Annotated in this window: 62 protein-coding genes (2 of these 62 running past the window's edge); 25 read left to right on the top strand and 37 right to left on the bottom strand. The window is 61.4% G+C overall.

Annotated features, from left to right (window positions below; translation table 11 throughout):
- Positions 1 to 1,790 carry the 5' portion of an excinuclease ABC subunit UvrC gene (gene uvrC, locus JJ889_RS08915; protein WP_291894014.1) on the bottom strand. 103 nt of this gene lie to the left of the window's left edge, so the window shows 1,790 of its 1,893 coding nt (coding positions 1-1,790); the start codon lies at positions 1,788 to 1,790; the stop codon falls past the left edge of the window.
- Here uvrC and JJ889_RS08910 point away from each other — a divergent pair.
- Positions 1,789 to 2,550 carry an SDR family oxidoreductase gene (locus JJ889_RS08910; protein ID WP_291894011.1) on the top strand — a complete coding sequence of 254 codons (762 nt, stop codon included), beginning with the start codon at positions 1,789 to 1,791 and terminating at the stop codon, positions 2,548 to 2,550. The genes uvrC and JJ889_RS08910 overlap by 2 nt on opposite strands.
- Complete coding sequence (locus JJ889_RS08905; protein ID WP_291894008.1) at positions 2,550 to 2,951, top strand: dihydroneopterin aldolase; 402 nt, start codon at positions 2,550 to 2,552, stop codon at positions 2,949 to 2,951. The genes JJ889_RS08910 and JJ889_RS08905 overlap by 1 nt, the downstream gene beginning before the upstream one ends.
- 271 nt (positions 2,952 to 3,222) lie before the next feature.
- On the opposite strand, the gene JJ889_RS08900 is transcribed toward JJ889_RS08905, so the two are convergent.
- The 4 genes from JJ889_RS08900 to JJ889_RS08885 all read right to left on the bottom strand — a co-directional run bounded on the left by JJ889_RS08900 (position 3,223) and on the right by JJ889_RS08885 (position 7,837).
- The gene (locus JJ889_RS08900) at positions 3,223 to 3,651 is read right to left on the bottom strand and encodes a hypothetical protein (RefSeq protein ID WP_291894005.1); all 429 of its coding nucleotides are present in this window, start codon (positions 3,649 to 3,651) and stop codon (positions 3,223 to 3,225) included.
- A gap of 534 nt (positions 3,652 to 4,185) precedes the next feature.
- Entirely contained in the window at positions 4,186 to 5,481 is a 1,296-nt protein-coding gene (locus tag JJ889_RS08895) for a GAF domain-containing sensor histidine kinase (protein ID WP_291894002.1), read from the bottom strand.
- Positions 5,482 to 5,578: 97 nt separating this feature from the next.
- On the bottom strand, positions 5,579 to 6,763 hold the full coding sequence (locus JJ889_RS08890) for a DUF418 domain-containing protein (protein WP_291894000.1): 1,185 nt from the start codon (positions 6,761 to 6,763) through the stop codon (positions 5,579 to 5,581).
- Between the two features lie 90 nt (positions 6,764 to 6,853).
- Positions 6,854 to 7,837, bottom strand: a complete 984-nt coding sequence (locus JJ889_RS08885) for a calcium/sodium antiporter (protein ID WP_291893998.1) — start codon at positions 7,835 to 7,837, stop codon at positions 6,854 to 6,856.
- Between the two features lie 183 nt (positions 7,838 to 8,020).
- On the opposite strand from JJ889_RS08885, the gene JJ889_RS08880 reads away from it, so the two are divergent.
- From JJ889_RS08880 to JJ889_RS08860, 5 genes are all read left to right on the top strand, one after another.
- Complete coding sequence (locus JJ889_RS08880) at positions 8,021 to 8,491, top strand: NUDIX domain-containing protein (protein WP_291893995.1); 471 nt, start codon at positions 8,021 to 8,023, stop codon at positions 8,489 to 8,491.
- 226 nt (positions 8,492 to 8,717) lie between these two features.
- Positions 8,718 to 11,030: an ATP-binding protein gene (locus JJ889_RS08875; RefSeq protein WP_291893991.1), complete on the top strand. Its 2,313-nt coding sequence runs from the start codon at positions 8,718 to 8,720 to the stop codon at positions 11,028 to 11,030.
- A 31-nt stretch (positions 11,031 to 11,061) separates the two neighbouring features.
- Positions 11,062 to 11,985, top strand: a complete 924-nt coding sequence (locus JJ889_RS08870) for an ATP-binding protein (protein WP_291893988.1) — start codon at positions 11,062 to 11,064, stop codon at positions 11,983 to 11,985.
- A 55-nt stretch (positions 11,986 to 12,040) separates the two neighbouring features.
- Positions 12,041 to 12,517 (top strand): response regulator, encoded by a 477-nt coding sequence (locus JJ889_RS08865; RefSeq protein WP_291893985.1) that lies wholly within the window; start codon positions 12,041 to 12,043, stop codon positions 12,515 to 12,517.
- A gap of 156 nt (positions 12,518 to 12,673) precedes the next feature.
- Entirely contained in the window at positions 12,674 to 13,291 is a 618-nt protein-coding gene (locus tag JJ889_RS08860) for a hypothetical protein (protein ID WP_291893983.1), read from the top strand.
- On the opposite strand, the gene JJ889_RS08855 is transcribed toward JJ889_RS08860, so the two are convergent.
- A complete protein-coding gene (locus tag JJ889_RS08855) occupies positions 13,288 to 14,295 on the bottom strand; it encodes an alpha/beta hydrolase-fold protein (RefSeq protein ID WP_291893980.1) in 1,008 nt (335 codons plus the stop codon). The two genes, JJ889_RS08860 and JJ889_RS08855, sit on opposite strands and share 4 nt — an antisense overlap.
- Positions 14,296 to 14,556: 261 nt before the next feature.
- Between JJ889_RS08855 and JJ889_RS08850 the strand changes: the two genes are divergently transcribed.
- Both JJ889_RS08850 and JJ889_RS08845 read left to right on the top strand, forming a co-directional pair.
- Positions 14,557 to 15,114 carry a phosphoribosyltransferase gene (locus JJ889_RS08850; protein ID WP_291893976.1) on the top strand — a complete coding sequence of 186 codons (558 nt, stop codon included), beginning with the start codon at positions 14,557 to 14,559 and terminating at the stop codon, positions 15,112 to 15,114.
- Positions 15,111 to 15,410 (top strand): hypothetical protein, encoded by a 300-nt coding sequence (locus JJ889_RS08845; RefSeq protein WP_291893974.1) that lies wholly within the window; start codon positions 15,111 to 15,113, stop codon positions 15,408 to 15,410. Before JJ889_RS08850 ends, JJ889_RS08845 begins: the two co-directional genes overlap by 4 nt.
- Positions 15,411 to 15,413: 3 nt before the next feature.
- Here the strand turns inward: JJ889_RS08845 and nadC are convergent, their stop codons facing one another.
- The 9 genes from nadC to JJ889_RS08800 all read right to left on the bottom strand — a co-directional run bounded on the left by nadC (position 15,414) and on the right by JJ889_RS08800 (position 23,063).
- On the bottom strand, positions 15,414 to 16,262 hold the full coding sequence (gene nadC / locus JJ889_RS08840; RefSeq protein ID WP_291893971.1) for a carboxylating nicotinate-nucleotide diphosphorylase: 849 nt from the start codon (positions 16,260 to 16,262) through the stop codon (positions 15,414 to 15,416).
- Between the two features lie 8 nt (positions 16,263 to 16,270).
- On the bottom strand, positions 16,271 to 17,890 hold the full coding sequence (locus JJ889_RS08835; RefSeq protein ID WP_291893968.1) for an L-aspartate oxidase: 1,620 nt from the start codon (positions 17,888 to 17,890) through the stop codon (positions 16,271 to 16,273).
- A complete protein-coding gene (locus JJ889_RS08830; RefSeq protein ID WP_291893965.1) occupies positions 17,890 to 18,939 on the bottom strand; it encodes a hypothetical protein in 1,050 nt (349 codons plus the stop codon). The genes JJ889_RS08835 and JJ889_RS08830 overlap by 1 nt, the downstream gene beginning before the upstream one ends.
- Positions 18,936 to 19,454, bottom strand: coding sequence for an O-acetyl-ADP-ribose deacetylase (locus JJ889_RS08825; protein WP_291893962.1), 519 nt, complete (start codon positions 19,452 to 19,454; stop codon positions 18,936 to 18,938). Before JJ889_RS08825 ends, JJ889_RS08830 begins: the two co-directional genes overlap by 4 nt.
- Positions 19,455 to 19,468: 14 nt before the next feature.
- A complete protein-coding gene (gene nadA / locus JJ889_RS08820) occupies positions 19,469 to 20,617 on the bottom strand; it encodes a quinolinate synthase NadA (RefSeq protein WP_366940070.1) in 1,149 nt (382 codons plus the stop codon).
- A gap of 110 nt (positions 20,618 to 20,727) precedes the next feature.
- Positions 20,728 to 20,958, bottom strand: a complete 231-nt coding sequence (locus tag JJ889_RS08815; RefSeq protein ID WP_291893957.1) for a hypothetical protein — start codon at positions 20,956 to 20,958, stop codon at positions 20,728 to 20,730.
- A gap of 77 nt (positions 20,959 to 21,035) precedes the next feature.
- Positions 21,036 to 21,464, bottom strand: coding sequence for an ester cyclase (locus tag JJ889_RS08810; RefSeq protein WP_291893954.1), 429 nt, complete (start codon positions 21,462 to 21,464; stop codon positions 21,036 to 21,038).
- Between the two features lie 7 nt (positions 21,465 to 21,471).
- Positions 21,472 to 22,440, bottom strand: coding sequence for an NAD regulator (locus JJ889_RS08805; protein ID WP_291893951.1), 969 nt, complete (start codon positions 22,438 to 22,440; stop codon positions 21,472 to 21,474).
- Positions 22,440 to 23,063, bottom strand: a complete 624-nt coding sequence (locus JJ889_RS08800) for an HD family hydrolase (RefSeq protein WP_291893948.1) — start codon at positions 23,061 to 23,063, stop codon at positions 22,440 to 22,442. The genes JJ889_RS08805 and JJ889_RS08800 overlap by 1 nt, the downstream gene beginning before the upstream one ends.
- 170 nt (positions 23,064 to 23,233) lie before the next feature.
- On the opposite strand from JJ889_RS08800, the gene JJ889_RS08795 reads away from it, so the two are divergent.
- Positions 23,234 to 23,608 carry a hypothetical protein gene (locus tag JJ889_RS08795; protein WP_291893945.1) on the top strand — a complete coding sequence of 125 codons (375 nt, stop codon included), beginning with the start codon at positions 23,234 to 23,236 and terminating at the stop codon, positions 23,606 to 23,608.
- A gap of 81 nt (positions 23,609 to 23,689) precedes the next feature.
- Here the strand turns inward: JJ889_RS08795 and JJ889_RS08790 are convergent, their stop codons facing one another.
- Positions 23,690 to 24,676, bottom strand: a complete 987-nt coding sequence (locus tag JJ889_RS08790) for a hypothetical protein (RefSeq protein WP_291893943.1) — start codon at positions 24,674 to 24,676, stop codon at positions 23,690 to 23,692.
- Positions 24,676 to 25,791 carry a beta-ketoacyl-ACP synthase III gene (locus JJ889_RS08785; protein WP_291893940.1) on the bottom strand — a complete coding sequence of 372 codons (1,116 nt, stop codon included), beginning with the start codon at positions 25,789 to 25,791 and terminating at the stop codon, positions 24,676 to 24,678. The genes JJ889_RS08790 and JJ889_RS08785 overlap by 1 nt, the downstream gene beginning before the upstream one ends.
- Positions 25,792 to 26,020: 229 nt before the next feature.
- Between JJ889_RS08785 and JJ889_RS08780 the strand changes: the two genes are divergently transcribed.
- Positions 26,021 to 27,244 (top strand): ammonium transporter, encoded by a 1,224-nt coding sequence (locus JJ889_RS08780; protein WP_291893937.1) that lies wholly within the window; start codon positions 26,021 to 26,023, stop codon positions 27,242 to 27,244.
- Between the two features lie 275 nt (positions 27,245 to 27,519).
- Here the strand turns inward: JJ889_RS08780 and JJ889_RS08775 are convergent, their stop codons facing one another.
- Positions 27,520 to 28,635: a beta-ketoacyl-ACP synthase III gene (locus JJ889_RS08775; protein WP_291893934.1), complete on the bottom strand. Its 1,116-nt coding sequence runs from the start codon at positions 28,633 to 28,635 to the stop codon at positions 27,520 to 27,522.
- A 536-nt stretch (positions 28,636 to 29,171) separates the two neighbouring features.
- On the opposite strand from JJ889_RS08775, the gene JJ889_RS08770 reads away from it, so the two are divergent.
- Complete coding sequence (locus tag JJ889_RS08770) at positions 29,172 to 29,471, top strand: hypothetical protein (protein ID WP_291893931.1); 300 nt, start codon at positions 29,172 to 29,174, stop codon at positions 29,469 to 29,471.
- A 130-nt stretch (positions 29,472 to 29,601) separates the two neighbouring features.
- Here the strand turns inward: JJ889_RS08770 and JJ889_RS08765 are convergent, their stop codons facing one another.
- From JJ889_RS08765 to JJ889_RS08755, 3 genes are read right to left on the bottom strand one after another with little or no spacing between them, the layout of a single operon-like run.
- Complete coding sequence (locus tag JJ889_RS08765) at positions 29,602 to 29,838, bottom strand: hypothetical protein (RefSeq protein ID WP_291893928.1); 237 nt, start codon at positions 29,836 to 29,838, stop codon at positions 29,602 to 29,604.
- Positions 29,839 to 29,867: 29 nt separating this feature from the next.
- Positions 29,868 to 30,449 carry a DNA-3-methyladenine glycosylase I gene (locus JJ889_RS08760; RefSeq protein ID WP_291893925.1) on the bottom strand — a complete coding sequence of 194 codons (582 nt, stop codon included), beginning with the start codon at positions 30,447 to 30,449 and terminating at the stop codon, positions 29,868 to 29,870.
- Complete coding sequence (locus JJ889_RS08755; RefSeq protein WP_291893922.1) at positions 30,449 to 31,261, bottom strand: hypothetical protein; 813 nt, start codon at positions 31,259 to 31,261, stop codon at positions 30,449 to 30,451. The genes JJ889_RS08760 and JJ889_RS08755 overlap by 1 nt, the downstream gene beginning before the upstream one ends.
- Before the next feature lie 66 nt (positions 31,262 to 31,327).
- On the opposite strand from JJ889_RS08755, the gene JJ889_RS08750 reads away from it, so the two are divergent.
- From JJ889_RS08750 to JJ889_RS08740, 3 genes are read left to right on the top strand one after another with little or no spacing between them, the layout of a single operon-like run.
- Entirely contained in the window at positions 31,328 to 32,290 is a 963-nt protein-coding gene (locus JJ889_RS08750; RefSeq protein ID WP_291893918.1) for a glycosyltransferase family 9 protein, read from the top strand.
- Positions 32,287 to 33,624, top strand: a complete 1,338-nt coding sequence (locus JJ889_RS08745; protein WP_291893915.1) for a dihydroorotase — start codon at positions 32,287 to 32,289, stop codon at positions 33,622 to 33,624. Before JJ889_RS08750 ends, JJ889_RS08745 begins: the two co-directional genes overlap by 4 nt.
- A gap of 23 nt (positions 33,625 to 33,647) precedes the next feature.
- Positions 33,648 to 34,424, top strand: a complete 777-nt coding sequence (locus tag JJ889_RS08740; protein ID WP_291893911.1) for a hypothetical protein — start codon at positions 33,648 to 33,650, stop codon at positions 34,422 to 34,424.
- On the opposite strand, the gene JJ889_RS08735 is transcribed toward JJ889_RS08740, so the two are convergent.
- The 15 genes from JJ889_RS08735 to JJ889_RS08665 form a co-directional block, all read right to left on the bottom strand.
- Positions 34,421 to 35,602, bottom strand: a complete 1,182-nt coding sequence (locus JJ889_RS08735; protein ID WP_291893908.1) for an ABC transporter permease — start codon at positions 35,600 to 35,602, stop codon at positions 34,421 to 34,423. The genes JJ889_RS08740 and JJ889_RS08735 overlap by 4 nt on opposite strands.
- A gap of 10 nt (positions 35,603 to 35,612) precedes the next feature.
- On the bottom strand, positions 35,613 to 36,770 hold the full coding sequence (locus tag JJ889_RS08730) for an ABC transporter permease (protein WP_291893905.1): 1,158 nt from the start codon (positions 36,768 to 36,770) through the stop codon (positions 35,613 to 35,615).
- Entirely contained in the window at positions 36,770 to 37,456 is a 687-nt protein-coding gene (locus tag JJ889_RS08725; RefSeq protein WP_291893902.1) for an ABC transporter ATP-binding protein, read from the bottom strand. Before JJ889_RS08725 ends, JJ889_RS08730 begins: the two co-directional genes overlap by 1 nt.
- Positions 37,457 to 37,506: 50 nt before the next feature.
- Positions 37,507 to 38,532, bottom strand: a complete 1,026-nt coding sequence (locus JJ889_RS08720) for an efflux RND transporter periplasmic adaptor subunit (RefSeq protein WP_291893898.1) — start codon at positions 38,530 to 38,532, stop codon at positions 37,507 to 37,509.
- A 92-nt stretch (positions 38,533 to 38,624) separates the two neighbouring features.
- Positions 38,625 to 39,140 (bottom strand): TIGR02301 family protein, encoded by a 516-nt coding sequence (locus JJ889_RS08715; RefSeq protein ID WP_291893895.1) that lies wholly within the window; start codon positions 39,138 to 39,140, stop codon positions 38,625 to 38,627.
- A gap of 5 nt (positions 39,141 to 39,145) precedes the next feature.
- Positions 39,146 to 39,601 (bottom strand): NUDIX hydrolase, encoded by a 456-nt coding sequence (locus JJ889_RS08710; RefSeq protein ID WP_291893892.1) that lies wholly within the window; start codon positions 39,599 to 39,601, stop codon positions 39,146 to 39,148.
- On the bottom strand, positions 39,594 to 39,956 hold the full coding sequence (locus JJ889_RS08705; protein WP_291893889.1) for a VOC family protein: 363 nt from the start codon (positions 39,954 to 39,956) through the stop codon (positions 39,594 to 39,596). Before JJ889_RS08705 ends, JJ889_RS08710 begins: the two co-directional genes overlap by 8 nt.
- Positions 39,957 to 39,962: 6 nt before the next feature.
- The gene (locus tag JJ889_RS08700) at positions 39,963 to 40,763 is read right to left on the bottom strand and encodes a 3-hydroxybutyrate dehydrogenase (RefSeq protein WP_291893886.1); all 801 of its coding nucleotides are present in this window, start codon (positions 40,761 to 40,763) and stop codon (positions 39,963 to 39,965) included.
- 743 nt (positions 40,764 to 41,506) lie between these two features.
- Positions 41,507 to 42,298: a peroxide stress protein YaaA gene (gene yaaA, locus JJ889_RS08695; RefSeq protein ID WP_291893883.1), complete on the bottom strand. Its 792-nt coding sequence runs from the start codon at positions 42,296 to 42,298 to the stop codon at positions 41,507 to 41,509.
- A 116-nt stretch (positions 42,299 to 42,414) separates the two neighbouring features.
- Positions 42,415 to 42,903: a hypothetical protein gene (locus JJ889_RS08690; protein ID WP_291893880.1), complete on the bottom strand. Its 489-nt coding sequence runs from the start codon at positions 42,901 to 42,903 to the stop codon at positions 42,415 to 42,417.
- A gap of 102 nt (positions 42,904 to 43,005) precedes the next feature.
- Entirely contained in the window at positions 43,006 to 44,409 is a 1,404-nt protein-coding gene (locus tag JJ889_RS08685; RefSeq protein ID WP_291893878.1) for an FAD-binding oxidoreductase, read from the bottom strand.
- Positions 44,409 to 45,356, bottom strand: a complete 948-nt coding sequence (locus tag JJ889_RS08680; RefSeq protein ID WP_291893875.1) for an L-threonylcarbamoyladenylate synthase — start codon at positions 45,354 to 45,356, stop codon at positions 44,409 to 44,411. Before JJ889_RS08680 ends, JJ889_RS08685 begins: the two co-directional genes overlap by 1 nt.
- 38 nt (positions 45,357 to 45,394) lie before the next feature.
- On the bottom strand, positions 45,395 to 45,937 hold the full coding sequence (locus JJ889_RS08675; RefSeq protein ID WP_291893872.1) for a YceI family protein: 543 nt from the start codon (positions 45,935 to 45,937) through the stop codon (positions 45,395 to 45,397).
- 7 nt (positions 45,938 to 45,944) lie between these two features.
- Positions 45,945 to 46,520 (bottom strand): cytochrome b, encoded by a 576-nt coding sequence (locus JJ889_RS08670; RefSeq protein ID WP_291893869.1) that lies wholly within the window; start codon positions 46,518 to 46,520, stop codon positions 45,945 to 45,947.
- The gene (locus JJ889_RS08665) at positions 46,513 to 47,121 is read right to left on the bottom strand and encodes a YceI family protein (RefSeq protein ID WP_291893866.1); all 609 of its coding nucleotides are present in this window, start codon (positions 47,119 to 47,121) and stop codon (positions 46,513 to 46,515) included. Before JJ889_RS08665 ends, JJ889_RS08670 begins: the two co-directional genes overlap by 8 nt.
- A gap of 127 nt (positions 47,122 to 47,248) precedes the next feature.
- Here JJ889_RS08665 and JJ889_RS08660 point away from each other — a divergent pair, with 127 nt between their 5' ends.
- A complete protein-coding gene (locus JJ889_RS08660) occupies positions 47,249 to 49,009 on the top strand; it encodes an acyl-CoA dehydrogenase (protein ID WP_291893862.1) in 1,761 nt (586 codons plus the stop codon).
- Here the strand turns inward: JJ889_RS08660 and JJ889_RS08655 are convergent, their stop codons facing one another.
- Positions 49,010 to 49,393 (bottom strand): hypothetical protein, encoded by a 384-nt coding sequence (locus JJ889_RS08655; protein WP_291893860.1) that lies wholly within the window; start codon positions 49,391 to 49,393, stop codon positions 49,010 to 49,012.
- Positions 49,394 to 49,591: 198 nt separating this feature from the next.
- Here JJ889_RS08655 and JJ889_RS08650 point away from each other — a divergent pair, with 198 nt between their 5' ends.
- The 9 genes from JJ889_RS08650 to JJ889_RS08610 form a co-directional block, all read left to right on the top strand.
- On the top strand, positions 49,592 to 49,822 hold the full coding sequence (locus JJ889_RS08650) for a hypothetical protein (protein WP_291893857.1): 231 nt from the start codon (positions 49,592 to 49,594) through the stop codon (positions 49,820 to 49,822).
- Positions 49,819 to 50,133: a YbjQ family protein gene (locus tag JJ889_RS08645; protein WP_291893855.1), complete on the top strand. Its 315-nt coding sequence runs from the start codon at positions 49,819 to 49,821 to the stop codon at positions 50,131 to 50,133. The genes JJ889_RS08650 and JJ889_RS08645 overlap by 4 nt, the downstream gene beginning before the upstream one ends.
- Positions 50,130 to 50,900 carry a signal peptidase I gene (lepB, locus tag JJ889_RS08640; RefSeq protein ID WP_291893852.1) on the top strand — a complete coding sequence of 257 codons (771 nt, stop codon included), beginning with the start codon at positions 50,130 to 50,132 and terminating at the stop codon, positions 50,898 to 50,900. Before JJ889_RS08645 ends, lepB (JJ889_RS08640) begins: the two co-directional genes overlap by 4 nt.
- Before the next feature lie 3 nt (positions 50,901 to 50,903).
- A complete protein-coding gene (lepB, locus tag JJ889_RS08635; protein ID WP_291893848.1) occupies positions 50,904 to 51,683 on the top strand; it encodes a signal peptidase I in 780 nt (259 codons plus the stop codon).
- Positions 51,684 to 51,727: 44 nt separating this feature from the next.
- Positions 51,728 to 52,609: an NAD(P)-dependent oxidoreductase gene (locus tag JJ889_RS08630; protein ID WP_291893846.1), complete on the top strand. Its 882-nt coding sequence runs from the start codon at positions 51,728 to 51,730 to the stop codon at positions 52,607 to 52,609.
- A 4-nt stretch (positions 52,610 to 52,613) separates the two neighbouring features.
- Positions 52,614 to 53,549, top strand: a complete 936-nt coding sequence (locus JJ889_RS08625; RefSeq protein WP_291893844.1) for a histone deacetylase family protein — start codon at positions 52,614 to 52,616, stop codon at positions 53,547 to 53,549.
- Between the two features lie 49 nt (positions 53,550 to 53,598).
- On the top strand, positions 53,599 to 54,201 hold the full coding sequence (locus JJ889_RS08620; protein ID WP_291893840.1) for a histidine phosphatase family protein: 603 nt from the start codon (positions 53,599 to 53,601) through the stop codon (positions 54,199 to 54,201).
- Positions 54,202 to 54,258: 57 nt separating this feature from the next.
- Positions 54,259 to 54,510, top strand: a complete 252-nt coding sequence (locus JJ889_RS08615; protein WP_291893836.1) for an exodeoxyribonuclease VII small subunit — start codon at positions 54,259 to 54,261, stop codon at positions 54,508 to 54,510.
- A gap of 76 nt (positions 54,511 to 54,586) precedes the next feature.
- Positions 54,587 to 54,750, top strand: the beginning of a protein-coding gene (locus JJ889_RS08610) for a polyprenyl synthetase family protein (RefSeq protein WP_291893833.1). 730 nt of this gene lie beyond the right edge of the window; the window shows 164 of its 894 coding nt (coding positions 1-164); the start codon lies at positions 54,587 to 54,589; its stop codon lies off the right edge, out of view.

The following is a 54,750-nucleotide window of genomic DNA, read 5'->3' as shown; positions in this document are numbered from 1 at the left end:
CCGAAATGGGCCAGCAGGGCCTTCTTGCGGGACGGGCCGATGCCGGGGACATCGTCCAGCGGATTGTCCGACATGGCTTTCTTGCGCTTGGCCCGGTGGCCGCCAATGGCAAAGCGGTGGGCTTCATCGCGCAGGCGCTGGAGGTAATAGAGGACCGGGTCCTTCATGGGCATTTTGAACGGCGCTTCACCGGGCAGGTAGAAGGCCTCGCGGCCGGCATCACGTTCCGGTCCCTTGGCGATGGCAGCGATCGGGATATCGGTGACGCCCAGCTCTTCCATCACCTTGAGCACGCTGGACAATTGCCCCTTGCCGCCATCGATCAGCACGAGGCTGGGCACGGGCGCGCCTTCCTCGCGTTCCTTGAGCAGGCGCGAGAAACGCCGGCGCATCATGGCGGCCATCATGGCGAAATCGTCGTTTGTGGCGGCGTCATCACCCTTCATGTTGAAACGGCGATAATGGTTTTTCTCGAAGCCTTCCGGCCCGGCGACAATCATTGCGCCCAGCGCATTGGTGCCCTGGATGTGGGAGTTGTCATAGACCTCGATCCGGGTCGGTTCCTCTTCCAGCTTGAAGACACGTTGCACACCCTGCAGCAGCTGGGTCTGGGTGGCGCTTTCCGCCAGGCGGCGGGCGAGGGCCTCGCGGGCATTGTGGGCGGTCTGGTCGACCAGTTTTTTCTTCTCGCCACGCTGAGGCACCAAAAGGTTGACCTTGCGTTCCGCGCGCAGGGACAGTGCTTCGGAGATCAGCTCGCTTTCCTCCACCGTGTGGGAGAGCAGGATCGTGCCGGGTGCGGGACGGTCGTCGTAGAACTGCGCCAGGAAGGCGGCGAGCACGTCAGCGGGTTCTGCCTCGCTGTCATGGCGCGGGAAGAAGGACTGGTTGCCCCAGTTCTGGCCGGCCCGGAAAAAGAAGACCTGGACACAGGACTTGCCGCCATCCTGGGCGACAGCGATCACATCGGCCTCCTCGATCCCGTCCGGATTGATGCCCTGGTCGGTGGTCACCGCGGCGATGGCGCGGATGCGGTCGCGCAGACGGGCAGCGAGTTCGAAATCCAGCTCGTCCGAGGCGGTCTGCATGCGGTCCTGCAAGTCCTCGCGCAGGGCATTGGATTTGCCGCGCAGGAAATCCGTCGCCTGGGAGACCAGCTCGTCATAGGCCTGGGGCGTGACGAGATCCACGCACGGCCCCGCACAACGCTTGATCTGATAGAGCATGCAGGGGCGGGTGCGGCCTTCATAGACACTGTCGGTACAGGTGCGCAGCATGAAGGCTTTTTGTAGAGTGTTGAGCGTGTGATTGACCGCGCCGACCGAAGCGAACGGACCGAAATAATCGCCCTTCACCTTGCGTGCCCCGCGGTGTTTGAGCAATTGCGGCGCGGCGTGATCGCGGCGGATCAGGATATAGGGAAAGCTCTTGTCATCGCGAAGCAGGATATTGAAGCGCGGCTTTAATCGCTTGATCAGATTGGCTTCCAGTAGCAGCGCCTCGGTCTCGGTCTGCGTCACCACGAACTCCATGGAGCGGGTGAGGGCGATCATCAGGGCGATGCGATTGGAGTGGCCGCGGCCATTGGCATAATTGCTGACGCGGTTTTTCAGATTGCGGGCCTTGCCGACATACAAAACCGCCCCATCCTCGTCGAACATGCGGTAAACGCCCGGCTTTGACGGCAGGCGTTTGACATAGTCGGCGATGAGCTCGGGTCCATGCAGCGATTGCGCTGGCTCTCCGGACGCGGCATCTATCTCAGACGACGTGGGTTTCGAGGACGACATGGCGGACAAGATCGCGCTGGTTACGGGTGGCGGCAAGCGCCTGGGTGCTAAAATCGTGGAAGGCCTGGCCGCAGACGGCTGGCACGTACTGATTCACTACAATGAATCGGGTGAGGAGGCGGAAGCCCTCAAACAGCGCCTTACCGACAACGGTGGGTCAGCAGAGATCTGTCAGCTGGACCTGGAAAACTCGGTGCAGGTCGCGGACTTTGTGCGCAAGGCCGGCCGTATCGATGCGCTGATCAATTCCGCCTCCCTATTCGAGATGGACCGTCCCGAGGATGTCGGCCCGGACATGCTGGAGCGCATGATGCGGGTCAATCTGATGGCGCCCGTCCTGCTGGCTTCGGAAATGGCCAAGGCGCATGAGGGCCGCGCCTCGGGCTGTGTGATCAATGTGCTGGACCAGAAACTGTTCAATCTGAACCCGGATTTCTTCTCCTACACCCTGTCCAAATACGCGCTTCTCGGTGCCACCCAGACCATGGCCATGGCCCTGGCCCCGCGTGTGCGGGTCAACGCGGTAGCGCCGGGCATTACGCTTCCTTCGGGGGGGCAGAGCGTGGAAGAATTCGAACGTGCCCACAGCCTCAACCCGATGCAGGGTGGATCCACGCCGGAGGATATTGTCCGCACGGTGCGTTTCATCCTTGCGACACCGTCCATGACGGGCGAGACCATCATTGTGGATGGCGGCCAGCATCTGGACGCCCGCCCGCGCGACGTCATGTACGCGCCGGGAATTCAGGAGGATCGCTGATGCGGCTGGATCAGGTGATCGAAAACGCGCTGGCCAATGCCACCGGGCGGGACGTCTTTGTCTATCGCCTCGAGGGCGTGAAAATGGATATCGAGATCGGTATCCACGACTATGAGCGCGGCGTGAAACAACGTGTCCTCGTCGATGTCGTCACACTGGTCGACAAGGCCTGGAGCGGCGATGACGACATCAACACCGTGGTCGATTACGACTATATCCTGCACGGCATCAAGGAGATGGAAAAACGCCAGTTCGACCTCCAGGAAACCCTGTGCGGCGAAATCCTGGACATCGCGCTTGGCCCGGAAAGCGTTGTTGCGGCCCAGGTGACCACACGCAAGGTGGATGCCTATCCGGATGCTGAAGCGGTGGGGCTTACGCGGTTTCGGCGGAAGGGGTAGTTGGGGGGCTTCCCCAGCTCACATCACTCACTCTTTCCCGGCCGCAGAGCCGGGATCAACGAGGCGGTCCGTACGCGAGTTGGCCCCGGATCTCGCCGTGCTCGTCCGGGGGGGTGTTGTTTGTGAAATAGGGAATTTTGTGGAGATCTCGCCAGCGACGGGGCTCGTGCTCGCTTTTACGTCACCCTCATTCCGGGCTTGCCCCGGGGATCGAGGATGCGGTCGCGGTGAGGGTGAACCGGGCCCGCTGGTGAGGTGGTCATAGACTTCTTCAGTGCCCATCGCCCACGGTGCACAGCGCGACATCTTGAAGTCCGCCTTCGCCGTCAAACGCCTGCACGAGTACCCTTGAGATAAACTCCCTGTCTTCTCGACCAAAATATTCGATCCAAATGTCGACAAACGAACCGGTGTGTCCGGATAAACAGCTGCCGATTGGTTCGACATCAAGAAGCGCAAAACGAACAGGGGCCACAGTCGACGGACCTGTCATCTCCTGGTTCGGCAATACGATAACATACCCCTCAGTATTTCTCTCCAAGAGCCCGTAGGTCACAACCGTATCGTCGCGCAGTCGCCGACGGAGGTCCGGATCGAACACTTCAGCTGGCAGCAGGGATGGATCGGCTTGCTCACCGTGAATGAATTCGCAAGCGGATAAGGTGACGAGGCACACGCCCGCAATAATAGCTCTTTTCATAAGCTTCCGCTCCTCTTCGACCGTTTAAGGCAGCGCAATCGCGATGATTTCACAGGTACAGCGTTGCTGACAATAAGCAGATCAAGCACGGTTGAAACGAAGGTTCTCATAAGAATTCCACTGCATGCGAGGCCTCGGAACAAGTCCGGGGGAAACAGGGGGCTCTACCCACTCTCAGTCCGATACCACGCCTCTTTCCCGGCCGCAGAGCCGGGACCAACGAGCCGGCCGGTCGTTTGGTTGGCCCCGGATCGTGCTGCGCACGTCCGGGGAAGATGGGGGGGGGGAGGAAGGGTTGAGAATTTCGGCTTGGAAAGGCGTGCGTGCTCCTGTTTTTGGAACGGCCCACATCCAGAACATACTCAAACTTGTCATCCCCGCCGGATGCCCCGCGAAAGCGGGGCGCAGAGCGGGGACCTATGGCGCTCTCGTCGGATCCCGGATCTCCGCCCGGCTCGGGGCCGGGCATGCGTCCGGGATGACAAATATTGTGGGGGCGTTCCAAGAGACGGCGGCACACCCCACCGCAACCCACTAACCCTCATCCGCCTTCTGCAGATGCAGGGCAAAGCGGCTGCCGACACCGGGGGCGCTTTGGACGCTGATGCGGGCGAAGTTCAGGTCGGCGAGTTCGCGGGCCAGTGTCAGGCCGAGGCCGGTACCCTCGGTGGAGATTTCGGTGGCGTCTTCCTCGCGGTGGAAGGGCTCGAAAATGCGGTCCAGGGCCTCGTCGTCAAGACCGATGCCGCTGTCTTCGATGCCGATGGCGACATCGTCATCATCGGCGCTGATGCGCACATGGACCGTGCCGCCCTCGGGGGAGTAGCGGATCGCGTTTTCCAGCAACATGCCGAGAATGCGATGGACATGGCGGATGTCACCCACCGCCAGCAATTCGTCTGCGTCGCCATCATCCAGCGTCAGCGTAACGCCGCTCTCGCCGGCCATGCGCTGGAAGGGCGCCATGGCGTTTTCCGCTTCCCAGATGGCGTCGAAACTCTCCAGCGCGCTGGGCAGTTTGCCGCCGGCGATCTTGGAGAGGTCCAGGATGTCATTGATGATGCGGGCCAGCCGGTCGCCGGCTGTCTTGATCGTTTCGGCCTGTTCAAGGGCCCGGCCGGTGTCTTCGGCGATGTAGCCCTCGCGGGTCAACAGGCCGGAAAAGCCGATGATCGCATTGAGCGGCGTGCGCAGCTCGTGGGAGGCATTGGCCAGGAAACTCGCCTGCATCTGTTCGGCATTGCGGGAAATTTCCAGCGCGTCCTCAAGCTCGCTTCGGGCATGGGTCAGCTCGTCCAGCGCCCAGATATGACGCAGCTGGGCGGCGGTGAGGGCGGCGATGGACTCGAACAATTCCTGGCATTTGGGCGAGAAGAAACCGGGCTCGTGATGTTCACTGTCGATGACGCCGACAATGCGCTCGCCGACGAGAATGGGCACGCACAGTTCCGAACGGGCCTGCATGAGGTCCTGGATGTAGCGCGGATCATCCGCCAGCTCGTCGATACGGATCGACTGGCCGGTCGTGGCCACCGTGCCGGTAATGCCGTCTCCGACCGGGATGGTCAGGCGGTTGATGATGGCGCCGTCCTCGTCGTCCAGCGTTTTCTCGCCAATTGCAGCCATCTGTACGAGCTCGCCGCGATCCCTGTCGAGGCGGTAAACCACGCAGTCGATATAACCCAGCCGGGCCACGACATTGCGGGCGACATAACGATAGAGCTGGACTTCGTCACGAATGCCGGCGACGTCGACAGCAAACTCGCGAAAGACCCGCACCGGGTCCATCGCCCCGGAGGGCGGACGGTCGTTCGCTTCGGAAGCGGTCATGGATGCGGGCACAGGCGACATGACGACGAGCAAGTGATTGATAGAAAGGGCTGTCTCTCACAAATACCTGCCCGTCGCCAGTCATATGGGATGCGGCCTAGCGCTTCACGATCGGCTGCAGCTTGCCATAGGTCAGTGAACGCCAGAGCCATTCCAGCGGACCGAACTTGAAGCGGGATAGCCATAGCGGCGACCAGATCAGCTGGATGGCCCAGACCAGCAGGACCAGTTTGAGCTGGTCGACCCGTTCAACCGTGCCGAACAGTCCAAGCCCCGGCGCACCGACAAAGATGAAGGTCATGATCAGCGTCTGGCTCAGATAATTGGTGAAGGCCATGCGGCCGACACTGGCGAACCAGGCGATGATCAGCCTGAAGGCGCCAATCTTCGAGAGAAGCATGACAAGGCTGGCGTAACCAAAGGACAGGACAACGCTGCCGAAGAAGGACCAGGCGAGACCGTCGGCCTTGGCCTGTGCCGAGAATTCGCCGCCGATAAGTGTCGTGGTCGACATCCAGTTCAGATATACACCAGCGGCAATCACCACGACGCTGAGGACGAGATAACGAGACGTACTCCAGGCGGCGGAGAGGAAGCCACTCTTGTAGAGCGCCATGCCCAGGAACATCAGACCCAGCGTGCGCGGGCCCATAAAGATCAGGCTCACGACTTGTCCGATGCCGGCCCAGATCGCGTTGACACCGATATGCTGGACGAAACCGGCCTGATAGGCCTCGATCATGCCGGTTTGCATGTCGGCCATCATTTGCTGTTGATCAGCAGCACCCTCGGCAGGCGTGAACATAGCGCCCAGATAGGTCAGCCCGATCATGATCAGGCCGCCGATCAGCACCAACAGGATGCCGAAGATGGTCAGCTTGGCCACGGACATCTTGCGCGCATTCACGGCGATCATGCCCAGCAGCGCGTAGTGGACCAGGATATCGCCCCACCAGAAGATATAAGCGTGGATGGCACCGATCAGCAGCAGCCAGAGCATGCGCGGATAGTGTTTGCCTGTGTTGTCCCCGTCGCCTGCCATCAGGATGATGCCGGCGCCAAAGAGGGTGGAGAAAATCGTGATGAACTTCATCGCGAAGAAAGTGTGGGCAACAGACCAGACCGTCAGATTGGCTCCGGTAAGGTCCATCATCATTGTCGGGTCGTCATACGCCATCGGGGTCATTGCAAACCCCTGGACATTCATCATCAGGATGCCCAGCACGGCGATCCCGCGCAGCGCATCAATACTTACAAGTCGGTTGGTTTGTGGTTCAGCCATGCCGCTCTCCCCTGTCAGGCGCGGCAAGCTAGACCGGTGCGTTGCAGAAGTCTCGGGGAAAAGCGCCCGGCGCGTCCCCTGTGAAGTCTGCTAGAGCACGCTCTGGGCGAGGACGGCGATATAGCCGACATAGGCGGCAAACAGCAGCAGGCCGAAGAAACGTCCAATAGGGCGGCGGGCCAGGACGATGCCAGCGATGACGACGCTGGCGGCCAGCATGACCCAGAAATCCAGGGCGAAGAAACCATCGGGAACCGGCAGGTCTGCGCTGACAGCAGCTGCCGCGATACCGGTCGCGCCACCCACGGCGAAGACATTGAAAATGTTCGAGCCGAGCACATTGCCGATGGCCAGATCAGCCTGGCGACGCAGCGAGGCCATGACGACAGTCGCCAGCTCGGGCAGGGAGGTGCCGAACGCCAGGGCGGTGAGGCCGATGATCGATTCGTCGATATCCAGGGCGCGCGCCGCCTCGGTGCCACCGATGACGATCATCTGGGCGCCGACAGGCAGGGCGACGAGGCCGACAGCAAGCGCGAACAGGATATTGCTCCACTTGTGCGGCAGGCCTTCCATACCGTCGATATCGGTCAGCTCGGCCAGGCTTGGATCATCCGTCTTGCCGCGCGCCAGGAAACCCAGAATGGCGACATAGGCGATGATGGTGCCAAACAGTGCGTAGGCTTCGGTGGGCGAGATGGTGTGATCATAGCCGACACCGATGAGGGCGATCGCTGCAACCAGCGCAAAGATGGCATTGCGGCGCACACCTGGCGTGGTCGTGGCGATGGCGCCAAAGACGGCCGGCAATCCGAGCACAAGTAGGAAGTTGGCGATATTGGAGCCAACGATATTGCCCATCGCCAGGCCCGGGGCTCCCGCCAGGGCGGACTGCACACTGACCACCAGTTCCGGTGCAGACGTGCCAAAGGCGATGATGGTCAGGCCGACAAACAGCGATGGAAGTTTCCAGCGCCGTGCCAGACCGGCTCCGCCCCGGACCAGATAGTCGCCACCGAACAGTAGGACGACGATCCCGCCGAGAATCAATGCTATGAAAACCGGAGCCGACATAAATTAACTCAGTACTCAGATATTGGACTAGTCGAAGCGATGGTACTCGATGAGATTGAGCAGTCCGAACAGGCCGGCAACCAGGCCGAGGGCAACAAGAGCGTACATGGATAGACCCCAAATCAATTTAGTTCGAAGGCTACATAGCGCGCCCGTGGCCCTCTGGCCAGTCGGAGACGTCGTATGAGCTGGAGATGGAAGCTGGAACCTGTTTTGCGCCCGGTTTTCCAGGCCTGGTGGCGCATGAAACGTGGTGCCACGCTGGGTGTTCGCGTGCTCGCACAGCGCGAGGACGGAGCTATCATGCTGGTCAAGCACACTTATATCAGCGGTTGGCATTTGCCTGGCGGTGGCGTGGAGAGCGGAGAGGTTGCCGAAGAGGCCGCCGAACGCGAGCTGGAAGAGGAAGCCGGTCTGGTCGCACGCGGCCATTTGAAGCTTGCGGGCGTGTACGCGAACCACAAATTCTTCCGTGGTGACCATGTTATACTTTATTCCGTCGACGCTCCGGGAACTTGTTCGCCAGTCGAGCAGGGCGAGATCGCCGAACGGGCGTGGTTTGGCCTTGATGCCCTGCCGGAAGACATCTCCCCGGCCACGCTCAGGCGTATCCGGGAACACACCGGCGAGTGGGTCAGAAATCTGCACTGGTAGGAAAAGTTGCGGTGTGCCGTTGACCCGATCCTGCGAGGGTTTGTGGATGAGGATCTCCGGCACACCGCGGGGCGCACGCTGTCGAAACTAGGTGAGGCTGGCTGAACGCTGGCTGAAGCAATCGACCCCAGTTTCGCCGTGGAAACGGCACAAGATTGTGGTTTAGTGGTCCAATTCGTGGCGAGATCGGCTTAGAGTACTGAGGGGATCGATTCTAAGACGCTAAATGGCTGACACTTCTGACGATCAGGCTTCGCAAGCAGACCGCGAACAGCCCCCCGTGCTCCAGGATGATGACCTGCTGGAGCCGGATAGCTGGATCGGCCAGATTCTGCCCGGAATTCTGGCGGTCGGTTTCATCATCATTGTTGCCCTCGCGGTGATGGCCGGCGAGCGCGCGCTGATGTCGTCGGCACGCACCACCAACCAGGCCACCCTGGAAACCGTCCTGGCCAATACTTTCCAGCGTTATGAAGACTGGGCGGCGCAACAGGAAAGCCATGTCCGCATCTGGTCCCAGGACGTCGACGTCCAGGGCGCTGTGCGCGAACTCAATTTCGTGCCCGCCGCGAATGTGCTGCGCGCCTCACCTTTGCAGGTCGAGCTTTCGGTCATGCTCACGCCCTGGCTGAACGAGTATGGCTATACCGGCTTTTCCGTCGTTTCACCCGATGGCGTCGTCCTGGCCGGCAGTGCCAGCGAGGAGCTTGGCGCCGCGTCCATGGCCATCACCCATGTCGATATGGCGCGCCTGATCGCCAACGGGGTGACGCTCAGCGCGCCCTATATCTCCGATGATCTGGGCGAGGCAGACGAGCATGGCCTGCTAGAACGTCCGCTGATGCATGCGGTCTCCCTGATCCAGGATGGTGAAGATCTGATGGGCTATCTGGTCTTCGATCTCGATCCGCGGCGCCAGTATACGACGACGTTCCAGGTCGGGCGGACGGGCGCTTCCGGCGATACATTCGTGGTCGACAACCAGGGCCGGCTGCTTTCGAGTTCACGATATGAGGACATCATGATCGCCGAGGGGCTCCTGGTGGAAAGCCACCCCTCGCTTCTGCATCTGGAAGTGCGCGATCCGGGGCTTGATCTCACAGTCGTCGGGCGCCCGCAGCGTCCCTATGACGAATGGCCGCTGACCTATGCCGCCGCCGATGTGGTTGCAGGCAATTCCGGCACAAATCTCCGCGGCTACCGTGATCTGCGCGGCATTCTCGTCATGGGTGCCTGGCAATGGTTCCCGGACCGCAATTTTGGCCTCGTCACCGAGGTCGAGGTCTCCGAGGCGCTCGCCGGTGCGAACCAGGCGCGCGCTGTCCTGCGTGTCTTCGCCGTGGCGATGGCGCTGTCGTTTATCCTGCTGGCTGTCCTGTTCAGCGCCCACCGTAATATTTCCCGCCAGCGCGCCCAGGCGACCCATGAAGCCAAACAGCGTTTCTCCCAGATCCTGATGACCGCCGCCGAGGGCATTTACGGTATTGATGGCGAGGGGCATGTGACCTTCATCAACCCGCGGGCGTGCGAGATGCTCGGCTATACCGAGGAGGAGCTGATCGGCAAGGTGATGCACACCATGGTGCACCACTCCCACCGTGATGGTTCGCTCTATCCGAAAGAGGAATGCCCGGTTCACACCTATGGCGTCCCGATCGAGGAGACCGACAAGGAAGTCTTCTGGACCAAGAACGGCCAACCCATCCCGATCGAGTTTGCGACATCTGTCATCGATCCGGACGATCCAAGCCTTGGCGCCGTTATTACGTTCCGCGACATCGCCAAGCGCAAACGCGATGAACAGGCCCTGCGCCGATATGCCCAGGAGCTCAAGCGCTCGAACGCCGAGCTGCAGGAGTTTGCCTACGCCGCTTCGCACGACCTGCAAGAACCGCTTCGCAAGATCCAGGCGTTTGGCGAGCGTTTGAATAACAAGTACGCGCCCGCGCTCGACGATACCGGTCGGCATTATCTGGAACGCATGGTCGATGCGGCGGGGCGCATGCGCCGCCTGATCGATGATCTTTTGTCCTATTCGCGTGTGAACTCCAAGACGACGTCCTATCTACCGGTCGAACTGGCGGGTGTTGTGGCAGATGTTCTGTCCGATCTGGAACCGCGGATCGCTGCAGAAGATGCCAAGATCCGTGTGGGTGAATTGCCGGCCATCGAGGCAGATCCCGGCCAGATGCACCAGCTTTTCCTGAACCTTTTGGCCAATGCCCTGAAATTCTGCCGCCCGGGAGTGACCCCGAACATCACGATCGAGAGTAATGTCGAGGTCGGTGAGGCTGGCGCGGTCGCGCGTATCTCGATCACTGACAATGGTATCGGTTTCGAACCACGTCATGCCGAACGCATTTTCGGCATGTTCGAGCGGCTGCATGGTCGCGAGGAGTTTGATGGCACCGGTGTTGGCCTGGCGACATGCCGCAAGATTGCCGAGCGCCATTCCGGTGAATTGTCCGCCTGGGGCGAGCCGGAGGCTGGCGCCGTGTTTACTCTAATACTGCCAATCCGCCAGGGAACAGTGATATAGGTATCGTATCCAGACCGGAACGGAGACCGGATTGAATTTCCGCGCCGATACATCAACCACGCTAAAGGCCCTCGCGCCTGTATTACTTGCGCTTGCTGCAGCGCTGGTCATAGCGGTGATGAATACGTCCTGGTTGCTGGCCCTGGTGGCGGCGCTGGTTGGGATTGGCGGGGTGATCGCCGTTTTGATGGCGCTGGGCCGAGGCGAGAACGGCAAGGCCGCCCGCGAACAATCCGATTTGATCGAGAAGTACGCCCTCGAGCTGGAAAGGTCGAACCAGGACCTGCAGGTGTTCGCCTCTGCAGCCTCGCATGATCTGCAGGAACCCTTGCGCAAAATCGAGAGTTTCGGCCAGCGTCTGCACGACAAGTATGATGACGTGCTCGACGAGACCGGGCGCACCTATCTGCATCGCATGGTGGATGCCTCGGGCCGGATGCGCCGGTTGATCGACGCGCTGCTGACCTTTGCCCGGGTCAATGACAGCAATACCAGCATCGCTGATGTTGACCTGGAAGCGCTGTGGAAGTCCGTGCTGACCGACAATTCAGCGCGCATCAAGAGCCTCAAGGCACGCATTGATGTCACGGAGCTGCCAGTGGTCCAGGCCGATGAGACGCAGATGCGCATCATCTTTTCGAACCTTTTGAACAATGCACTCAAATACCAGCCTGACGGTCAGGTGCCGGAAGTGTCAGTCGAGTATTTCGAGCCCGAGGACGAGGAGATGGTCGGCATCCGGGTGCGCGACAATGGAATCGGTTTCGACGCCAAATACTCCGAACGCATTTTCCAGATGTTCGAGCGACTTCACTCCAGAAGTGAGTTCGAGGGGAGTGGAATTGGGCTCGCGACCTGCGCTAGGATAGCCGAACGCCATGGCGGTTCGCTGACGGCGGAGTCTAATCCGGGGCAGGGCGCCGAGTTTTCCTTGATCTTGCCCAAGTATCAGTAGAAGTTGTGTTTCTAAGTCCTGGGGTTGGGGCAGATCTGGCAAAGAGGCTGGCATAATGAGCACTGAAAACTCGCTTTTCACGATCCTGATGGTGGATGACGATCCCGATGATCGTCTGCTGTTCAAGGAGGCGTGCGAGGAGGTTCGGCTGCGCAATCCGCTCGAATTTCTCGAGAATGGCGAGCAGCTGGTCGACTACCTCAAACGCCAGGGCTCATATTCCCATCTCAAGGACGAGCCATTCCCGGGCATTATCCTGCTCGACCTGAACATGCCGCTGAAGGATGGCCGCGAGGCGCTGGAAGAGGTCAAGGCTGATCCGGAACTACGGCATATCCCCATCATCGTTCTGACCACGTCCAAGAGTGAGGACGACATTCTGTCCAGCTACGGGCTGGGTGCCTCTTCCTACATCGTCAAGCCGATCTCGCTGGACCGTCTGATGCGTGTGGTCAATTCCATCGGGGAATACTGGGTCCAGATCGTGGAAGTCCCCACGCCCGATTCCGAGGAAGTAGAGGAAATCTACTGATTTCATCCGATAAGTCCGGAAACAGAAAACAGGCGGCCAGTGGTCGCCTGTTTTGTTATGTTCGCCTGTGAGGGGATTTGCCGCGACCTTGCCTCAATCCGGTTCTAGGGTTTGCGGGATATCAGACTGCCGCTCGATGTGGCGCAGGGGGAAATGATGTTCGGACGTATGGCAATGACCGGGCTGACCGTGATGGTCGCCATGGTATTGGCGCTGGCAATCCTGGTGCTGTTGGGCGTTTATGCGCCGTTATGGCTGCACTGGGTGCAGAATGGTGCCGACCTGATCGAGCGCGCTGTGACATCCACCGGCCTGCCCAGCAAATATAATGTCTGGGTCGGTATTTTCGCGGCGTCTGAAGCGATCGTCATCCTCATCTTCACCATCATTGCTCGGGTCATCCTGGCCATCGGACTGGCACCGTTTTCCTCGCGTATGAACGGGATAGGTACACTGCTCGCCAGTATCGGATCGATGACGGCCTCGCTCTTCTTTGCCTTCGTCCTGGGTATCCTGATGCTGGTGTCGCTGGGCATTGTTGCGCCGGATATCCTCGACAACATGTTGTCGGCGGCCGGCTGGGTCGAGGCGCGGCTGGAGAATACGGGACTGCCCTTCCGGTGGAATAATATCCTGCGGCTCCTGGTTGCCGATGATCAGATCCTGCTGCTCTTCTTCACAATCGTGGCACGCATGCTGATCGCTATCCTGGCGACGTCGGTATCGTCTGCCGTGGGTGGAAACGAGGCGCATTACATGGCGCCGGCGCGCTAGTCCGAGAGGACGCGCGCCAGATAGGGCAGGCTGATATCCATGCGATAATCGGTCGAGGAGTGGTTGTCGGGGAATTCCTCGTAGACATGCCCGATGCCGCGCGCAGTGAGCTGTTTGTGCATGCGCCGAGCGCCGTAGAGCAGATTGTACTGGTCGACATCACCGCAATCGATGAACAGGCCCTTGAGCTGTTTCAGCCCGTCGCCATGCTCGTCGAGCATTTCCAGCGGGTCCCATTTCAGCCATTGCGCCCAGCGTTCCGGAATGCGTTCGCAGGTGTCCATCGTCACGGGCAGGCGAATACCCAGATAGCTATCCGGATCGGGATCATAGGTCGCCGCCATGGCCAGGATCATCAGCGCATGCAGGTCGCTGCCATCAACTTTCACGGCCTTCTCGAAATTCTCGATAAAGGCCTCGATCGTGCCACCGCGCTTGTCGATCCGGCGCAGCGTGTGGGCGAAGTCGGCGGCGAACATGAGCTCAAACCCCATATCGCCGGAATGGCTGGCTGCGGCGGACCAGAAATCCGGATAGAGAAGGGCGTGCACCATGGCCGCGTAACCGCCGGAACTCTTGCCGAAGACACCGCGTCTGCCAGAACCGCCGCAGCCGAACTGCGCCTCGATGCCGGGCACGCATTCCTGCGTGATGAATTCAGCCCAGTTCCCCATGGCGGCGGAATTGACGTACTGATTGCCGCCCAGCCGTGTGAAACAGTCCGGGAAGGCGATGACGCAGGGCGCCATCGCGCCTTGCGCGACCAGGCGATCGGCGCGTTCGGGGACATTTTCTCCGAAATTGTACCAGCTTGTATGCTTGGGACCGCCGGAGGTGAAACCGACCAGGTCGACCAGCAGCGGCAGGCCTGATCCGTCATGACCGTGCGGGATATAGACATCGACACGCCGCCGGGTCGGATCGCCGAGCATGTTGTTGGCGATGGCCTGGCTGTCGATCTCTAGCTGCTCAACCCGTCCACGCGGGAATTCGCCTCTTTGCATGTCCTGTCTCCCCCGGATTTGCGATCCTGATACCAGTGCCGGCCTGCGAATACGACTGCCCCGTCGGCGCCCCGTCAGACATAGCCGATGATTCCGGGCAAATCGTAATGGAAAACCGGTCTCGATCAGAGGGGCGCGCGCAGGATGCTATCAACGCTCGAGACGATTGCGGAAACCGGGTGGCAGCAGGTGAGTGGAATCACTTTCAGCCCGGATTGTATCGGGTTAGGCTCGATCGTCTTCCCGCGCGCGAGATCTTCCATGAGCATTGAAAAGACTTTCATTTCCGCCTCCGACCTGCTGGCCGACAGTTTTCGCCTGGGCGAGAAGGTGCGCGCCGACGGGTTCGAGCCAACGCATATTGTTGGGGTCTGGCGGGGCGGCGCGCCAATCGGTATCGCGGTGCAGGAATACCTCGAATTCAAGGGCCACAAGGCTGATCACATCGCCATTCGAACCTCGTCCTATACGGGCATAGACGAGCAGTCGCGCGAGGTTCGCGTCTATGGCGAGGGCTATCTCGTTGACACCCTGAACGCCGATGACCGGGTGCTGATCGTGGATGATGTCTTCGACAGTGGTCGCTCGATCGAGGCACTGCTGCAGGTTCTGGGGCGCAAGTGCCGGCGCAACCTGCCAGCGGATATCCGCATCGCGACGGTCTATTACAAACCGACCCGTAATCAGACCAACCTCTTGCCGGACTATTTCATCCACGAGTGTGATGAATGGCTGGTCTTCCCGCACGAGCTCTGCGGTCTGGCCGATGACGAGCTGGCAGCCTCCGGTCTGCCGGCTGATCTCGGGGGTGGCGATTGAGCCTGATCACCGAGGCCCAGATCCGCGGGCTTGTCCTGGTCGCCGAGGGAGAGCTGTCCGCAGCCCAGCTGACGCTGTGGGAGAGCCTGCGAATCGAACCGGAGGTCTGGGTTCGTGAGGCCGGGGCCGAACACGGGTTCGGCTTCTGGGTGGTCGCGCGCAATGGCAGCGACGTACTCTGGTATGACAGTATGAGCGAGGGGTTCTGTTACGGACAGGCCCGGCTGGACGGTGTTCTGCCGGATCCGGAAATGGGACCCTTGCCGCTCGGCAAGCTGGTCCAGTCGGACGGCTGAGCCCTAGCCCTCGTCCAGACCAATATCGAAATTGGGTGCCGAGTGGGTCAGCGCTCCCACCGAGATAATATCGACCCCGGTTTCCGCAATGCCGCGTACCGTGTCCAGATTGACGCCTCCGGAGGCTTCCAGCGTCACCTTGCCCTTGGCCTGGGCGACTGCGCCGCGCAGGTCATCCAGCGAGAAATTGTCCAGCAGAACGCTTTCCGCGCCGGCCTCAACAGCGTCACCGAGCTGGTCCAGCCGATCCACTTCGACCGCAACACGGGTCATGTGACCGGCGCTGTCCCGGGCCGCCTTCACAGCTTCGGCCACACCGCCACAGACGGCCACGTGATTGTCCTTGATCAGGATGGCGTCATCCAGCCCGAAACGATGCAGCGCCCCGCCACCGGCCTGGACCGCTTGCAGCTCGAAGGCGCGGAATCCCGGCGTGGTCTTGCGGGTGTGCGCGATACGCGTACCGGTCTCGGCGACCGCGTCTACATACTGGCGGGTGAAGGTGGCGATACCGCTCATTCGGCCCATGAAGTTCAGCGCGATACGTTCTGCTGACAGGAGTGCGCGGGCATTGCCGGTGACACTGGCCAGGACATCGCCCTTGGCAACTTTGCTGCCGTCCTCGACCTGGGGGCTGACCAGGGCTTCCGGATCCATCTGCCAGACGGCTTCGAGCGCTGGCTGCATCCCACAGAACATGCCGTCCTGGCGCGAAACGAAATAGAATTTGCTCTCGGCCTTGGCCGGAATGCAGGCCAGAGCGGTGACATCGCCGCGGCCACCTTGGTCTTCCGCCAGGGCACGGGTGACAGCCTCGGAAACGAGATGGCGCGGGATCGGATTGACGGGCATGGAAAGTCCTATTCAGCCGGCACGCTGTGGCGCGCGGCTTCGGTGCTGGGCTGATCGAGATCAGCCAGGGTGTAGACGGTGTGTTCGGCGGTGTTCGCTGTGGCGGGATAGTCGGTACGGAAATGCCCGCCCCGGCTTTCCATGCGGCGCAGGGCTGCGGTGACAATGAAACGAGCGGCCAGCAGCGCATCGGCCGGACCATGGCTGGCTTCCAGCGCATTGATCAGCGCGAGCAGCTCCCGCAAGCCACTGGCGGAGCGCTCGACCCCGCAATGCGCGCTAATCGCCTGCCGCAAACGCTGCAGAGCGAGATGGGGGAGATTGATCCTCCCCGCGTGCGGGGAGGGGGACCGCGTAGCGGTGGAGGGGCCGGAGTGGGGCAGCCCGCCGGTCAGCTCGCTGCTGCTCGTCCCCTTCGACCTCGCCTCCACTTGCGCTGCGGCGAGCCCACTTCCCCGGTGGGGAAGATTGACGGCCTTCGCACACCGCGCGGCAGCAACCAGGCCCTCTGCCAGCGAGTTGGACGCGAGCCGGTTGGCGCCGTGCAGGCCGCTCGAGGCGCACTCGCCGATGGCCCACAGGCCGCTGACGTTCGTGCGGCCATCGATATCGGTTTTGACGCCGCCCATATGATAGTGCGCGGTCGGGGCGACGGGGATGGGTTCCACACGTGGATCGATGCCGGCGCGCTGGCAGGCGGCGAACACGGCTGGGAAACGGTCGGGGAATGTCTCGCCAATGGCCTCACGGCAATCCAGGAAGGCCCCCAGGCCGCGGGCATTCTGGCGATGTACGGCGCGGGCGACGACATCGCGCGGCGCCAGCTCGGCCAGATCATGGACCGGCTTCATGAAGCGCTCGCCTGTCTTGTCGATCAGGACGGCGCCTTCGCCGCGCAGGGCTTCGGTGCACAAGGGTGCCGGGTCGAGATCGGCATTGAGCGCGGTCGGGTGGAATTGCACGAATTCCGGATCCTGGATCTGCGCGCCCAGCCGGGCCGCCATGGCCATGGCCTGTCCCTGCGCCCCGGCCGGAGTTGTGGTCAGGGCAAACAGGCCGCCCGCACCGCCCATGGCCAGAACTGTGTCGTCGCCGAAGATGGTTTCAGTCTCACCGTTTGGTCCTTCGGCAAGGGCACCCGCACACCCAGTCTCGCCTTCCAGCAGGTGAACCGCATGCCAGCCATCGCGGACATGAATGTGTTTGTTGGCGCGCACGGCCTCGATCAGTGTCGCCATGATCGCAGCGCCCGCGCCATCCCCCTTCACACGGGCAACTCGATGTGCGGAGTGGGCGGCTTCGCGCGACAGGGACCAGTCAGACCCGTTGCGTTCGAACGGCGCGCCAATCGCGGCCAGCGCCCGGACTTCCGCCGCCGCGCCGTCGGCCAGGGCATGGGCTGCATCAGCCTCAACCAGGCCGGCACCTGCCATCATCGTGTCGCGCGCATGCAGGGCCGGGCTGTCATCATCAGCCAGCGCGGCAGACACACCACCCTGAGCCCAGCCAGACGCAGCGCCCTGGCCCAGCGGCGCACCTGTCAGCAACACAACCTCGCGCGGCGCCATCTTCAATGCCGCCCAAAGCCCGGCAATTCCGGCTCCGATGATGAGAACGGGGCGGGTCATCATGGTTCACGCAGCTCCAACAGGAAATCGTCATGGTGGCGGATGATCCGGCAAAGAAAGTCGCCATGCACGCGATCAAGATCATTGGTGTGCAACGGCCATTGATCTGAACAGTCGCCGCTCAGGCATACGCAGCCATAGCTGGCGGGATATGTTCCAAGCCCACGGTCAGGGTCATAATTCGCGACGAACAACGCGACCTGCCTCTCATCCCAGCTTGGTGGTATCCGCGCGACCAGCGAGACCTCGCCGGGGCGAACAATCGCCGGATTGCTCGGTCTGTGTGAGATGGTGCGAGCGTCCCGCCGGTCCGTTGGCCGAACTGTGACATCTGCCTCCAGCAGTTGATCAAGCCGCATGTTGAAGGCGGTGATGCTTAGGTTGCGGTCGATGCCGATGTTATCTTCCACATGAATCAAGTTTCCGATAAGCGGACGATTGCGCTCTCCGGTAAGGCGTATCGGGCGCTCGGTTTTTACTTCGTGAATGCGTGCATCCAGAAGACGGGTGTAACCTTCTCTGTCACGCCAACAATCGCGAGGAGTCTCTCCCCCCTGACCACGCTCCACAACCCGGCAAAGCGGCTGATAGACAAAGGCGATGAGTTCCATGTCGCGGGCATCAACTTCATCGAAATCGATATGTGGATCCGCGAAGGTTTCGATCATGATTGCGGTCGGGGGCATGCTCCCGCTCGGTAGACCGGGCGGCGGCGAGGTTCTGGCATAAACTTCTGAAAGATCCTTGTAAAACATGTGGTCGCCTGACGGCAGGCGGAAGTGGTTCATGCGCAGGTGCCCGCTCAGCCGGACCCAGCGACATTGGAATTCGGACGGTTGTCCCGTCAGTCGTCGGCGGTCGAGATCTGCGAGTATCTGAGACATCGTCGCTGTGATAGGGGCGTTGGGGGAAGTGCCTTGATCTTCGACGGACATGTCGGCGCAAATTGCCGGTTCCGGTATGACGATGTGGTCTTGCGCGACGGCTGCTGCGGTAGCCGGAAAGAGAAGCGCAAACAAGAATGTGCAGAACAAGCGTAAACGGATCATCCTAACAGCTCCTCCCGGCGCAGGGCCTGTTTGAGGGCGCTGTGATTACGTTTGTCGAAAGTGACCAGGAAGATGGTTTCCAGCCTGGTCGCCTGGGCGGCTTGTGCGACGGTTTGAACGGCGATGCGAGCTGCCGCCTCGACGGGGAAACCATAGGCGCCCGTGGAGATGGCGGGGAAGGCCAGGGTTTTCGCGCCGAGAGCGTCGGCCTCCGCGATCGAGCGGCGGTAACAGGATTGCAGCAGGTCAGCTTCGCCGTTATCGCCACCGCGCCACATCGGGCCGACGGTGTGGATGATCCAGCGGCACGGCAGGTCGTGGGCGCCAGTGACCTTGGCATCCCCGGTCTCACATCCACCCGCGAGGCGACATTCTTCCAGGAGGCCGGGGCCGGCGGCGCGGTGGATCACGCCATCAACGCCACCACCACCGAGCATGCGGCGGTTGGCAGCGTTGACGATCGCATCGACCTCAAGCTCGACAATGCTTTGACGTATGAGTTCTACGTTGGCCATGATGGCCTCCGCGACTAGATGCTGACCAGCTCGACCGGTTTTTCCTGCTTGCTCGGGTCAAAGCTGGCCGGGACGGCGGGCTTGGGCAGGTCGAGCATGGCCTGGACGGCGGCGCGGGCGCCTTCGATGACGGTGTCGTCGACCTCGACCTCGTGCTGGCCGAATTTCAGGCAGTCATAGATGTTTTCCAGCGTGATCTTCTTCATGTGCGGGCAGAGATTGCACGGGCGCACGAAATTCACTTCCGGAACCTCAACCGTGACATTGTCGCTCATGGAGCATTCGGTCAGCAGAACGGCGGTCCTGGCGCCGCTTTTGCGCGCCCAGTCGGCCATGGCGGCGGTGGAGCCGGCGAAATCGGCAGCCTGGACCACGTCCAGCGGGCTTTCCGGGTGGGTGATGATCACCACGCCGGGATGGGCATCGCGCAGGTCCTGAACGTCCTGGGCAGTGAATTGCTCGTGCACTTCACAGCTTCCGGCCCAGGTGAGGATTTTCACATCCGTCTGGGCGGCGACATTCTTGGCCAAATACTGGTCCGGCAACAGGATGACGGTGTCGCTGCCGAGGCTTTCAACGACCTGGACGGCGTTGGAGCTGGTGCAGGTGATATCGCACTCGGCTTTCACATCCGCCGTCGTGTTCACATAGGTCGCCACCGGAATGCCCGGATAGGCAGCCTTGATGCGGCGCACATCCTCGGCCGTGATGGAGGTCGCCAGGCTGCAGCCGGCGCGGGTGTCGGGGATGAGAACCGTCTTGTTCGGCGCCATGCACTTGGCGGTCTCGGCCATGAAATGCACACCGGCCTGGACAATGATCTCGGCATCGCTGTCGGCGGCCATGCGCGCCAGGGCCAGGCTGTCGCCCATCAGATCGCCAACCGTGTGGAAGATGTCGGCGGTCATGTAGTTGTGCGCCAGGATGACGGCTTTCTTCTCTTTTTTCAGTTCGTTGATGGCGTGGATCAGCGCGGCCTTCTGCGGCCATTCCATCGGTGTGACAACGTGTTTCACGCGCGCATAGAGATGATCGGTCGCGGCTTTCACCTCGTCCGTATAGGGCAAGTCATAGGTGTCGGACGTGCGGCCTTCATCGGCCTGCAGGTTCTTGTCCCAGCTAAGTCCGTCCATCTTCCCCTCCATTTTGCTCAAAGTGAGCATTACTCAGATCTGAAAATTGGCGATCAGAACAATCGCCTTTTGCTCGAAGTGAGCCTAATTGGTGATCCCTGTATATGCTCAGCCGGAGCATAGTGCAAGAGTTTGATCGCTCAGGAGACGACGACGCCGGAATAGACCGCGAACAGAGCGGAAGCCGTTGTAATCACGCCGAAAAGTGTGCGTTTCACGCCGCGCGAATCCCATGAAAATCCCAGCAGCGGGATGGTGGTCAGGATGGCAAACAACAGTGACAGAAGATAAATCTCATGAAACGCGGCCAAGAGGGCGGCCAGATAGCTGAGACCGGAAAGGCCCGCATTCGTAATCACACTGGTACGCACAACACACTCCCCCGGAAGCGGCGGCAATTATGTGTGGTGAGGGTGAATATGCAACCTATCTCACGGATCTTTGAATTCTATTCGTGTGGCAGGGCAACGCCGAGCTGCCGTAGCCGGGCCAGCTCGTCGCATAGACACCATTGCTCGATGATCCGGCCGGACTGGAAACGATAAATCGACATTTCCTCGATGCGGATTTTTCGTCCTGTCGGGGCGATACCCCAGAATGGGCCCTCATGGGTGCCCGTCGAAACATAGCGCGTCACAACCCGGTCATATTGTTCGATCGTGTCGAGCACGGTTTCCGTCCAGTCGGGGAAGGCGGAGCGGATCCGCTCGACGCCGTATTCAACCCCGGCAAATCCCGAGCGGTGAGGGGGTTCGCTGCTGCCCGGCCAATGGGCCAGGAAGTCCGGGTGATAGATCGTTGCAATGCGCGAAAGATCGCCATTATTCCAAAGGGCGTGAAGCTGATACACGATGTCGACTTGCGGGCTCGTGGTCATCCGTCGCTCAGGCGTCGCGCAGTTTTGGCGTGGCCAGGCCCAGCGAAGGCAGGCCCGCCAGGGCTTCGCGGCAATAGCGATAGAGCTCGGCCGGGCGTCCGCCCGTCTGGCTTTCCATCTTGCCCGTGCCTTCTACAAAACCAGCGCGATCAAGCGCGCGGCGGAAATTCTGCTTGTGCAGGCGATAGCCGATAATAGCTTCCACCGAGTGCTGCAGGGTGGAGAGGGTGAAGGCTTCCGGCATCAATTCGAAGGCGACTGGCCGGTATTTCACCTTGCCACGCAGGCGGGAGAGGGCCGTGGCCAGGATGCGGCGATGATCGGAGGCCATGGTCAGGCCGAGGCCAGGACAGCCAGAAGGGCGATCCGCCTGGCCGTCGCGGGCAGCTTCCTCAACCAGACCGGCCTCGTACAGCAGCTCGTAGCGATCCAGCACCCGTTCTTCATTCCAGCGTGATCCGCCTTCGCCGAAGGTTTGTTTGAGCCGGTCGTGACGGGTGGCGCGGCGACCGGGCGCCGCGGCCTCGTCCGCCCAGGCCGACAGGCGCGGCAGGATTTCCGCGTCGATGACAGCGGGTTTGCCCTCACGCCAGTCTTCCCAGGGGAAAAAGCCATACCAGTCGCGCCACAGGCCACCGCCATCGGGCGGCGTGGAGGTGTCAGACGTCAGGGCGAGATAGCCGACCGAGATGATGCGGCCATCGCCGATATCGGTCATCGCGGCCACGGGCGCCTCCCGGCCGCGATCACCGAATGTGTAGAGCTGTTCGACATAACCCAGCTGGAAACGCGCCTGTTCCTGCACCCAGCGGCGCAGGCCGATCTCAAATGTGCGGTGTTCCGCCGGGTTGAACGGACCGAAGGGCAGGGCCACCTCGGTATTGTCCTGGGGCACGATGAGAACCTGCGGGCGATCCTGGTTTACGGTCAGGATCACCGCATTCAGTCCCACCACAAGTTCAGTCGCTGTTGGCATCAGCCGGCATCCTCGACTTCTGCAAGCGTCTGCTCAAACCGGTCGAGGAACAAGGCCTGGGCGTCCTTGACGCACAACGGGCGGATGGCGATTTCCAGCCCGGGCGGCGGGCGACCGAAGAATTCAACGGATTCCTCGTGCGTGAAGCCGGCGATCTGGGTCGCCTCGAAATAGGCGCAGACAATGTCGGCGCGCTTGATCTTGCGTTTGACGTCCTGGCTCAGCTTTGGCGGCAGGCCGAACCGCAGGTGGACAGCAGCCTCGAGCCGGTCCTCGAAAGCACGATAATCCACACCGAGTGCCGCCTTGAACGGGCTGATCATGTCACCGATCACATATTCCGGTGCGTCGTGCAGCAGGGCGGCCAGTCGCCATTTCGGTGCCAGGCCGGGATAGAGATGATCGACAATCTCAAGCACCACGACAGAGTGTTCCGCAACAGAGAAGGCGTGATCGCCCTTGGTCTGGCCATTCCAGCGCGCAACACGTGCGAGGCCATGGGCGATATCCTCGATCTCCACATCAAAGGGCGAGGGGTCGAGCAGGTCCAGCCGGCGGCCGGAGATCATTCTCTGCCAGGCACGGGGCTGTTTGGTTTTACTGGCGGCAGTGGCGCGGGGCATGAGGCCTCAAATGACTGATTGACAGGCAGGATGTAACAGAGCCAGCGCCGCGGCTCCACCGATGTGCTGCACGCAGCTGATGAAAACTGTGCGGTCTTGTCGCGCTTGCAGGTCTGGACCGGTGGCCCGACCTTGGCTGATATATCCATAAATAAATAAGGGAGAATTCCATGTCTCTGACACGTGTGGTCATGCGCCTGGGGCGCAATCCCGATGCTGGTTACCCCGAAGGGGATGACAATCACGGCTATGTCGTCGTGGCGCCGCTGGACAAGGACGGGCATCTCGATGTGGAGATGTGGCGCGAACACCGCGCCCGCTGCACGGTCGATCGTTTCTCGCCCGAGGACGCGGAGAAGGCGGATGGCTGGCTGACTCATCGCGGCAGTCACTGGTTCTTCCAATATGACGAGGAACACGAAGGCCCGGACGAACCGGTCTTCAGCCTCGGTGATCATCTGCTACGGATCGGAGAGTATCTCACCATCCACGAAGCCGACGGCGATGACCTGACCTACAAGATCACCGAAGCACAGAAAGTCTAGCTCGGGAACGCCCGCTGCCCCGACAGCAAAACGCCCTCAGCGAGGGGCTGAGGGCGGTTTGTGTCGCAGGAGCGGTGAGGCCTATTCCTCAGCGACGATCGCGATGACGGACAGGTCCGGGCTGATGGCCAGGCGGGTGGCGCCTGCCAGGGCGGAAATGTCGCCGGCTTCAGTCCAGGCGTCTCCATTCCAGTAGACCAGCTGGCCGTTCGATGTCGACAGGAAGGCAACGCCATCAGTGGGCAGGCCCGCGCTGACGAAGTCCTCCACCCCCTCTGGCATGGCAAACAGCGGTGTGTCTTCTGCGGCGCGGAAGTCGAGATAGTGAACCGTGTGATTGCCGTCTGCATCGGCGAGGGAGTGATAAACACCCGTGCCGCGCGGATCGCGCCAGAAGGTGCGACCCGGATTCTCCGCGATCTGGGTCACGGTCTCCGGCGCGGTCGAGCGGTCGATCAGCTGCAGGGTAAAGGGATTACCGCTGTCCGGCTCACCCAGATAGAACGTCGCGACATAACGCAGGTCGGCGGAAAATTCGTAATAGCCAACCGGCGCCAGCGCGTGCGCCGCACGCGGATTGGCATTGCCGTCATCCGCCAGATAGGCATTGCCGGCATAACCGCCCGGCGGCTGGTAGAGATAGGACAGCGCGCCTTCGGACGGCGGGACTTTCGGCGAGTATTCGCTCGCATCCGGCGTATCGGTCAGCTGGGCGCTTTCGCCTGACGCCAGGTCGTAGCGCCAGATATCGGTATTGCCGTTTTCGCCAGCAGACGTGTAGAGCACGCCGCCATCAATCGTGAAGAAGGGCTGGTTGTCATAACCCTCATCACCGATGCGACCGATCTGATCGCCGAGGGCTGGCGTGTCGCCGTCCCAGCTGAGTGCGTAGAGATAGATGTCCTGGCTCGGCGGAGCGGGGACGTCCTCCGCAGCCTCTTCCTCGGCCGGAGCCTCGGTTTCAGCGGCAGCCGCTTCAACCGGTGTTTCCTCTTCAGGCGTCTCGGTTTCAGTCGCGGAACAGGCGGCCAGGCCGGCGGCCAGCAAAAGTGAAAGGGTAATACGCATCAACGTTTCCTCACGGCTGCAGCACCCACGCCGTAACCGGCGCCGAAGGCACACATGACACCGTTCTCGCCGGCGGCCATGTCCTCGGAGTGTTGTTCGAAATTGATCACGACAGAGGAGGAGGATGTGTTTCCGTATTCCTGCAGGGTGGCCGGCGCATTCTCCGGCGTCCGGTCGCGTCCCAGGATACGTTTGGCAATCATGTCGACCATGCGGATATTGGCCTGGTGCAGCCAGGTGCGGCGCACGTCTTCCGGCGCGAGGTCGATCTGTTCCATCAACGACTTGGCCACGGTCGGTGCGAAACCGACCACGTCCTTGAAGACCTTGTGACCATCCTGGTCGAGACCCGGTGTGTAATCGGCCTGGACCGTGCGCTCGGCCTCGTTGAGGAAGCCGAAATCAGAGCGCAGGGCGATGGAATACTTGTTCTGGCAGTGTGTGCCGAGCACTTCCCAGCCGCCTTCGCGGCCCTCATCGGCTTCTACCAGGATTGCACTGGCTGCGTCACCGAAGATGAAGTGCACATCGCGGCGCGAGTGCACATTGATACAGGTCATGATTTCCGGCGAGCACACCAGGATACGCTTGGCCTGGCCGGACTTGATCATGCCATTGGCGATATGCAGGCCGTAGAGCGCGGAGGCACAGGCCATGGTCAGGTCAAAGGAAAAGCCCGCCGAGCCGATCTTGTCCTGGATCTCGCAGGCCATGCCCGGGAAATTGCGCTGCTGGGCGGAGGAGGCGACGATAACGCCATCAACATCCGAACCCGCGACACCGGCCTTTTCCAGCGCCGGCGTGACGGCTTTCATGGCGCATTCGGCCTGGAAGGCGGTCTCCTCGAAGGGGCGCGGTTCGATGCGCGGCACCAGGGTGTCGGTATTGAGAATGCCCGACTTCTCGATCACATGCCGACGTTCAATGCCTGACGCATTGACGATGAATTCGGCAGAGGAGAGGGGAACCTCATCCATCGCGCCCGCGGCGATGGCGGCCGCATTGTCGGAGTTAAAGCGCTCTGCATAGCTGTTATAGCTGGCGACGAGCTCTTCATTGGTGATGACGTCTTCAGGAATCCAAGAACCCGTCGAGCGGATGATGCTGGTCTGCACGAGAATGCCCCGCTTGTTACACTTGTCGGCAGCCTAACGATTGCGAATAGCTAATCAATGCATCGCAGCATCGCGCCGAAAAAATTTCGTTTTGCTCGAATGTGCGGCAAGTCTGCCCAAGATTGCAGCGAAGTCGCAAGAAAGCAGAAAAAATCCTGCCGCAGATTCGACGCGGGCCGATGGCGCTCCCTAGTTTTTGTGCAACGCAAAAAAGCGGGAGGTAACCCCAATGGAACAGATCGCACCAGATAGCGGCAATGTCGCCTGGATCCTTACTTCAACAGCCCTGGTCTTGCTGATGACGCTGCCGGGCCTGGCCCTTTTCTATGCCGGCATGGTTCGCCGTATGAATGTGTTGTCGACGATGATGCAGAGTTACGGCGCTGCAGCTGTGGTGACCCTGGTCTGGGCGGTGGCAGCCTATTCACTCGCTTTTACGGACGGGGGAGCGCTCAACAGTTTTGTCGGGGGTCTGGATCGGGTTTTTCTGGCCGGCGTGACGCCGGACACGGTGTCGGGGGACCTGCCTGAGAACCTGTTCTTCATGTTCCAGCTCACCTTTGCGGTCATCACCGTCGCAATCATCGCCGGCGCTGCTGTTGAGCGTATCCGTTTTTCTGCCTTCCTGATCTTTGGCGCGGTATGGATGGTGCTGGTTTATGCGCCGATCTGTCACTGGGTCTGGGGCGGCGGTTTCCTGGGCGAGGCCGGCGTGCTGGACTTTGCCGGTGGTGCTGTGGTGCACATCAATGCCGGTGTGGCTGGTCTGGTGCTGGCCAAATTTCTCGGACCGCGCCGCGGCTATCCGGGCGGCTCCATGATGCCGGACAATCTGGTGTTGACGCTGATCGGTGCAGGCCTGTTGTGGGTTGGCTGGTTTGGCTTCAATGGCGGTTCGGCCCTGGGTGCCAATGGCAGTGCAGCCCACGCCATGGTGACGACTCAGCTGGCGACGGCTGCGGCTGTTGTGACGTGGATGGTCCTGGAATGGGTGCTGCGCGGCAAGGCAAGCGCGCTGGGCGCAGCCTCCGGTGCGGTTGCCGGCCTGGTAGCCATCACGCCAGCTGCAGGATTTGTTCCGGCCTGGGCGAGCTTTTTTGTCGGCATCGGCGGTGCGCTGGGCGCTTATTACGGTGTGACCGGCCTCAAACGCCTGCTCAAGATCGATGACAGCCTGGATGCGTTCGGCCTGCACGGTGTAGGCGGCCTTGTGGGCGCTATTTTGACGGGTGTCTTCGCGGTCGAGGCGATTGGCGGCACGGGCGGTGCCATCGAAGGCAATCTGATGCAGGTGTGGACCCAGACCTGGGGCGCGCTGGCGGCAGCCATCTACTGCGCCGTTGTCACCACTGGCATCCTGTTTGTCCAGTCCAGGCTGATGAAATTGCGGGTTGAGGAAGAGGAAGAGATCAAGGGCCTCGACACTTCCCTGCACGGAGAATCGGTCAACTGACCGGCCCCGACCAAGTTTCGCGTCTAAACCACTCCTCCCCGGTTTGAGACGTTTCACTGGCCCGGTAGCAAGCGCTACCGGGCCTTTTTTTACCACACACCGGCCAGCGCAATGACAAAGGCCACTGCGATAACGGTGTTGAGAAGCTTGGACAGGAATTCCAGGGCGCGCATGCAGAGACCTCCGTTGCTGACGGGGTCAAGCTGACAGGCAGGGGCGTCAGAAACGGTCGCCTGTTCGATGCGGAGGTATCAATGACCGGCGAGGCGCGGTGATCAGCGCTTCTGCACGTAGATCGAACCAGCCGAATAACCCGCACCAAAGGAACAGATCAGCCCCTTTTCGCCTGCTTCGAAATCATCGCTGTGACGGTGGAAGGCGACCAGCGATCCGGCGCCGGCGATATTGGCAAACTCGTCCAGAACGACCGGCGCTTCATGCGGTTCGAAATCGCGGTCAAAGACCTTGCGCGCAATCATCTGGTTCATGTTGATATTGGCCTGGTGCAGCCACAGGCGTTTCATGTCGGACGCGGTTAGGTCCTGTTTCGCCAGGTCCCCCAGGATCATCTCGATGACCATCGGGCAGACTTCCTTGAAAACCTTGCGGCCCTCCTGGACAAAATAGCGGTCCTGGAACTCCGGCTCGGGGTCTTCGGAGGCATTCAGGAAACCGAAATTCGAGCGGATATTGTTGGAGAACTTCGTCATCATGCGTGTCATCATGATGTCCCAGCCACCGTCCCCGGCGATGTCCTCGGCCTCGATCAGCACCGCTACGGCGACATCGCCAAAGATGAAATGACTGTCCCGATCCCGGAAATTGAGCTGCGGCGTGGTGATTTCCGGTGTGACGACCAGCACCGACCGGGCCATGCCGGTCTTGATCATGTTGATCGCTGAGATCATGCCGAATGTGCCGGAGGAACACGCGACCGACATGTCGTAGCCAAAACCCTCGATGCCCAGCGCCTGCTGGATCTCGACAGCGATGCATGGATAGGTGCGCTGCATGGATGTGGCGGAACAGATCACCGCATCGACGTCAGCCGCGTCACGGCCTGCCGTTTCCAGTGCCTGCTTCGCTGCCGCGACACCCGCTTCCGCCATCAGACAAATGTCCTCGTCCGGGCGCGGTGCAATGCGCGGGCGCATGCGATCCACATCCAGTACGCCAGCCTTATCGATCGTGTAGCGCGACTTGATGCCGGACGCTTTCTCGATGAAGGCGGTGGAGGAGGGGTTGAGCGGTTCTACCGAGCCGCGCTCGATGGCGTCGGCATGTTCGGCATTATGCTTCTCGACCCAGGCGTTGAAGCATTCCACGAGCTCCTCGTTCGAGACACTCTCGTCCGGTGTCCACAGGCCGGTGGAACGGATAACGGCATTCATGGCGCTTACTCCAACGCGATCAGGAACCGCGGAACCTAGTGAGATTGCTGCGACAGGTCACGGGGAAAGCTGCGATTGGGGGCAGTTCGTAAGCGTCGGGAAATGGACCTTGGTAAAACACGGCGTCATCCTGACGAAGGTCAGGACCCAGTTCCTGGGGCTGGGGCCTGTTCCAGAAGGTTCATTTTCCTGAAATCCTTGTGCTCGACGAACTGGGCCCTGACCTTCGTCAGGGTGACGGCGGTGGGGCGAGGATGAGTCGAGTAATCCTGGCCTCCAGCGGAGGGAACAAGGCTTAAATCTCATGCAGGCAGGACGCCGTACAGGGTTTCTCAGGTCAAGGGCGCGCAGCGCCGCGTCGCGGTTTCACCCTTGACCTGAGAAACCCTGTACGGCCCGATCTCGGCATAAGATTTAAGGGGTAAAGGGGGGGCGGCATTGGGTTCGCCCGGAATGCGAAAAGATGTGATATGCTGCAAGACCTTGTTGAGGTTGTGCGGCTATGTTCCCTCAATGCTGGTAGGAGAAGCAGGCAGTTGACTGGGCTTGCAGGAAAGGCGCTTACGGCGCTTTGCGTTTTGGTGTTCGCGCTGATGTCGCTGGCGTATTTCGCGTTCAGCATGAGTGCTTTTCGCGATGGCAATCCACAATGGCTCTGGCTTGACCGCGTTCTGGTGTTTGTCTTGACCGTGGTTTTGCTGAGGGGGCTCATCACCAAGGGTATTAGCTTCAATAGCTTCGACCAAAAAATCGCGGCAGTTTTGTTTGCTGGCATCTCCGCAATTGTGACCCTGATCTGCGGGACGGTGTTTCTTGTGGGGATTGCGCAGCTGTAACTCGTCGGGTCACGCGCGGTTTTGTCATTACGACGCACGAGTAGACTGCTTGTCGCCTACGGCGCAGCTCGTGCGCCCCGGCTCTAGCTCAGGTATGCTTCCGGTTGGACGAAAAGTGTCTAGCTGCGCCCTAATCCCGGTCTTCCACACGATGACGGGGCTGGACGCGGTCGTGACCGGTTTCGTCCGGGCAGATCCATTCGCCCGGCGCGGTCGGGTCGTGAGGGCCGGACTGGTAGCAGTCATTGGGGCCAAGCTCGTCGGCCCGCGGATAATCATCTCGGTCAAAGCCGTCAAAGCTGGCGCAACCAGCGATGCTCGCGGCGGAAAATCCAATAAGGGAGAGACGTGCAATCATCGTTTTCATCTGTGCGGTCCTTTACACACTACGCCTGATCAGCCACGGATGAAGGCTTGCACCTCTCGGTGGCGGGGGCAAGTGACTTCGTGGTCATTGACCATGCCCATGGCCTGCATGAAGGCATAGACGATCACCGGACCTGCAAACTTGAAACCCCGTTTCTTGAGATCCTTCGAGATCTGCTCGCTCAGCGCCGTCTTGGCCGGGATGTCCGCCATCGTCCGGAACCGGTTCTGGATCGGTGTGCCATCGACAAAATCCCAGAGATAATCTGAGAAATCGATATCTCGATCCCGCATGTCCAGATAGGCGCGGGCATTGCCGATCGTCGCCTCGATCTTGGATCGCGAGCGGATGATGCCAGCATTGCCCAGCAGGGTCTCGATCCTGGCCTCGTCATACCGGGCGATGATCTCCGGCTCGAAACCGTCAAAGGCGGTGCGGAAATTCTCGCGCTTGCGCAGGATGGTGATCCACGACAGACCGGCCTGGAAACCGTCCAGGATCAGCTTTTCCCACAAGGCCCGGCTATCATATTCCGGCACACCCCATTCAGTGTCGTGATACTCGGCATAGATCGGATCAGGCGTGTTCACCCAGGCACAGCGGTGCTGCATCAGATGCGTTCCGCTGCCGGTTCTGGCTTGAGCGCGTCGGGAACGGTTGTCGAGGCAGTTATGTCATCGGCGCCCAGCGTGCCCTCGGCCTTATCCAGCTTGTCCAGCCGCACCAGGGCGACCGCCTGGTCTTCGCGGCTGGAGGTGATCTCGCCAATGCTCGTGTCACCCGCCTTGAGCGTGCTGCCTGCGGGCGGAGCCTCGCCGTCAAAGGTCACGGCCAGGGAGCGCTTGCGGATGGTGCCGCGACGTTTCATGCGGGAGACGACTTCCTGGCCAATGAAACAGCCCTTGGTCCAGCCGACGCCGCCATAAACGTCCAGGTTCACATCGGTTGGAAACACTTCGGCCTCGCCATAATCGCGACCGAAGGCGGGGATGCCAGCAGGAATCTCGATCGCATCGAGCGGGCGTGTTTCATGGTCCGCATCGCTCACCGCCCGCCATAGCTGGCCGGGCAGACGCGGATCCTCGCTGGCACCCTCGAAGGCGGCGGTGGACCAGAGCGCATGCAGGGCGGTTTCGTGCGACAGGGTCACATCCGCCTTGAGTCGGTACATCGTCAGGCGTTTCAGCAGGGCCGTGCCTGCGCTTTCATGGATATCGATATCGATCCCGTTCTTGCGAGAAAACATCATGAAATCACAGATGATCTTGCCCTGGGGTGTCAGCAGGGCGCCGGGGCGGGCGATGCCGACCGGGAAATTCTCGACATCGGCGGTGATCACGCGTTGCAGCAGGGCGCGGGTGTCCGGGCCCACCAGCCGCAGGATGGCGCGTTCGGGCAGTTGAAAAATGGCATCACTGGTCATGCCTTAGCATATGGCATTGCAGCGCTGGCTGGCCAAGAGGGGCGGTGCGGGTTATCCCCGGCGCCCATGGAACGCGTGCTTTTCATCACTTCGACCCGGATCGGCGATGCCGTGATCAATTCCGGCATCCTGCAGCATTTGCTCGAGACCCGCCCCGAGGCGCGTTTCACGATTGCCTGTGGTCCGCTGGCCGAGCCGCTGTTTCGCGCCCTGCCGCGCCTAGACGAGATCATCGTCATGGCCAAGAAAAAGGGCGGTGGTCACTGGATGGACCTGTGGCAGCGCACGGTCAAAAAGCGCTGGGACCTGGTGGTGGATATCCGCGGCTCGGGCACCAGCTATTTCCTCTGGACGAAAAAGCGCCGCATCCTCAAACGCCCGGAAACCCCGATCAACAAGGTCGAGGAAGCGGCCTCCATCCTGCGCCTTGGTCATGTGCCGGATCCGACGCTCTACGTGTCCGATGACGGCCACAGAGGCGCGCTGGAAACCCTCAATGACAAACAGCCCTGGCTGGCCGTTTGTCCCTCTGCCTCGGCACCATACAAGGTCTGGCCGGGCGAGCGCTTCGGTGAACTGCTCAAACGCCTGATCGCTGCCGACGGCCCGATGGCCGGCGCGAAAGTCGCGATATTCGGCGGTCCGGGCGATCATGATGCCGCCACGCCCATTCTCGATGCGCTGGAGAACGACCAGGTGCTCGACCTGACCGGTAAGCTGGCGCTGGATGATGTGGCAGCCTGTCTGCACCGTCCGCGCCTCTATATCGGTAATGACAGCGGGCTGATGCATATCTCTGCTGCGGCCGGGACACCTACGCTGGGGTTGATGGGGCCAACGGATGACCGGCTCTACGGGCCCTGGGGTGAAAACACGGCGGTGGTGCGCGGCGCCACCTCGTTTGAGGAACATTATGCGCGTTTCAAGAACAAGCGGCGTTTCCAGCCGGAAAGCCTGATGCTCGACCTCGACGTCGAGGCGGCGTATGAAGCCGCCATATCTCTCTTGCAAAGGACAGAAGAACAATGAGCCAGACATTCGACTTGCTGCTCAAGGGCGGCGAAGTAGTAAATCACTCCGGTCGCGGCCGGGCGGATGTAGGCATCATTGATGGCAAGACGGTGGAGATCGGTGATCTCAGCCAGGCCTCGGCCGGCGAGGTGATCGACTGTACCGGCCTGACCGTGCTGCCCGGCGTCATCGACAGCCAGGTGCATTTCCGCGAGCCGGGCATGGAGTGGAAAGAGGACCTCCAGTCCGGATCCCTGTGTGCGGTGCTGGGCGGTGTGACGGCTGTCTTCGAAATGCCCAATACCGAGCCGACGACGACGTCGCCGGACATGCTGATCGACAAGCTCAACCGGGCCAAGGATCGCATGCATTGCGACCATGCCTTCTATGCCGGCGCGACCAACGAGAATACGGGCGTTCTGGGCGAGATGGAGCGCATGCTGGGCTGTTGTGGTGTGAAGGTCTTCATGGGCGCCTCCACCGGCTCCCTCCTGGTGCAGGATGATGAAGGTGTGGAGCGTGTGCTCAACTCCATCCAGCGCCGGGCGGCTTTCCACTCCGAAGACGAGTACCGCCTCGCCGAGCGCCGTGGGCTCGCCGTTGAGGGCGACTGGACCAGCCACCCGGTCGTGCGCGATCCGGAAGCGGCAATGATGAGCACGAAACGCCTGGTACGCCTGGCGCGCAAGACGGGCAAGCGCATCCATGTGCTGCACATCTCCACCGCCGAGGAAATGGAATTCCTGGCCCAGCATCGCGATATCGCCAGTGTCGAAGCGACGCCCCAGCACCTGACGCTGGAAGCGCCGGGCATCTACGAAGAGATCAAGGGCCGCGCCCAGATGAACCCGCCGGTGCGCGAGGCGCATCATATTGCGGGCCTGTGGCGCGGACTGCAGCGCGGTGTTGTCGACGTTATCGGTTCCGATCACGCGCCGCACACGCTGGAAGAAAAGGCCAAGCCCTATCCGCAAAGCCCGTCCGGCATGCCGGGCGTGCAGACCCTGGTTCCGGTCATGCTGGATCACGTCAATGCGGGCCGGCTGACGCTGGAGCGTTTTGTCGACCTGACCTCGCACGGCGTGCAGCGCATTTTCGGTCTGTCCGGCAAGGGCCGTATGGCGGCGGGCTGGGATGCCGATTTCACCATTGTCGACATGAACCACTCGCGTGAGATCACCGATGAATGGTCCGCCTCCAAGTCCGGCTGGACGCCGTTCCACGGACGCACCGTCAAGGGCTGGCCGATTATGACCATCGTGCGCGGCAAGACGGTGATGCGCGATGACGAGCTGGTCGGGCACGGGCTGGGCGAGCCTGTTAAGTTCCTGGAAGCGCTTCCAAAGCAATAAGCTGTAAGCGTGAGGCAGAGTTGATGGAGAAGACCTTGGACCAGCGTCAGAGTTTCTATTTTTTCGACATCGACGAAAATATCCTGCACCTGCCGACACGTGTGCACCTGCTCAACACCATGACCGGTGAGGAGCGGCCCATGCGCCAGCATGAGTATGAAGAGATCAAAGCCTATCTCGGTGTGCCTGGCCTGTGGGAAGACTGGGCCGATCCGCCGGCGCGGTCCTATCGCGAATTCGCTGATGGCCAGGACCGCAATGGCGAGGAATACCTGCTGCGCGACGTCCGCCGGGCCCTGGATACGGCCAACTGGCGGGGGCCGTCCTGGAAGATATTCAAATACGCCGTACTCAAGCGTCGCCCGATCGCCATCATCACCGCGCGCCAGCACTCCCGCGAGATCATCAAGGCAGGCATCAAGCTGCTGGTTGATTCCGGTCACCTGCCGGAAGAACCCGACTACCTGGCGATCTATCCGGTCTCCAACCCGGAAGTGCGCGAGGAGTTGGGCACCCACCTGACCACGGCCGCGCTCAAGCGCGAGGCCATCCACCAATGTGTGGAGATCGGCCTTGAACGCTACGGCCGCAGCCTGCCGCATTCCTTCGGCATGTCGGATGATGACCTGAAAAACGTCGACCTGATCACCTCGGCCATGCTCCAGTCCAAGCTGGACTATCCGGAGAAACGCTTTTTCGTCATCTCCACCAATCGCCGTCGCCACGTGAAGATGGAAATCCTCCCGCCCCACAAAGACGAAGAAAAGCTTCGTGAGGCGGAGGACGATTATTACGGCTAGCTGGAGCGGTGCACAGCCAGCAAAGGCACCCGTGCGGCGCGCAATGCGGGCACGAACCCGCCCAGGAAGCCGACGATCAACGCCAGGATGATCCCGCCGAACACGGCATCGCTGGTCACGGCGAATGAGAATACGACCTGGGTGAAACCACTGCCCAGCGTCGACGCGCTGATACCGTCAAACACCAGATAGACCGCCAGCGCGCCAACAAGTCCGCCGAGTGCGGCCAGCAGCAGGCTCTCCACCATGGTGCCGATCGCTGCGGAACTGCCCGAGAAGCCGATGGCACGCAGGGTGGCGATCTCCTTCATCCGCGTATCCACCGATGAATACATGGTGTTCCAGGCCCCCGCTAGCGCACCCACCGCCATGGCGATGGCCAGCGGCCAACCCAGGAACATGATCAGGTCGGAGGTGCCGCCAGCCTGTTCAGCGAAATACTCGACCTCGTTATTGATATCCAGATTGAGGCGAGGCTCGTTCTCGGCATAGGTTCTCAGCTCCTCGATGGCCTCCGGGGAGGACAGCTGGGCGCGGATGGACTGGATGGACGTACCACGCTGATAGAGGTTCTGGATGGTGCCGAGATCGGCCCAGATTTCACTCTCGAAGACAGACCCGCCGGTCGAGAATGTGCCGACGACGACCCATTCATTCGTGCCGAGGCGGATGGATTGGCCAAGGTCAAAGCCTTCAAACTCACGCTGAACCGATTGCCCCACCAGAAGTTCGTTCGAACCGACCTCGAACATGCGGCCCTCGACAATGGAAAAATTGTCGCGCAGGGACGGTGCAGCTGCGCCGACGCCGCGCAAGGGCAGATTGGCCTCGGTCTGGCTGGAGCGCTTGATGCCATCGACGATGACATAGAGTTCGCCGGACACAATGGCTTCGCCCTCAGCATCGCGCGCAATGCCGGGGGCTTCCTCGATCAGGCGTTGCTGGTCGAGGCTGAGGCCGGAATTGAGTTCGGCCTGGGAGCCGCCGCGCAGCATGATCGCGACATCATCGGAACCCGTTGAAGAGAGCGTCGCGCGGAAGCCATTGGCCATGGCCAGAAAACCGAGCAGGACGGCAACAACGAGGGCGATCGAGAAAACCGTGGCCAGTGACAGCGCCCATCTTTGCGGGATGGAGCGGAGATTGATCATGGTGACCGCGAGGGTTTGGGAAAACATGGCCAGCCTCCTAGTGCTTGTTGAACGCGTCAATGATGGACAGGCGCTGGGCTGCCAGGGCGGGACCGACCCCGGTGATAAGGCCCAGGGCCAGCATCAATCCCAGCGCGATCCCCACAACGTCCATGGGCATGGACAAGCCGGGCAGGAAGCCGGCGAGGGCACCCGCAGCCCCATTGACGATCAGGGTCGCCAGGCCCAATCCGACCAAGCCGCCGACAAAGCTGAGCAGAACGGATTCAGCGAGCACCATGCGGAAGATGCGCGGGGAGGGGAAGCCCAGCGTCTTCATCACCGCGATCTCCTTGGTGCGCTCATTGATCGCCATGATCATCGTCGTGCCCACAATCATCAGGATGGTCGCGAAAGCCGCGCCGATGACGGACAGCAGGATCATGGCGATATTGCCAACCTGCTCCAGGAACGCCTTGTTGAAAGCCGCTTCGGTGGTGGTCTCGGTTTCGGCGGACGAGTTTGCGAACAGGGCGTCCACCTCGCGGATCACCGCATCATTGATGTCCGACCCCGTCGTCGTGACGACCATCCAGCCGATGCGGTCCCGGTTGAAGGCCAGGCTTTCATTATAATACTCGTAGTGAAATACGGCATAGTTCGACGGTGCGGTTTCCTCGGCACCGTCAAAGATGGCGCAGATGTTGAAATCCCAGTCAGAACTGCCGTCGTTTTGCTGCCAGATGTTCGAATTCAGCGGGATCCTGTCCCCGAGTGACCATTCGAACTGTGCTGCCAGGTCGGCTCCGACCAGGAGGCAGGTCCGGTCCGTGATGAACGCGGCACGTTGATCATCCGGCATCACCATTTCCGGATAGACAGAGAGCCAGGTTTCCGGCTCGACGGCAAAGGTCTGCACGAAGTTGCGCGGGTCCTGGTAATAGCCGCCGAACCAGTTCGCGTGGCTGACATTCTCCACGCCTTGCACAGACTGCACGCGGGAGTAATAGGCGATCGGCATGTCCTGGGTGAAATTGATGCGATTGACCGTGATCAATCGATTGGCAGCAGCCAGGTCCACCCCGGCCGTCCAGACATTGTAGAAGGCGCCAAGAGCACCAAAGATCAGGAAGGCGATCATGATGGAGAAGGTGAGGAGGATGGCCCTCAGCTTCTTGCGGAAGAGATTCTTCCGGATCAGGGTCAGATCATTCATCAGGCTGCTCCCGTCTCCACGAAGCGGCCCTTGTCGAGATTGAGTTGGCGGCTTGCATAGCCCGCGGCGGCCGGGTCGTGCGTGACCATGACGATGGTCTTGTTGAGCTCGCGGTTGAGCAGCTGCAGCGTCTCCAGCACTTCATCAGCCGTATTGCGGTCCAGGTCACCGGTCGGCTCGTCACACAACAGGACTTTCGGGTCAGCGACGATGGCGCGGGCGATGCCCACACGCTGTTGCTGGCCGCCGGACAATTGCGCGGGGCGGTGCCCCTTGCGATCGAGAATGCCGACAATGTCGAGCGCGGTTTCAACCCGGCGCTTGCGTTCCTTGCCAGACAGGTTGGTCAGCAGCAGGGGAAGCTCGACATTCTGTGCCGCACTCAGCGTCGGCATGAGATTGTAGAACTGGAAGATGAAACCGACATGCTGGGAGCGCCATTTGGCAAGCTTGCCCTCGGACAATTTGTCGACCCGGGTGCCTTCGCAATCGACAGCACCGGAGGAGGGGCGGTCGATGCCGCCGAGCAGGTTGAGCAAGGTCGTCTTGCCTGAGCCTGAAGGCCCCATGATCGAGATGAAATCGCCCTGGTCGATCGTCATGTCGAGTTGCTCGAAGATCGTGATCGACTCCTTGCCCCGCGTATAGCGTTTGGACAGGTCAGTAAGCGTATACAGGGCGGTCATCTCTATGTCCTTTCCGGGTATATCCAGAAACTTTAAATCACAAAGTACTTTTATTCAACAAAAGTCACACGCGCAGCCATGTCCGGCAGAATCCGGTCGTCGCGTTCGTCGAAGGCGACGCGGACGCGGATGGTCGCGCGGCTGCGGTCTGCGGTGGGAATGATCGCTTCTACATGGGCGGCAATGCGCCAGTCCGCATAGGCGTCCAGGCGAGCCTCAACCCTCTGATTGCGCACGACACGACCGATCTGGCTTTCATTGACGTCGACTTCGATCTCCAACGATTGCATGTCGACAAGGGTCGCAACACCGGTTCGCGTAAAGCCACCGCCGGCTGAGGCTGGGGACAGGATTTCACCGACCTGGGCGTTCTTGGCGATAACAACGCCAGCAAACGGCGCACGCACGATATGGCGATCGATGAGATCTTCCTGGGAACGGATCTGCTCGCGAATGCTGGCCGCGTCGGCGCGTGATGCGGCCAGCTGGGCCTGGAGGCTCGACAGGCGGGCCTGGGCGGCTGTGACACTGGCTTCTGATCCGATCTCGCGCTCAAGCAAGGTCGTTGCCCGATCAAGGACACGCTGTGCTTCCTCGACATCGGCGACAAGCGAGCGGCTCCGGGCCTGTGACGCCGTTGACTGAGTGCGCAGGACACTGAGCTGGATCTGAGCCCGTTCATCATCCAGTCTGGCGAGAATCTGGCCCTCCTCGACGACGGTGCCTTCCTCGACCAGGACCTCCCGGATACGCCCAGTCAGGTCAGCGGATACGGTCGCCTGGCGTCGCGCCACTACATATCCGGATGCCACAAGACCGGAAGACCGCTCCGGCCGGGTCGGGGCAGGTGTTGTTTCCTGCGGGACAGGCGGCGGTGTCGTCGTGGCCTGCTGGGCAGCGGCTTCCTGCGGCTGCTCTGTCGCGTCGCTCCGCATTAACCACCAGGTGCCGGCAGCACCCAGCGCCGCCGCGAGAACGGCTACGGTGGCGACTGTTCCGAATCCGGCACCGGACGGACCTTCATCATCGCTTCGGTCAATGCTCAAGGAATGCAGTTGGGAACTGCGATCAGACATGGTGGTACCCCCTCAACTCGCACGCGCATTTATTAAGCATAATTGTCGTTCTGGCGAGCGAATTCGAGCGGATTCCTGCAGGAAGTTTCCCGCTAGTCGAAATACGCCGACCGCATCAGTTCCGACAAATCCCGGCCGCGATGGGCCAGCGCCCGGCGTTCGGCTTCGACCTGGGGGCCGCAGACGGCGCGGAAGCGTTGCTGGACGCGATAGCCTTCGTTGAAATTCTCGATCAGGCGGTCACGGCGATTGCGGGATTCGGCAGCTTCCATGGCCAGAAGGGCGATCATCTGGTCGCGCCAGACCTGGGCATCATTGCCCGAGCAGGCATAGTCCAGATAGTGCAGCTCACCGAGTGTATAGGCGAGATAGGGCAGGATGCGTTCGACATCGACACTGGGCTCGGCCGGTTCCTCCTCGCGGAAGTTGCGGTTGTCACGACGATTGTCGAACCGGTTGTCCCGTTGCTGTGTTCGATCGCTCGGACTGTCGCGGAAGGTCTGGTTGGTGCGCAGGTCAATAGCCCTGTTATCGCCGCGCTGAGGCTTCTGGGCTTCAGCGGTGATCGGCAGGAGGCAAAGACACAGAATGACAGTCAGCGCGCGCATGATGCCTATTTCACCGCTGATTGTGGCGGCTGCATGGCGCTGACCATTTTTAGGGCACGCCCGATGACATCGCGGGTCTTGTCCCAGCGGGTCAGGGCCAGGGCTTCCTCGAGCGGATAGAAGACCGCTTCATCCACATCATCCTGCGCCAGCGGCTCGCCCGAGACCCAGCGAGCGGCATAGTCGACCAGTAGGTAATGCCAGTCGCCCGGCTGTCCCTTTTCGCGCAGGCCGATGCTGTCGACGACATCGATCAGGCCGACAATTTCCGCCTCGACACCGGTCTCTTCCTTCAGCTCGCGCAAGGCGGCTTCCGAGGTGGTTTCGCCATACTCGATCTTGCCGCCCGGAATGGACCATTCGCCCTGATAGGGTGGTTTGCCGCGGCGGATCAGCAGGACTTCGCTCTCGCCGCGAATGACGACAATGCCGGCCGCGGGAACAGGGGCGCGATCAGACATCATATTGTCCATTGGGGGACCAGACCGCGAGTTCATTGTCACTGGGATCCTTGAAGTGGAAACGGCGCCCGCCCGGGAAATTCTGGCGGTCGAACACGGTCGAGCCCGCGGCCTCGACACGGCGTTCGGCCGCTTCCAGGTCATCGGCCGCCAGAATAATCAGCGCGCCGGTGGGGAAGGGCTTCTCCTCCAGTCGCAGACCGCCGTCGAGCCCCGCATTCGTGAACGCCGCATAGCCCGGGCCATAATCCTCGAAGGTCCAGCCGAAGGCATTGGCGTAGAACGCCTTGGCCGCGTCCATGTCGGTGACGGGCAGTTCGTTATAGTCGATTTTCAGTACGGGAGTGTCGCTCATGTCCGCCTATTTGGCGGTCCATCCGCCATCCACGCTGATCCAGGAACCATTCATATTGGCCCCGGCGTCGGAGACAAGATAGAGCAACGCGCCAGCGAGCTGTTCATAAGTGACGAACTGCTTGGTTGGCTGGGCGGCCAGCATGACATCGCGCACGACTTCCTCTTCGGAAATACCGCGCGCCCTGGCCGTGTCGGCGATCTGGTTTTCCACCAGCGGTGTCTTCACATATCCCGGGCAGATGGCGTTACAGGTGATACCGTCCTCCGCCACTTCCAGGGCCAGCGTCTTGGTAAAGCCCATCACGCCGTGTTTGGCCGCGACATAGGCGGATTTGAACGGCGAGGCGACCAGGCCGTGGGCCGAGGCCAGGTTGACGATCCGACCCTTGCCCTGGCGTTTCATGATCGGCACGGCCGCCTTGGCACCATGGAAGACGGACGACAGGTTGATAGCTATGATCGCATCCCATTTCTCGGCCGGGAAATCCTCAACCGGGGAGACATGCTGGATGCCAGCATTGTTCATCAGGATGTCCAGCCGCCCGAACTCTTTCTCGGTCGAGGCAACCATGTCGGCGATCTCGTCCGCCTTGAGCATGTTGGCGCCGTGGTAACGCACCTCGACTCCATGATCGGCCGAAATTTTCGAACGCAGCGCCTCGATCTCGTCGGCATCTCCCAGCCCGTTGAGGACGATGTGGGCGCCGTTCTCTGCGAGTGCCTCGGCCATGGCCGCACCAATCCCGCTGGTCGAGCCAGTGACGATGGCCACCTGGCCGGTGAGATCAGTGCGAACTCCAGACATGAATGACCTTTCAAGTTTGTGCTGTGCGCAAGAAAGGGGATCAGGCGCGGGGGGTCAAGGGGTTGTTTGGGCGAGTATCCATAAACTGCAATTTCAAATTGAATTTGTGTTCTAATGAAAACGCCGGCCCATTCAGGCCGGCGTCAATAGGAGAGCGCAATGTTTCGGTTTCCGAAATGCACTCTCGTCCTTCGGGTGAGGAGAAATCGGATCAAAGGCTGGACGCTGGAGATCCGACTATCTATCGCCTAAAGGGCGGCCAAAGGGGACAGTTCGTACCTGTCCCAAGCGGCCCTTGGAGCATAACACAATGCAGGGATGTGCGGAAGTTCCGCCGCCTTCTTCCCAGCCGCGGCCGGTTGGGGGCGGGTCAAGGGGTGGTTGATACCAAACTGGCGACACCAATGTTTTGATGGCGGATCACAATCGGGTCAGCGTTGATCAATTGCGGTGTTTCCACGATATCTTCGACGTACAATGCACATCCGCTTTTGAGATCAAATTCACCCGCATGCCGATTGCGGAGCAGAATACGACGCACCGACGAGCCATCTATGCGAGTGAGCGGTCCTCTGTCTGGCATGTCGACGATTACTCCTGTGCACCTAATTAGGCCATCGCCTAGCGAACAGTGTCTGGGAACGCCATCGGACACGAGTTCAAACACACTTACCGGCACAGAATAAAACTGCGCCGAAATCATATCTGGCACAAAGCGTAGGCTGAGCCGCATTGAATTACGCCTACGCCGCTTTCTTGCCCGCCGCCGCCGGCTGGGGCCGCGTGAACAGGAGTTCGCCATCCTTCGAACCTTCGGGTTCGAAGCGATAACCACCGGCATCAAACTTCACCAGGTCGGCCGGGTCGGTGACGCGGTTTTCGATGACCCAGCGAGCCATCATGCCACGGGCTTTCTTGGCGTAGACCATAAGCGCGCGCAGCTGGCCGTCCTTTTCTTCCTTGAAGTTCGCTGTGATGACCCGCGTTTTCAGGGCCTTCCGGTCGACGGATTTGAAGTATTCGTTCGAGGCCAGGTTGAGGATGACGGGGTCCGCGTCTCCGTCCATGGCGGCATTGAGATCCTTGGCAATCGTCTGGCCCCAGAAGTCGTAGAGGCTTTCGCCGCGGCGGGTGTGCAGCTTGCGGCCCATTTCCAGGCGATAGGGGTGGATGCCGTCCAGCGGGCGCAGCGTGCCGTACATGCCGGAGAGAAGGCGCAGATGACCCTGGGCCCAGTCGAGGTCCTCGGCGGAGAGGCTGGCCGCGTCCAGACCGCGATAGACCTCGCCGTTGAACGCAAAGGCGGCCTGTTTCTCGCCCGGCTGTTCGGCGTCGAACGCCTGGAAACGCTCGCGGTTCAGCTTGGCCAGATCATCATTGATCTTCATCATCGTCTTGATCTTGGAGATCGTCAGTCCACGCGTGGTTTTCGAGAGGATGCGCGTCTCGTCGATCAGCGAGGGCTGCGTCTTCGGCAGATCGCGATCAACCGGGTCGAAATTCATGTTCTTGGCGGGCGACAACAATACGAGCATCGGGCGAATCTCCTTTGTCCCAGAGATAAGCACAGGCAGGCGGCTAGGGAAGGGGCGCGCTGGTGTGTGATGTTACACACCGGCTCGCCCGCTTCACTCGGGTCTGGATAAAGGGCCTACCAGCGGCGCTGCAGAATGGAGGGATCCACGCGGTTTGGGCGGGCTTGCTGGTAGGAGCTGAACAGTGAAGTGAATTCGCGCACATCCAGGGACTGGTCGCGGCAGATCAGCTGGCCGCGGGTGTTATAGACACGCAGATCCACATTGAGGTCGTCCGGGCCCGTAGACCAGCGTCCATCGCGACGGGAATTGTCCTCATGGCGCGCGGTCAGGATCGTTCGCAGCAGGAGCGTCTCACCCCAGGGGTGCGGTGAGAACTCGCCTTCGGCCTCAACCAGCGTCTCGCGACCTTCGCGGATGTGGATGGAGTAGGAACCCGCTCGTTCGGTGCGGGTCTTGGCGACCAGCTCGCCGCTGCCATCGCGTTCATACCAGCGCACAGCGCAGTCCTCACCGGGCTGCAGGGGCAGGCCATAGGGCGCGCGTTGCGCATCGGCGGCAGCGGTCACAGCCAGGGCAGCAAGGGCAGCAGACAGGATTTTCATGGGCGAGCTCCGTCGTTTCGAACCTCTTTGTAGGTCGGCTTGGCTGAGCCAATCCTGAGCTGCGTGTTCATCTGGCAGACAGGGGCGGTTGCGATCACTACTCTACAACAAAACCCGCGGATTCATGATGCCTTTCGGGTCCAGGGCGGACTTGATCGCTTTCATGACCTTTACATCGACCGGTTTGCGGCTGGCCAGTTCCTCGCGTTTGAGGACGCCGATGCCATGCTCGGCCGAGATGGAACCGTCGAACTCGGCGACGGTGTCGTAGACGATGCCGGAAATGCCGGAGGCGTTGGCCATGAATGCCTCCGCCTGGCCCGGGCTGGGGGAGGCGAAATTGAAGTGGACATTGCCGTCGCCGACATGGCCGAAACAGAACACCACCGCTTCCGGATAGGCCTGGGTTACGCGTTCGCTGCCGAGCTCGATGAATTCCGCCATGCGCGAAACCGGGATGGAGACATCGTGTTTGACCGAGCGGCCATAGGCACGTTCAGCCTCGGCGATGCTCTCGCGCAGGCGCCAGAAATCCCTGGCCTGGGTCTCGTTCTCGGCGATGGCACCGTCCTTGATGAGGCCCTGTTCAAAGCCGTCTCCCAGCGTCTCCTCCAGCGTTTCCCGGGCACCGTCGGCGCGGCCGAAGCTGAGTTCGCACAGCACATACCAGGCCTGTTGGGTTTCCAGCGGGTCACGGGTGCCGGGCACGTGTTCCAGAACACGCTCCAGGGCGATGCGCGGCAGGATCTCGAAGGCGGTCACGGCATTGCCGGACAGGCGTTTGGCCAGGCCCAGGAAGGTTACGGCGTCCTCGACACTGTCCATGCCGACAAAGGCCAGCTCGGTGCGGGCCGGGCGTGGGAAGAGTTTCAGCGTGGCCGCGGTGATAATGCCCAGCGTGCCTTCGGCGCCGATCAGCAATTGCTTGAGATCATAACCGGTATTGTCCTTGCGCAGGCCGGTCAGCCCCGACCAGATCGTGCCGTCGGGCAACACCGCCTCGAGGCCCAGCACCAACTCCCGCGTCATGCCGTAACGCAGGACCTGCACCCCGCCGGCATTGGTCGAGATCAGACCGCCAATCATGGCCGAGCCCTGTGAGCCCAGCGCCAGCGGGAACAAGCGCTCGGCATCGGCGGCGATATTCTGCAGGTTTTCCAGCACGCAGCCGGCCTCGACGGTCATCGAGTCATTGCCGATATCCATCGCGCGGACCCGGGTCATGCGTTTCAGCGAGATCAGCACCTCCCCCTGGGGCGTTGCCGCGCCACACAACGAGGTATTGCCGCCCTGGGGGGTGATGGCGATGCCGGCTTCGGCGCAGATCCTGACGGCCGCCGAGACGTCTTCGGTTGAACCCGGCTTGAGCAGGATCGGGGTCGAGCCCTGATAACGGCCGCGCCAGTCCTCGACATGCGGGGCCAGTTCGCTGGCGTCCTCGCTCCAGCCCTTTGGTCCGAGCGCGTCCTTGAGGGCCTGGCGGATTTCCTCGGTCACTTGCGTCATCAGCTGTCTCTCGGGGCTGCAGCACGTTGCAGCCGGTCATTGATGGCCTCGCCCAGGCCAGTTGCGGGAATGGGTGCGACGGCAATTGTCGCCGCGCCGCTGGTGTCGAGTTGTCTGAGCGCCGCGAACAGGCCGGTGGCCGCCTCCGCCAGATCACCGGTTTCGGACAGGTTGAGATCGCCGGCAATCTCGCCGAAACCCAGCAGGATCTCGTCATTGCGCGCCTCGGTCGCGTTCAGGCGCACCTTTGCGCCGGGCGCGTAATGGCTTTTCAGCATGCCGGGACTGGCCGGTGTGGCGCTGTCCTCGATCCGGGCCAGGGGGCCGGTCAGCGGTTCGATGGCGCCGCGATCAAGACCACCGGGGCGCAAAAGATTGGCCGTATCGTCCTCGACCATGACCACGGTGGACTCGACACCTACCGGGCAGGCGCCGCCATCCAGGATAAGATCGATCTTGTGCCCCAGGCCTTCAAAAACGTGCTGCGCTGTTGTCGGGCTGATGGAGCCGGAAGGGTTGGCGCTGGGTGCGACCAGCGGCCGGTCGACCGCGCGGATCAGCGCCTGAGCCGCTGGATGGGCCGGAGCGCGAATGGCGACGCTGTCGAGACCTGCATTGGCAAGATCACAGATCGGCGCTGTGGATTTTTTTGGCAGGACCAAAGTCAGCGGGCCGGGCCAGAAGGCCTGCATCAAGCCGCGCGCCAGTTCCGGTACATGCGCCAGCCGCGCCGCCATGGCCGCATCGGTGACATGGGCAATCAGCGGGTTAAAGCGCGGACGTCCCTTGGCCTCGTACAGACGAGCAACAGCATCCGCGTCGGCGGCATTGGCGGCCAGGCCGTAAACCGTCTCGGTTGGCATGGCCACAAGCCCGCCGCCGCGCAGGAGGTCTGCAGCGCGTTCGATGGCCTCGTCATGGCTGGCGGGAATAATTTCGGTACTCATGCCGCACAGCTAGCGCCATGCTGCACTGCAACGCAAGCCTAGTTCGCGGCATCTGCCTCGATATGCAGCACGATTGTGACGTTTGCGGCGGTATCGCCCCATCCCGAGGCACCGACACCGTAATCGGAGCGCGCGATCTCAAGCTCGGCATCGGCGACAGCACGGCCGCCATCGATGGTGAGAGAGAAGGGCAGGACCACGGCCTGGTCAGTGCCGCGAATACTCAGCGTGCCATGGGCTTCATAACCGGTGTCGGTCGCACGTACATCCTCTGACACGAAACGCGCTGCTTCATGGCTCTGAGGCGCGAGGCCTTCCTCGCTCAACATGGAATCATCCATCTGGCCATTGCCGGTCGAGCCGCTGGCCGTGCCGACACGGGCTTCGATGCGGGCATTCTCCAGATCGGACGGGTCCAGTGTGACCGCGGCCTCATAATCGGTGAATTCACCTTCGACAGACCCGCCAAAGGCCTGCGTGACAAAGCCGACGCGGCTGGCATCTGTGTCGAGTGTCCACTCCTGCGCTGCGGCCGGTGCTGCGAGAAGAGCGATGGAGACGGGGAGGAGGGTACGCAACATGGTGGGGCTATCCTTTGAGTAAGGGGATCATGCGGGCGAGGAGATTGTCCCGGTCGAGGAACTGGTGTTTCAGCGCCGCCGCTGCGTGCAGACCGACCAGGATGAGGATCACCCATCCACCAGCACCGTGGGCCGAGCCCATCGTGTCGGCAAAGGCCTCGGTCTGCGGGACCGGCAGACGCGGCAGGGTCAGGTCCGGATTATTGAAGAGATAGGACGGGAACGGCGAAGCGGAAGAGGCCATCCAGCCGCCAACCGGCATGCCGATCATGATCGCATAGAAAGCCATGTGCGTGCCGTGGGCGACCGTTTTCTCCCAGGGTTTCATGCCCTCGGGCAGGGCCGGGACCGGATGTGTGAACCGCCAGCCCAGCCGGATCAGGCTTAGCATCAACACGATGATGCCGGTGGTCTTGTGCATGTTGTAGGCGGCCTGGACTTCGGTGAGCGTGGTGCCGCCCCCGGCCTGGGCGTCTTCCAGCAGGCCATCCATGTACCAGCCGAAAAACACCATGCCGACCAGCAGGATGGCGAGCAGCCAGTGCAGAATAATCGCAACAGTGGAATAACGGGCCTCAGTCATCGAGTGCTCCTGTCCTTAGAAACTCGGCTTCGATCTCAATAAACACATCAGCGCCGACAATGGATTGTGGCAAATTGCCAATGCCAAAGGCCGTGCGGTCAATCTGCATTCGCCCGGAAAAGCCCAGGGCGCGTCGCTGTTCGAATGGATTTAATACACCGCCATGGAAGTCGATCTCCATCACGGTGTCGATCTCGCGCCCGTTGAGAAAAAGCGTGCCGGTCGCGCGTCCGCTCGCTTGTGAGATGACCTCGATCTGTGTGCTTTCAAAGCGGATCTGTGGGCTGGACCCGGCATTGAGCCAGCCATTGGCGAGGTCCAGGTCAAATTCGGTGTCGCCGGTGGAAATGCTGGCAGCATCGACCGTGGCGACCAGTCGGGCTGTTTCCGGCGAGGCTGGGTCGAAGTCCAGGCTGGCATCCATCGTGTCAAAGCGGCCGACATACCAGGAAATGCCCGTATGCCGGACCCGCCAGGCGACACTGGTATGGCTGGGGTCGAGTTCCCAGCTGCCTGTTGGCAGGCGCGCAGGCGCGGTGACGGGGGTAATGCAGGCGCTGAGAACCAGCGCGGCAAAAGGTATCAGATGACGTATACGCATGGCCCCAATCTATTCTCACACCTGCAGAATGTAACCGCTCTTGCCGTGAAAGCTGAGAAAATCACCTTTTCCAGTCTCGCAAGTTTCGTTTTGCGCGTTATGTTCGGGGCGCTGGTTGGAGGACTTCATGACATATCAGGCACCCGTCGATGAATTGCGTTTCACGCTCGAGGAAGTGGCTGCGGTAGGCGCAGTCAAATCCGGTGGCGCGTTTGCCGAGTTTTCCGAGGATCTCACCTTTGCGATCCTGGAAGAAGCCGCAAAACTGGCGGGGGGCGTGCTGGCTCCGCTCAATCGCACGGGCGATTTGCAGGGCTGTACGCTCAAGGATGGCGTGATCACCACCCCCGAAGGTTTCAAGGACGCTTATGCCCAGTTTGTCGAAGGCGGCTGGCAGGGGCTGCAATTCCCGGCTGAAGTGGGTGGCATGGGACTGCCGCGCGCTCTGGGCGTGGCCGTGCTGGAAATGATCCAGTCGGCCAACATGGCCTTTGGCCTGGGTCCGATGCTGACTTATGGCGCGATCGAGGCGCTGCTGGCGCACGGCACGCAGGAGCAGCGCGACCAGTACCTGCCCAAATTGCTGACCGGCGAGTGGACTGCAACGATGAACCTGACCGAGCCGCAGGCCGGATCGGATGTCGGTGCGCTGCGCACTAAGGCCGAACCCAATCCCGACGGGTCGTGGTCCATCTCCGGGCAGAAAATCTACATCACCTGGGGTGAGCACGACTGCACGGACAATATCATTCACCTGGTGCTGGCCCGCACGCCGGGATCGCCGGAAGGCACCAAGGGCATCTCGCTCTTCATTGTGCCGAAATTCCTGGACGACGGGACGCGCAATGCCGCGACCGCGATCGGGCTGGAGCACAAGCTGGGCATTCACGGCTCGCCGACCTGTACGATGGAATATGCCGGCGCCAAGGGCTGGCTGATCGGTGGCGAGAATGCCGGCATGCGCTGCATGTTCACGATGATGAATTCTGCGCGCCTCAATGTCGGTGTCCAGGGCGTGGGCATTGCCGAGCGCGCCTATCAACAGGCGCTGGCCTATGCCAAGGATCGCAAGCAGGGCAAGGCCATCGAGGCCGATGGTCCCGGGCCGCACGCCATCATCGAACATCCCGATATCCAGCGCACGCTCGCCATGATGCGCGCCAAGATCGCGGCGTCCCGCGCCATTTGCATCGCCACGGCGGTCGCGGCCGACCTGGCTGAACATGCCGAGGATGAGGAAGAGCGCGCCGCGGCCAAGCGCCGCGAGGAGTTGCTGACCCCGATCGCCAAGGCCTGGTCGACCGATATCGGTGTCGAGGTTGCCTCCATGGGTATCCAGATCCACGGTGGTATGGGCTTTATCGAGGAGACCGGTGCCGCCCAGCATCTGCGCGATGCGCGCATCGCTCCGATCTATGAGGGAACCAATGCCATCCAGGCGCTCGACCTGGCCGGACGCAAGCTCTCGATGGCGGGCGGCGCGGCGTTTGAGGAGCTCTACGCCGATATCGAACAGACCATCGAGTCCTGTTCCACTTCGTCCCACCCCGATCTGCCGCCGCTGGCCGAGCGTCTGGAAGATGGTCTGGACGCGCTCAAGGAAGCGGCCGCCTGGCTCAATTCGTCCGATCCGGCCGACCGCCTGTCCGGTGCAACGCCGTTCCTGACCCTGGCGGGTGAGGTGATCGGTGGCTGGATGCTGTGTGTGGGCGCTGTCGCCGTACGTCGTCGCCAGAAAGAGAATATCGGTGACCCGAAATTCGCTGCCGAACGCATCGCCCTGGCCAATTTCTATGCCGAGGCCGTGCTGGCGCTGTCGCCGTCACGCGTCGACGATATCACGATTGGCTATGACATGATTTCGGAACTGGGTTTCGAGGCGGGCTGATCAGACCCACATCGTGGAGGCATTGCCGACGCCGCGGCCGTCCAGCAGGCGGATGAAGCCGACGACATTGCGGATCAGCACCCACAGCCAGATCGCGGCATATCCCAGAAAGCCGATGGGCATCAGGATAAAGGTGAAGATCATCACGGTAGAGAGGACCAGGCCGACCAGCGCCGCCCAGAAGGTGCGGATCTGGAATTCGTAGTGGGAGTGCAGCCAGTTTGGCGCCTGGTCTCTGCGGGCATAGCCGATGATGACGGCGATGATCGATGAGACGCCGATGATATTGCCCAGCAGCATGAGCACATAACCCAGCCCGGCAAACAGCTTGTCGTCGCGGTCTGCGGCCTTGTTGGACGGGGCTTCGTATATCGTGTCGCTCATCGAGGGGCTCCTTTAGCCTGAATGTATCCGGTCCCACGTGGAAGGGCAGGGGGAACAGGGTTGTGACTGTCCCCCGCGACACTGCCGCCACGCTGCGGCAAAATCTGGGCGTGTTGATGCCGAAGGGGTTTCTTGTCGCCGGGTTTCGATTTACCCATGTCGTCGGGGAGCCCTTATGGGCCATAGGGAGATCGGCGCGTGCGCCTGGACTGGATCAAGACGAACCGGAATTTGCTGCAGTTTGTGACGGGCCTCGCTGGCTTGCTCATCCTGATCCTGCTGCATCTTCTGTTCGGTATCAGAGTTGGCTGGCCCTGGGCGCTGGTGGTTCTGATCTGTCCGGCCCTGATCGCGATCTCTCTGGCAGAACAATATCTCGCAGCCGAGCGGCTGTACGAGCAAGAGAGTAACGAGGAGAGTGCGCCATGATCGTCACTATGTCTGACAACGTCCCGGGACACGAAATCGACAGCGTCATCGGACTGGCGCGCGGCAATGTTGTGCGGGCGCGTTTCTTCGGTCGCGACTTTATTGCAGGTTTGCGCAATCTGGTCGGCGGCGAGGTGCCGGAATACACCAAACTCCTGGCCGAGAGCCGTGAACAGGCCATGGACCGCATGGTCCGCCACGCCGAGGAGCTGGGCGCGGATGCGGTTATCACTTTCCGCCTGTCGACGGCGACTGTTATGGATGGATCAGCAGAAATTCTCGCGTACGGAACGGCGGTAAAACTCAAATGAATCCTCTAGTGCAGCGATTGATGGACCGGGCCGCTGGCGAAGTGCTCGAAATCGTTAGATTTCTCGGCGGAGTGATCGCCGTCTGGCTGGTCCTTGTGACCTTCATCTTTGCCGCATTTCACATCCCGTCCGGCTCCATGCAGCCGACGCTGGAAGTCGGTGATCGCGTTCTTGTCTCCAAATGGGCCTATGGTTATTCGCGCCACTCCCTGCCGCTGGGCATTGGCTATCTGTTGCCCAGTAGTTGGAATGGACGCATTGCCTGGGCGGATCCGCAGCGCGGCGATGTGGTGGTATTCCGCGACGAACGCCAGGCCGATGGTCGTCCGCGTAATCTGATCAAGCGTGTTATTGGCGTTGCCGGCGATACGATCGAGATGCGTGATGGCCGCCTCTACCTGAATGGCGAGGCTGCTCCGCGCGTGCTGGAAGAGGTGCGCACCTATCGCGAAGGCCGTTCGCCTGTCCTGCGTACTGCGACCCTCTATACCGAGGTCCTGCCCGGTGATCGCGAACACGAAATCTATGAGCGCACGGATGATTTCGCACTGGACGATTATGGTCCTGTGACCGTTCTGCCCGGCACGGTTTTCGTGATGGGCGATAATCGTGACGCCTCCAATGACAGCCGCGCGCCAAGCGGGCCGGGCCTGGTCCCGCTGGCCAATGTTGTCGGCCGCGCCGAGACGGTGATGTTCACCATGGCCAATTGTCGCCGTGAAGCTGAACTTTATTGCCCGACGGGCCGTGTCTGGAGAGGCCTCTAGGTCATGTCGCGCACGTATCGCCTGCTGCGTCGATTGCCCCGCTGGGTGCGGGCCGGCTTGAGAGAAGGTGTCGAGGCCGTACGCTTCTTCTCCGGCGTCGTGGCAATCTGGTTTGCCTGGTCCTCGATCGCCTTTGCGACCTATTACATCCCCAGCGAAAGCATGCAGCCGACGCTGGAAGTCGGCGACCGTATCATCGTGTCCAAATGGGCCTATGGTTATTCGCGCCACTCCCTGCCGCTGGGGCTGGGGCACTGGTTGCCGGACAGCTGGGACGGCCGGATCGGCTGGGCCGAACCCGAGCGTGGCGATGTCATCGTGCTGCAGTCCCCGCGTGAGGACCTGGTGCTGATCAAGCGCGTGGTCGGTGTTCCGGGCGACAGTATCGAGGTGCGCAATGGCCGCCTGATCATCAATGGTGACCTGGTCTCGCGCGCAGAAACAGAAACGCGCCGTTATCGCCAGCACAATGGTTTTCCAGCTGTCGTTGATGTGATGGCGTTCGAGGAAGAGCTGCCCGGGGCGTCTACACACTGGATCTATGAGCGTACCGACCGTCATCCGCTGGATGATTTCGGCCCGATCTCGGTTCCGGTCGGGCATGTCTTCCTGATGGGCGATAACCGCGACAATTCCATCGACAGTCGTGCCGCGGGCGGACCGGGCTTCGTACCGATGGTCAATATCATCGGCCGGGCGGAGACGGTGCCGTTCACCTTCGAGCGCTGCGATAACGAGCCGGAACTACACTGTCCGACAGGCCGGGTCTGGCGTCCGCTCTGATCCCGCTCTAGTTTCCTGTACTCGATAAAGGGCGGGAGACCAGAATGAGCCTCAAAAACAAGACCATCTTCATCACCGGTGCCAGCCGTGGCATTGGCCTGGCGATTGCCGAGCGCTGTGCACGTGACGGCGCCAATATCGTTATCGCAGCCAAATCCGTGACCGAGGATTCGCGACTGGGCGGCACCATCCACACAGCGGCAGAAGCAGTGGAAGCCGCCGGCGGCCAGGCCCTGGCGGTGCAGTGCGATATCCGCGATGAAGCCAATGTCGAAACTGCGGTCGCCCAGGCGGTCGAGCGTTTCGGCGGCATTGATGCCGTGGTCAACAATGCCTCGGCCATCTATCCGCGCGGCACGGCCGATGTTCCGATGAAGCGGTATGACCTGATGCACGGCGTCAACGGACGTGGCACCTTCCTGGTGACCCAGAAATGCCTGCCGCATCTGGAAAAGGCGGAAAACCCGCACATTCTTGTACTCTCGCCGCCCCTGGACATGCGCCCGCTCTGGTTCGGTCCGCACGTGGCCTATACCAGCGCCAAATACCAGATGAGCCTGTGCGTGCTGGGCTGGGGAGCAGAATTCAAGGGGCGTATCGGCGCCAATGCCATCTGGCCGCGCACAGCGGTTGCCACGGCCGCGATTTCCAACGTCTTGGCCAATGACGAGGCGATGAAGACCTGTCGCAAGCCGGAAATTCTCGCCGACACAGCCTATGCCGTGCTCAACAAGCCGGCGAAGGAATTCACCGGCAATTTCCTCATCGACGACACCTTCCTCTATTCGGAGGGCGTAACCGATTTCGACCATTATTCCGTCGAGCCGGGCACCGATCTGCTGCCGGACTTCTTCGTGCCGGAAGAGGACGAGGCGCCGACCCCGCCGGGCGTGAAGATCATGGACCTGTCGGGACTGGCCGGCTGACACTATGAGCGTCCTGATCGTCGACAGTCCGGCCAGCGCCGGACACGCAGTGCCGCCGGACAATCCGGAACATCCCGGACGTTATGCGGCGGTCAGGCGCGCGCTTCAGCAGCTTTCTGGCGGTGAGTGGATCGAAAGCCGTTCTGCGACCCGTGACGAGCTGGAGCGGTTTCACACGCCTGGGCATGTGGAGCGTGTGCTGTCGGCCTGTGCTGCCGCCGAAGAAGGTGGCTGGCATGGGCTGGACTGGGACACCCATGTGCAGCAATCCTCGGCTGCGGCCGGATTGCATGCGGCAGGCGCGGCGCTGGAGGCCGTGGATCGTGTGATGGCCGGGGGGCCGCGACAGGCCTTTTGTCTCGCCCGCCCACCGGGGCATCACGCTGAACCGGACCGGGTGATGGGTTTTTGCCTGTTCAATTCCGTTGCCATTGCAGCCCTTCACGCGCTGGAAGCCTACGGGCTCGGCCGGGTGGCGATCATTGATATCGATGTGCATCACGGCAATGGCAGCCAGTGCCTGGCCGAGCGCGATGAGCGTGTCTTCTTCAGTTCCCTGCACCAGGCGCCACTTTATCCCGGCACAGGCCGGGAAGGGGAGACGGGGCTCAATGGCAATGTTCTCAACCTCACCTTCGCCGACAATTCCAGCTCCGCTCTTTGGCGTCAGCGCTTCGAGGCAGAGGTCCTGCCGGTACTCGCGAGGTTTCGTCCGGAGGTCATTCTGGTCTCGGCCGGATTTGACGCGCACGAGGCGGATCCGCTGGGTGGGTTGAACCTGACCGATGCCGATTACGGCTGGGTGGCCGGAAAAATACGCGCGAGCGCGGATGAATTTGCGCATTCCCGGCTTGTTTCCGTGCTGGAGGGGGGATACGACTGCCCCGCGCTTGGCCGGGCTGCTGCTGCCTTTGTCTCGGGTCTGTACAGCGCGCCGTAGAACCGTCTGTGAGGCGGGGCTATGGCTGGTGCCAACTGGATGAGCGTGAATGTCGAGCCCTGTCCCCGTCAAAGCCCCGCGAGTTCCCGGACGTCTTACCGTCGCCCGGCACGGCAAGCCTGACGCAAACCGCGAGCAGATGCTTGACTGGCGCGGGTATGAGGACTGGTGGGACAATACCTATCAGCCAGCCAGCCTGGTGCCCGGGCAGGATGCCTGTGACAATCTCAAGGCCGCCGCTGCGGCGTCCCATATCGTCTTTGCCTCCACGCTTCAGCGCGCAATCGAGACCGCGCAGGGCGCGGCGCCCGGGCGCGAGCTGGTGATTGATCCGGTGTTTGTGGAGGCCGAATTGCCACCGCCACCGATCCCGGGGCGTTACATGGCCAAGACCTGGGGCGTGTTTGCACGCTGCAGCTGGTGGTTTGGCATGTCCCGCGGCCGGGAAAGCCGGGTTGATGCGGAAGCCCGCGCGCAGCAGGCGGTGAACCGCCTTGTCGAGGCCGCGCAGGAGGGTGATGTCACCGTCTGCGCGCATGGTTGGTTCAACCGCATGATGCGCCCCTATATCAAGCAGGCAGGCTGGAAATGTGTGCATGATGGCGGGGACAGCTATTGGTCCTATCGCCAATACGAATATCGCGGCAAATGACGCGTTGCCCGCGTGCCCGAGCCTGCCTATTGTGCGGCGTGTCCTGGAGAAGACCCAATGCCTGAAACGCCCAATGCCGACATCGCGACCATGAATTTCGAGCAGGCCCTGGCCGAGCTGGAACGAATCGTCCAGCAGCTTGAAAGCGGTGAGGTGGAGCTGGAGCGTTCAATCGCGATCTATGAGCGCGGCGCTGCCCTGCGCGCGCATTGCGAAGGCAAGCTGAAGGATGCCGAGCTGAAGGTCGACAAGATCGTCAAGGGTGAGGACGGTTCACTCTCGCTTGAACCGGCCCAGCTGGACCAGTAAGGACCCGCCCGGGTTTCGTGTGATTTCCAAGTATCAAGCTGCGACCCGCTGAAGGTCGCCCTGTTGAGAGAGCCGCATGAGCGCTGAGAGCTTCGAGCAGAAACTGAACGAGACCGCTGACCGTGTCACCGTCGCGCTGGACGCGCTTCTGCCGCGTGCCGAGGGCCCGGAAGCCTCGCTCAATTCCGCCATGCGTTACGCAGCCCTGGGGCCGGGCAAGCGCCTGCGTCCTTTCCTGAC

It is taken from the genome of Maricaulis sp. (genome assembly GCF_017643475.1).
GTDB lineage: Bacteria > Pseudomonadota > Alphaproteobacteria > Caulobacterales > Maricaulaceae > Maricaulis.
Note: the sequence above shows the minus strand (reverse complement) of the source record. Positions and strands in the feature narration are given on the sequence as shown.

Coding starts and splice junctions, on each gene's coding strand:
- JJ889_RS08910 (WP_291894011.1), top strand. CDS start 1,789: ATGGCGGACAAGATCGCGCTGGTTACGGGTGGCGGCAAGCGCCTGGGT.
- JJ889_RS08905 (WP_291894008.1), top strand. CDS start 2,550: ATGCGGCTGGATCAGGTGATCGAAAACGCGCTGGCCAATGCCACCGGG.
- JJ889_RS08900 (WP_291894005.1), bottom strand. CDS start 3,651: ATGAAAAGAGCTATTATTGCGGGCGTGTGCCTCGTCACCTTATCCGCT.
- JJ889_RS08895 (WP_291894002.1), bottom strand. CDS start 5,481: ATGACCGCTTCCGAAGCGAACGACCGTCCGCCCTCCGGGGCGATGGAC.
- JJ889_RS08890 (WP_291894000.1), bottom strand. CDS start 6,763: ATGGCTGAACCACAAACCAACCGACTTGTAAGTATTGATGCGCTGCGC.
- JJ889_RS08885 (WP_291893998.1), bottom strand. CDS start 7,837: ATGTCGGCTCCGGTTTTCATAGCATTGATTCTCGGCGGGATCGTCGTC.
- JJ889_RS08880 (WP_291893995.1), top strand. CDS start 8,021: ATGAGCTGGAGATGGAAGCTGGAACCTGTTTTGCGCCCGGTTTTCCAG.
- JJ889_RS08875 (WP_291893991.1), top strand. CDS start 8,718: ATGGCTGACACTTCTGACGATCAGGCTTCGCAAGCAGACCGCGAACAG.
- JJ889_RS08865 (WP_291893985.1), top strand. CDS start 12,041: ATGAGCACTGAAAACTCGCTTTTCACGATCCTGATGGTGGATGACGAT.
- JJ889_RS08860 (WP_291893983.1), top strand. CDS start 12,674: ATGTTCGGACGTATGGCAATGACCGGGCTGACCGTGATGGTCGCCATG.
- JJ889_RS08855 (WP_291893980.1), bottom strand. CDS start 14,295: ATGCAAAGAGGCGAATTCCCGCGTGGACGGGTTGAGCAGCTAGAGATC.
- JJ889_RS08850 (WP_291893976.1), top strand. CDS start 14,557: ATGAGCATTGAAAAGACTTTCATTTCCGCCTCCGACCTGCTGGCCGAC.
- nadC (WP_291893971.1), bottom strand. CDS start 16,262: ATGCCCGTCAATCCGATCCCGCGCCATCTCGTTTCCGAGGCTGTCACC.
- JJ889_RS08835 (WP_291893968.1), bottom strand. CDS start 17,890: ATGACCCGCCCCGTTCTCATCATCGGAGCCGGAATTGCCGGGCTTTGG.
- JJ889_RS08830 (WP_291893965.1), bottom strand. CDS start 18,939: ATGATCCGTTTACGCTTGTTCTGCACATTCTTGTTTGCGCTTCTCTTT.
- JJ889_RS08825 (WP_291893962.1), bottom strand. CDS start 19,454: ATGGCCAACGTAGAACTCATACGTCAAAGCATTGTCGAGCTTGAGGTC.
- nadA (WP_366940070.1), bottom strand. CDS start 20,617: ATGCTCACTTTGAGCAAAATGGAGGGGAAGATGGACGGACTTAGCTGG.
- JJ889_RS08810 (WP_291893954.1), bottom strand. CDS start 21,464: ATGACCACGAGCCCGCAAGTCGACATCGTGTATCAGCTTCACGCCCTT.
- JJ889_RS08805 (WP_291893951.1), bottom strand. CDS start 22,440: ATGCCAACAGCGACTGAACTTGTGGTGGGACTGAATGCGGTGATCCTG.
- JJ889_RS08800 (WP_291893948.1), bottom strand. CDS start 23,063: ATGCCCCGCGCCACTGCCGCCAGTAAAACCAAACAGCCCCGTGCCTGG.
- JJ889_RS08795 (WP_291893945.1), top strand. CDS start 23,234: ATGTCTCTGACACGTGTGGTCATGCGCCTGGGGCGCAATCCCGATGCT.
- JJ889_RS08790 (WP_291893943.1), bottom strand. CDS start 24,676: ATGCGTATTACCCTTTCACTTTTGCTGGCCGCCGGCCTGGCCGCCTGT.
- JJ889_RS08780 (WP_291893937.1), top strand. CDS start 26,021: ATGGAACAGATCGCACCAGATAGCGGCAATGTCGCCTGGATCCTTACT.
- JJ889_RS08775 (WP_291893934.1), bottom strand. CDS start 28,635: ATGAATGCCGTTATCCGTTCCACCGGCCTGTGGACACCGGACGAGAGT.
- JJ889_RS08765 (WP_291893928.1), bottom strand. CDS start 29,838: ATGAAAACGATGATTGCACGTCTCTCCCTTATTGGATTTTCCGCCGCG.
- JJ889_RS08760 (WP_291893925.1), bottom strand. CDS start 30,449: ATGCAGCACCGCTGTGCCTGGGTGAACACGCCTGATCCGATCTATGCC.
- JJ889_RS08755 (WP_291893922.1), bottom strand. CDS start 31,261: ATGACCAGTGATGCCATTTTTCAACTGCCCGAACGCGCCATCCTGCGG.
- JJ889_RS08750 (WP_291893918.1), top strand. CDS start 31,328: ATGGAACGCGTGCTTTTCATCACTTCGACCCGGATCGGCGATGCCGTG.
- JJ889_RS08745 (WP_291893915.1), top strand. CDS start 32,287: ATGAGCCAGACATTCGACTTGCTGCTCAAGGGCGGCGAAGTAGTAAAT.
- JJ889_RS08740 (WP_291893911.1), top strand. CDS start 33,648: ATGGAGAAGACCTTGGACCAGCGTCAGAGTTTCTATTTTTTCGACATC.
- JJ889_RS08735 (WP_291893908.1), bottom strand. CDS start 35,602: ATGTTTTCCCAAACCCTCGCGGTCACCATGATCAATCTCCGCTCCATC.
- JJ889_RS08730 (WP_291893905.1), bottom strand. CDS start 36,770: ATGAATGATCTGACCCTGATCCGGAAGAATCTCTTCCGCAAGAAGCTG.
- JJ889_RS08725 (WP_291893902.1), bottom strand. CDS start 37,456: ATGACCGCCCTGTATACGCTTACTGACCTGTCCAAACGCTATACGCGG.
- JJ889_RS08720 (WP_291893898.1), bottom strand. CDS start 38,532: ATGTCTGATCGCAGTTCCCAACTGCATTCCTTGAGCATTGACCGAAGC.
- JJ889_RS08715 (WP_291893895.1), bottom strand. CDS start 39,140: ATGCGCGCGCTGACTGTCATTCTGTGTCTTTGCCTCCTGCCGATCACC.
- JJ889_RS08710 (WP_291893892.1), bottom strand. CDS start 39,601: ATGTCTGATCGCGCCCCTGTTCCCGCGGCCGGCATTGTCGTCATTCGC.
- JJ889_RS08705 (WP_291893889.1), bottom strand. CDS start 39,956: ATGAGCGACACTCCCGTACTGAAAATCGACTATAACGAACTGCCCGTC.
- JJ889_RS08700 (WP_291893886.1), bottom strand. CDS start 40,763: ATGTCTGGAGTTCGCACTGATCTCACCGGCCAGGTGGCCATCGTCACT.
- yaaA (WP_291893883.1), bottom strand. CDS start 42,298: ATGCTCGTATTGTTGTCGCCCGCCAAGAACATGAATTTCGACCCGGTT.
- JJ889_RS08690 (WP_291893880.1), bottom strand. CDS start 42,903: ATGAAAATCCTGTCTGCTGCCCTTGCTGCCCTGGCTGTGACCGCTGCC.
- JJ889_RS08685 (WP_291893878.1), bottom strand. CDS start 44,409: ATGACGCAAGTGACCGAGGAAATCCGCCAGGCCCTCAAGGACGCGCTC.
- JJ889_RS08680 (WP_291893875.1), bottom strand. CDS start 45,356: ATGAGTACCGAAATTATTCCCGCCAGCCATGACGAGGCCATCGAACGC.
- JJ889_RS08675 (WP_291893872.1), bottom strand. CDS start 45,937: ATGTTGCGTACCCTCCTCCCCGTCTCCATCGCTCTTCTCGCAGCACCG.
- JJ889_RS08670 (WP_291893869.1), bottom strand. CDS start 46,520: ATGACTGAGGCCCGTTATTCCACTGTTGCGATTATTCTGCACTGGCTG.
- JJ889_RS08665 (WP_291893866.1), bottom strand. CDS start 47,121: ATGCGTATACGTCATCTGATACCTTTTGCCGCGCTGGTTCTCAGCGCC.
- JJ889_RS08660 (WP_291893862.1), top strand. CDS start 47,249: ATGACATATCAGGCACCCGTCGATGAATTGCGTTTCACGCTCGAGGAA.
- JJ889_RS08655 (WP_291893860.1), bottom strand. CDS start 49,393: ATGAGCGACACGATATACGAAGCCCCGTCCAACAAGGCCGCAGACCGC.
- JJ889_RS08645 (WP_291893855.1), top strand. CDS start 49,819: ATGATCGTCACTATGTCTGACAACGTCCCGGGACACGAAATCGACAGC.
- lepB (WP_291893852.1), top strand. CDS start 50,130: ATGAATCCTCTAGTGCAGCGATTGATGGACCGGGCCGCTGGCGAAGTG.
- lepB (WP_291893848.1), top strand. CDS start 50,904: ATGTCGCGCACGTATCGCCTGCTGCGTCGATTGCCCCGCTGGGTGCGG.
- JJ889_RS08630 (WP_291893846.1), top strand. CDS start 51,728: ATGAGCCTCAAAAACAAGACCATCTTCATCACCGGTGCCAGCCGTGGC.
- JJ889_RS08625 (WP_291893844.1), top strand. CDS start 52,614: ATGAGCGTCCTGATCGTCGACAGTCCGGCCAGCGCCGGACACGCAGTG.
- JJ889_RS08620 (WP_291893840.1), top strand. CDS start 53,599: ATGTCGAGCCCTGTCCCCGTCAAAGCCCCGCGAGTTCCCGGACGTCTT.
- JJ889_RS08615 (WP_291893836.1), top strand. CDS start 54,259: ATGCCTGAAACGCCCAATGCCGACATCGCGACCATGAATTTCGAGCAG.